This window comes from Pseudomonas sp. KCJK9016, from assembly GCF_046231795.1.
GTDB lineage: Bacteria > Pseudomonadota > Gammaproteobacteria > Pseudomonadales > Pseudomonadaceae > Aquipseudomonas > Aquipseudomonas bananamidigenes.
The window spans coordinates 1-57,254 of record NZ_JBJJMM010000010.1; the positions used below are offsets into that span (position 1 = coordinate 1).

51 protein-coding genes and 1 pseudogene (1 of these 52 running past the window's edge) are annotated in these 57,254 nt (G+C 60.4%); 27 read left to right on the forward strand and 25 right to left on the reverse strand.

The features are described from left to right. The 5 genes and pseudogenes from ACK6BI_RS11650 to ACK6BI_RS11670 all read right to left on the reverse strand — a co-directional run. A pseudogene (locus ACK6BI_RS11650) lies at positions 1 to 261 on the reverse strand (hypothetical protein); the annotation flags it as partial. Positions 262 to 292: 31 nt separating this feature from the next. Further along, positions 293 to 1,201 carry a hypothetical protein gene (locus ACK6BI_RS11655; protein ID WP_409317180.1) on the reverse strand — a complete coding sequence of 303 codons (909 nt, stop codon included), beginning with the start codon at positions 1,199 to 1,201 and terminating at the stop codon, positions 293 to 295. Positions 1,202 to 1,271: 70 nt separating this feature from the next. Beyond that, positions 1,272 to 5,285 carry an RCC1 domain-containing protein gene (locus ACK6BI_RS11660; protein ID WP_409317181.1) on the reverse strand — a complete coding sequence of 1,338 codons (4,014 nt, stop codon included), beginning with the start codon at positions 5,283 to 5,285 and terminating at the stop codon, positions 1,272 to 1,274. Between the two features lie 118 nt (positions 5,286 to 5,403). Further along, positions 5,404 to 5,799 carry a YbaN family protein gene (locus ACK6BI_RS11665; protein WP_409317182.1) on the reverse strand — a complete coding sequence of 132 codons (396 nt, stop codon included), beginning with the start codon at positions 5,797 to 5,799 and terminating at the stop codon, positions 5,404 to 5,406. Between the two features lie 10 nt (positions 5,800 to 5,809). Beyond that, the gene (locus tag ACK6BI_RS11670; RefSeq protein ID WP_065260959.1) at positions 5,810 to 6,397 is read right to left on the reverse strand and encodes a YecA family protein; all 588 of its coding nucleotides are present in this window, start codon (positions 6,395 to 6,397) and stop codon (positions 5,810 to 5,812) included. A gap of 277 nt (positions 6,398 to 6,674) precedes the next feature. On the opposite strand from ACK6BI_RS11670, the gene recQ reads away from it, so the two are divergent. From recQ to ACK6BI_RS11685, 3 genes are all read left to right on the forward strand, one after another. Then, positions 6,675 to 8,804 (forward strand): DNA helicase RecQ, encoded by a 2,130-nt coding sequence (recQ, locus tag ACK6BI_RS11675; protein WP_409317183.1) that lies wholly within the window; start codon positions 6,675 to 6,677, stop codon positions 8,802 to 8,804. Positions 8,805 to 8,938: 134 nt separating this feature from the next. After that, positions 8,939 to 9,373 (forward strand): MarR family transcriptional regulator, encoded by a 435-nt coding sequence (locus ACK6BI_RS11680; protein ID WP_065260957.1) that lies wholly within the window; start codon positions 8,939 to 8,941, stop codon positions 9,371 to 9,373. Positions 9,374 to 9,500: 127 nt separating this feature from the next. Continuing rightward, the gene (locus ACK6BI_RS11685; protein WP_409317184.1) at positions 9,501 to 11,291 is read left to right on the forward strand and encodes a FimV/HubP family polar landmark protein; all 1,791 of its coding nucleotides are present in this window, start codon (positions 9,501 to 9,503) and stop codon (positions 11,289 to 11,291) included. A gap of 6 nt (positions 11,292 to 11,297) precedes the next feature. On the opposite strand, the gene ACK6BI_RS11690 is transcribed toward ACK6BI_RS11685, so the two are convergent. Then, entirely contained in the window at positions 11,298 to 13,487 is a 2,190-nt protein-coding gene (locus ACK6BI_RS11690) for a patatin-like phospholipase family protein (protein ID WP_409317185.1), read from the reverse strand. Positions 13,488 to 13,558: 71 nt separating this feature from the next. On the opposite strand from ACK6BI_RS11690, the gene ACK6BI_RS11695 reads away from it, so the two are divergent. Then, complete coding sequence (locus ACK6BI_RS11695; protein ID WP_192560071.1) at positions 13,559 to 13,846, forward strand: SelT/SelW/SelH family protein; 288 nt, start codon at positions 13,559 to 13,561, stop codon at positions 13,844 to 13,846. Here the strand turns inward: ACK6BI_RS11695 and ACK6BI_RS11700 are convergent. Both ACK6BI_RS11700 and ACK6BI_RS11705 read right to left on the reverse strand, forming a co-directional pair. Beyond that, complete coding sequence (locus tag ACK6BI_RS11700; RefSeq protein WP_409317186.1) at positions 13,840 to 14,733, reverse strand: DMT family transporter; 894 nt, start codon at positions 14,731 to 14,733, stop codon at positions 13,840 to 13,842. The two genes, ACK6BI_RS11695 and ACK6BI_RS11700, sit on opposite strands and share 7 nt — an antisense overlap. 72 nt (positions 14,734 to 14,805) lie before the next feature. Beyond that, entirely contained in the window at positions 14,806 to 15,570 is a 765-nt protein-coding gene (locus ACK6BI_RS11705; RefSeq protein ID WP_409317187.1) for an AraC family transcriptional regulator, read from the reverse strand. A gap of 132 nt (positions 15,571 to 15,702) precedes the next feature. Here ACK6BI_RS11705 and ACK6BI_RS11710 point away from each other — a divergent pair, with 132 nt between their 5' ends. After that, positions 15,703 to 16,518 (forward strand): UDP-2,3-diacylglucosamine diphosphatase, encoded by an 816-nt coding sequence (locus ACK6BI_RS11710; RefSeq protein WP_409317188.1) that lies wholly within the window; start codon positions 15,703 to 15,705, stop codon positions 16,516 to 16,518. A gap of 15 nt (positions 16,519 to 16,533) precedes the next feature. Here the strand turns inward: ACK6BI_RS11710 and ACK6BI_RS11715 are convergent, their stop codons facing one another. Then, positions 16,534 to 17,124 carry an HD domain-containing protein gene (locus tag ACK6BI_RS11715; protein WP_409317189.1) on the reverse strand — a complete coding sequence of 197 codons (591 nt, stop codon included), beginning with the start codon at positions 17,122 to 17,124 and terminating at the stop codon, positions 16,534 to 16,536. 23 nt (positions 17,125 to 17,147) lie between these two features. Next, complete coding sequence (locus ACK6BI_RS11720; RefSeq protein WP_260522647.1) at positions 17,148 to 17,459, reverse strand: DUF962 domain-containing protein; 312 nt, start codon at positions 17,457 to 17,459, stop codon at positions 17,148 to 17,150. 168 nt (positions 17,460 to 17,627) lie between these two features. Between ACK6BI_RS11720 and ACK6BI_RS11725 the strand changes: the two genes are divergently transcribed. Beyond that, the gene (locus ACK6BI_RS11725) at positions 17,628 to 18,689 is read left to right on the forward strand and encodes an AraC family transcriptional regulator (protein ID WP_409317190.1); all 1,062 of its coding nucleotides are present in this window, start codon (positions 17,628 to 17,630) and stop codon (positions 18,687 to 18,689) included. Here the strand turns inward: ACK6BI_RS11725 and ACK6BI_RS11730 are convergent. After that, entirely contained in the window at positions 18,646 to 20,100 is a 1,455-nt protein-coding gene (locus tag ACK6BI_RS11730) for a TrkH family potassium uptake protein (protein WP_409317191.1), read from the reverse strand. The genes ACK6BI_RS11725 and ACK6BI_RS11730 overlap by 44 nt on opposite strands. A gap of 121 nt (positions 20,101 to 20,221) precedes the next feature. On the opposite strand from ACK6BI_RS11730, the gene ACK6BI_RS11735 reads away from it, so the two are divergent. Beyond that, positions 20,222 to 20,788 carry a nitroreductase family protein gene (locus ACK6BI_RS11735; RefSeq protein WP_409317192.1) on the forward strand — a complete coding sequence of 189 codons (567 nt, stop codon included), beginning with the start codon at positions 20,222 to 20,224 and terminating at the stop codon, positions 20,786 to 20,788. Positions 20,789 to 20,802: 14 nt separating this feature from the next. Here ACK6BI_RS11735 and ACK6BI_RS11740 read toward each other — a convergent pair whose 3' ends face one another. The 6 genes from ACK6BI_RS11740 to ACK6BI_RS11765 form a co-directional block, all read right to left on the reverse strand. Continuing rightward, positions 20,803 to 22,143 carry an ATP-binding protein gene (locus tag ACK6BI_RS11740; RefSeq protein WP_409317193.1) on the reverse strand — a complete coding sequence of 447 codons (1,341 nt, stop codon included), beginning with the start codon at positions 22,141 to 22,143 and terminating at the stop codon, positions 20,803 to 20,805. A 168-nt stretch (positions 22,144 to 22,311) separates the two neighbouring features. After that, complete coding sequence (locus tag ACK6BI_RS11745) at positions 22,312 to 22,761, reverse strand: Spy/CpxP family protein refolding chaperone (RefSeq protein WP_409317194.1); 450 nt, start codon at positions 22,759 to 22,761, stop codon at positions 22,312 to 22,314. Between the two features lie 138 nt (positions 22,762 to 22,899). Next, positions 22,900 to 23,577, reverse strand: a complete 678-nt coding sequence (locus ACK6BI_RS11750) for a response regulator transcription factor (RefSeq protein ID WP_065260824.1) — start codon at positions 23,575 to 23,577, stop codon at positions 22,900 to 22,902. Positions 23,578 to 23,584: 7 nt separating this feature from the next. Continuing rightward, positions 23,585 to 23,995: a translation initiation factor 2 gene (locus tag ACK6BI_RS11755; RefSeq protein ID WP_409317195.1), complete on the reverse strand. Its 411-nt coding sequence runs from the start codon at positions 23,993 to 23,995 to the stop codon at positions 23,585 to 23,587. A 109-nt stretch (positions 23,996 to 24,104) separates the two neighbouring features. Continuing rightward, the gene (locus tag ACK6BI_RS11760; RefSeq protein WP_409317196.1) at positions 24,105 to 24,404 is read right to left on the reverse strand and encodes a YciI family protein; all 300 of its coding nucleotides are present in this window, start codon (positions 24,402 to 24,404) and stop codon (positions 24,105 to 24,107) included. 1 nt (position 24,405) lies between these two features. After that, positions 24,406 to 25,002 (reverse strand): septation protein A, encoded by a 597-nt coding sequence (locus ACK6BI_RS11765; RefSeq protein WP_065260821.1) that lies wholly within the window; start codon positions 25,000 to 25,002, stop codon positions 24,406 to 24,408. 87 nt (positions 25,003 to 25,089) lie between these two features. Between ACK6BI_RS11765 and ACK6BI_RS11770 the strand changes: the two genes are divergently transcribed. The 7 genes from ACK6BI_RS11770 to ACK6BI_RS11800 all read left to right on the forward strand — a co-directional run bounded on the left by ACK6BI_RS11770 (position 25,090) and on the right by ACK6BI_RS11800 (position 32,211). Further along, positions 25,090 to 25,953 carry a PHP domain-containing protein gene (locus ACK6BI_RS11770; protein ID WP_409317197.1) on the forward strand — a complete coding sequence of 288 codons (864 nt, stop codon included), beginning with the start codon at positions 25,090 to 25,092 and terminating at the stop codon, positions 25,951 to 25,953. A gap of 13 nt (positions 25,954 to 25,966) precedes the next feature. Further along, positions 25,967 to 26,596 (forward strand): L-threonylcarbamoyladenylate synthase, encoded by a 630-nt coding sequence (locus ACK6BI_RS11775; RefSeq protein WP_141676609.1) that lies wholly within the window; start codon positions 25,967 to 25,969, stop codon positions 26,594 to 26,596. 120 nt (positions 26,597 to 26,716) lie between these two features. Beyond that, the gene (locus ACK6BI_RS11780) at positions 26,717 to 27,415 is read left to right on the forward strand and encodes a ScpA family protein (RefSeq protein ID WP_176704486.1); all 699 of its coding nucleotides are present in this window, start codon (positions 26,717 to 26,719) and stop codon (positions 27,413 to 27,415) included. An 11-nt stretch (positions 27,416 to 27,426) separates the two neighbouring features. Further along, the gene (gene scpB, locus ACK6BI_RS11785; protein WP_409317198.1) at positions 27,427 to 28,410 is read left to right on the forward strand and encodes an SMC-Scp complex subunit ScpB; all 984 of its coding nucleotides are present in this window, start codon (positions 27,427 to 27,429) and stop codon (positions 28,408 to 28,410) included. A 2-nt stretch (positions 28,411 to 28,412) separates the two neighbouring features. After that, positions 28,413 to 28,604: a DUF1289 domain-containing protein gene (locus ACK6BI_RS11790; protein ID WP_409317199.1), complete on the forward strand. Its 192-nt coding sequence runs from the start codon at positions 28,413 to 28,415 to the stop codon at positions 28,602 to 28,604. Positions 28,605 to 28,758: 154 nt separating this feature from the next. Then, the gene (rluB, locus tag ACK6BI_RS11795) at positions 28,759 to 29,970 is read left to right on the forward strand and encodes a 23S rRNA pseudouridine(2605) synthase RluB (protein WP_409317200.1); all 1,212 of its coding nucleotides are present in this window, start codon (positions 28,759 to 28,761) and stop codon (positions 29,968 to 29,970) included. An 828-nt stretch (positions 29,971 to 30,798) separates the two neighbouring features. Then, positions 30,799 to 32,211 carry an amino acid permease gene (locus ACK6BI_RS11800; RefSeq protein ID WP_260522661.1) on the forward strand — a complete coding sequence of 471 codons (1,413 nt, stop codon included), beginning with the start codon at positions 30,799 to 30,801 and terminating at the stop codon, positions 32,209 to 32,211. Positions 32,212 to 32,319: 108 nt separating this feature from the next. Here ACK6BI_RS11800 and glyA read toward each other — a convergent pair whose 3' ends face one another. Beyond that, a complete protein-coding gene (glyA, locus tag ACK6BI_RS11805) occupies positions 32,320 to 33,669 on the reverse strand; it encodes a serine hydroxymethyltransferase (RefSeq protein WP_409317201.1) in 1,350 nt (449 codons plus the stop codon). Positions 33,670 to 34,202: 533 nt separating this feature from the next. Between glyA and ACK6BI_RS11810 the strand changes: the two genes are divergently transcribed. Next, positions 34,203 to 34,802: a helix-turn-helix transcriptional regulator gene (locus ACK6BI_RS11810; protein WP_409317312.1), complete on the forward strand. Its 600-nt coding sequence runs from the start codon at positions 34,203 to 34,205 to the stop codon at positions 34,800 to 34,802. Then, entirely contained in the window at positions 34,792 to 35,670 is an 879-nt protein-coding gene (locus ACK6BI_RS11815; RefSeq protein ID WP_260522664.1) for a queuosine precursor transporter, read from the forward strand. The genes ACK6BI_RS11810 and ACK6BI_RS11815 overlap by 11 nt, the downstream gene beginning before the upstream one ends. Before the next feature lie 72 nt (positions 35,671 to 35,742). On the opposite strand, the gene queC is transcribed toward ACK6BI_RS11815, so the two are convergent. Continuing rightward, positions 35,743 to 36,441, reverse strand: coding sequence for a 7-cyano-7-deazaguanine synthase QueC (queC, locus tag ACK6BI_RS11820; protein ID WP_409317202.1), 699 nt, complete (start codon positions 36,439 to 36,441; stop codon positions 35,743 to 35,745). Positions 36,442 to 36,700: 259 nt separating this feature from the next. On the opposite strand from queC, the gene arfB reads away from it, so the two are divergent. Further along, on the forward strand, positions 36,701 to 37,114 hold the full coding sequence (arfB, locus tag ACK6BI_RS11825; RefSeq protein ID WP_409317203.1) for an alternative ribosome rescue aminoacyl-tRNA hydrolase ArfB: 414 nt from the start codon (positions 36,701 to 36,703) through the stop codon (positions 37,112 to 37,114). Here the strand turns inward: arfB and ACK6BI_RS11830 are convergent. The 6 genes from ACK6BI_RS11830 to phhA form a co-directional block, all read right to left on the reverse strand. Beyond that, on the reverse strand, positions 37,111 to 38,298 hold the full coding sequence (locus ACK6BI_RS11830; RefSeq protein WP_409317313.1) for an MFS transporter: 1,188 nt from the start codon (positions 38,296 to 38,298) through the stop codon (positions 37,111 to 37,113). The genes arfB and ACK6BI_RS11830 overlap by 4 nt on opposite strands. Positions 38,299 to 38,394: 96 nt before the next feature. Next, entirely contained in the window at positions 38,395 to 38,577 is a 183-nt protein-coding gene (locus ACK6BI_RS11835; RefSeq protein WP_065260808.1) for a hypothetical protein, read from the reverse strand. Between the two features lie 73 nt (positions 38,578 to 38,650). After that, positions 38,651 to 38,782, reverse strand: coding sequence for a hypothetical protein (locus ACK6BI_RS11840; protein ID WP_409317204.1), 132 nt, complete (start codon positions 38,780 to 38,782; stop codon positions 38,651 to 38,653). A 196-nt stretch (positions 38,783 to 38,978) separates the two neighbouring features. Continuing rightward, positions 38,979 to 40,172, reverse strand: coding sequence for an amino acid aminotransferase (locus tag ACK6BI_RS11845; protein ID WP_409317205.1), 1,194 nt, complete (start codon positions 40,170 to 40,172; stop codon positions 38,979 to 38,981). Beyond that, entirely contained in the window at positions 40,172 to 40,528 is a 357-nt protein-coding gene (locus ACK6BI_RS11850) for a 4a-hydroxytetrahydrobiopterin dehydratase (RefSeq protein WP_213027921.1), read from the reverse strand. Before ACK6BI_RS11850 ends, ACK6BI_RS11845 begins: the two co-directional genes overlap by 1 nt. A gap of 110 nt (positions 40,529 to 40,638) precedes the next feature. Then, entirely contained in the window at positions 40,639 to 41,475 is an 837-nt protein-coding gene (phhA, locus tag ACK6BI_RS11855) for a phenylalanine 4-monooxygenase (protein WP_082302448.1), read from the reverse strand. Between the two features lie 224 nt (positions 41,476 to 41,699). Here phhA and ACK6BI_RS11860 point away from each other — a divergent pair, with 224 nt between their 5' ends. The 10 genes from ACK6BI_RS11860 to ACK6BI_RS11905 form a co-directional block, all read left to right on the forward strand. Next, positions 41,700 to 43,280, forward strand: a complete 1,581-nt coding sequence (locus tag ACK6BI_RS11860; protein WP_409317206.1) for a sigma-54-dependent transcriptional regulator — start codon at positions 41,700 to 41,702, stop codon at positions 43,278 to 43,280. A gap of 185 nt (positions 43,281 to 43,465) precedes the next feature. Next, on the forward strand, positions 43,466 to 44,206 hold the full coding sequence (locus ACK6BI_RS11865) for a flagellar basal body rod protein FlgF (RefSeq protein WP_065260804.1): 741 nt from the start codon (positions 43,466 to 43,468) through the stop codon (positions 44,204 to 44,206). 45 nt (positions 44,207 to 44,251) lie between these two features. Next, positions 44,252 to 45,037: a flagellar basal-body rod protein FlgG gene (gene flgG, locus ACK6BI_RS11870; RefSeq protein ID WP_011333017.1), complete on the forward strand. Its 786-nt coding sequence runs from the start codon at positions 44,252 to 44,254 to the stop codon at positions 45,035 to 45,037. Positions 45,038 to 45,090: 53 nt separating this feature from the next. Next, positions 45,091 to 45,786, forward strand: a complete 696-nt coding sequence (gene flgH, locus ACK6BI_RS11875) for a flagellar basal body L-ring protein FlgH (protein WP_065260803.1) — start codon at positions 45,091 to 45,093, stop codon at positions 45,784 to 45,786. 27 nt (positions 45,787 to 45,813) lie between these two features. Continuing rightward, positions 45,814 to 46,902: a flagellar basal body P-ring protein FlgI gene (locus tag ACK6BI_RS11880; protein WP_080593281.1), complete on the forward strand. Its 1,089-nt coding sequence runs from the start codon at positions 45,814 to 45,816 to the stop codon at positions 46,900 to 46,902. A gap of 11 nt (positions 46,903 to 46,913) precedes the next feature. After that, the gene (gene flgJ, locus ACK6BI_RS11885; RefSeq protein WP_409317207.1) at positions 46,914 to 48,206 is read left to right on the forward strand and encodes a flagellar assembly peptidoglycan hydrolase FlgJ; all 1,293 of its coding nucleotides are present in this window, start codon (positions 46,914 to 46,916) and stop codon (positions 48,204 to 48,206) included. 21 nt (positions 48,207 to 48,227) lie between these two features. After that, positions 48,228 to 50,273, forward strand: a complete 2,046-nt coding sequence (flgK, locus tag ACK6BI_RS11890) for a flagellar hook-associated protein FlgK (RefSeq protein ID WP_409317208.1) — start codon at positions 48,228 to 48,230, stop codon at positions 50,271 to 50,273. Between the two features lie 13 nt (positions 50,274 to 50,286). Continuing rightward, positions 50,287 to 51,858 (forward strand): flagellar hook-associated protein 3, encoded by a 1,572-nt coding sequence (locus ACK6BI_RS11895; RefSeq protein WP_119428843.1) that lies wholly within the window; start codon positions 50,287 to 50,289, stop codon positions 51,856 to 51,858. Positions 51,859 to 51,975: 117 nt separating this feature from the next. Beyond that, the gene (locus ACK6BI_RS11900; protein WP_409317209.1) at positions 51,976 to 55,572 is read left to right on the forward strand and encodes a glycosyltransferase; all 3,597 of its coding nucleotides are present in this window, start codon (positions 51,976 to 51,978) and stop codon (positions 55,570 to 55,572) included. Between the two features lie 224 nt (positions 55,573 to 55,796). Further along, positions 55,797 to 57,254, forward strand: the 5' portion of a protein-coding gene (locus tag ACK6BI_RS11905; RefSeq protein ID WP_409317210.1) for a beta strand repeat-containing protein. It continues 2,190 nt past the right edge of the window; the window shows 1,458 of its 3,648 coding nt (coding positions 1-1,458); it begins with the start codon at positions 55,797 to 55,799; the stop codon falls past the right edge of the window.

Genomic DNA, 57,254 nt, shown 5'->3' on the forward strand with positions numbered 1-57,254 from the left:
GGCGCGCAGGTAATTGAAACCCTCGGCGCCCAGTTGTACGGCGTTTGCCGAGTGTTTCCAGAATACTTGCGTGCCCTCACTGCCGCGCAGCAGCACGCCGCTGCAAAAATACGCCGGGTTGTCGCCAGGGCACTGGCTTTGTGTGTTCTGGTAGCGCTGGTTGAGCAGCTGCGCGGTTTCCGGGCCGGTGGCGGCCTGGCTGACACTGATGAACAGCAACAACGCGAGCAGCAGAAACTTGATTCGAGAAGTCTTTTGCATGGTGTTCTCCGCAAGTCTTCGGTCACCGTGTTCAATCCCGGGAAACACCCAGGACCTGCCAGTACGAGGCGGTGTCCTGGCTGGTAGCGTTGTCATTGACCGAGGAACCGTTGAGGTCGTACGTCCAGGCGGTGTCGGCGCCCAGGACGTCGGCGGTCCACACCGGGTAGTTCAGCCACTCGAGGAAATCCGCGACCGGGCCGCTGTTGGGGAAGTAAAGCGTCCATAGCCGTTTCGTCTGGGCGAGGGTGATCGGTTGCAGTTTTGCAGTGGTGCAAACTCTGGTCATGCCCTCCCAATTCGCACTGGCACTGAGGAAGTGCACCTCCTGAATCCCCTTGACGGTCAGTGGGTACTCTCTGCTCTGGCTATGGCTGTCGGTCGCGCGGATCCTGCAGGCGCCGTTGCGCAGGGCGGTGATCTCGCCCGATTGTGCATCGGCACCGGCAATCAGCGGATCGGTGCTGTCGTAGGTGTAGGGAGCCTGGCCCCAAGTGGCTTCACGGGTCATGCGCGCTGCCGGGGGAGGGGCAAGCGGAGGTTTGTCGACGCAGACGACGTAGTTTTCAGTGCTCAGATCCAGTGTGGCAGCAGCCTCGAAACCCGTCTGCAATTTCAGGCTCAGGATGTCCGATGGTTCGCGAGTGCTCTGGTACAGTTGCACTTCGTAGCGAATCGGTACGATGTCATTTTCGTCAGCAACAAATGCCGAAGCGTCAACCTTGAATACAACATCCTTGTCGACTGCGCCGGCGCTGATCGGCAGGTCATCGGTGTAGGTATCGCCGACGAACAAGTAAACGTGATCGCGGAAGGTCATTGGCACCCAGGGCTTTATTCTGACGGTCGCCCCCCCGGGAGGAAGCGTTTGCGGATCCAGAATGCCGTTGGGTGCTTCATCTACAGTTGGCGCCCGCAGATTGTTGTTGATCTGGCTCATGTCACCCTCTCCTCGATTCAGATAGGCGGCGCTCGGGTGAGCGCCGCGTGGCAAGGCACCGTCGAGGGTGTCAGGGGGTATTGAGCCTGGCCAGGCGGCTGGCCTTGAGCGCCAGACCGCGGGTGGCCGCATTGGCGTAGTACGACACCTGGCCTTTGAGCCGGTCTTGAGCGGCGCTGCTGTCGCCGCCGGCGAGAGCATTGCCCCAGGTCACGACTTCGCCGTCGGAAGTGAGCGCGGTAAAGGCATGACGGTTGGCGTAGATCGCGACGACGTTGACCAGCTTGGCGGCTACGGGCGTGGTATCTCCGCCGAGCAATGGGTTTCCCCAGGCCACCACGGTTCCATCTCTGCACACGGCGGCGAACGCTCCAGCGGTGGCGGCCAGTTGAACAAGATCGTCCCTGCCGGCAATCGCGTCAGGTATCAGCCCACCCGAATTAGCCTCGGGCCATCCGACGACGTGACCGCTGTGCCGAAGCGCTGCAAACGCATTCGAACTGGCGACGACTGAGATGATATCCGTCAGGGAGCGGATATCCGCAGGTATTGTCCCGCCATACGCTACGGGCCCCCAGCCCGCGATTTGTCCACTTGTGAGCATGACGACAAAGGCTTGGGCATTTGCGCAGGCCAGTGCCTTGATGTTGGTCAGGCCGGCGACATCGTCGGATACGGTGCCGCCTTTCGCAGTATCGCCCCAGGCGACCACACTGCCGTTTTCCCGAAGTGCAGCGAAAGCGAAGCCATTACCGATCACGTGTTTGATATCAGTCAGACTGGCGATATCTGCTGGAACAACACCGCCAAACCCCGCTCCACCTCCCCAGGCCATCACCTGACCGGTTGCCCTTCGGACGGCAAAGGCATTTCCTGCCGGGGTCAGTTCGACCGCGTCTCTCAGGGCCAGAATCTCGGCAGAGGGCGTCCCGCCGTTGGCAGCGTTGCCCCAGGCGTGGACTGTTCCATCGGTTTTGATGCCCGCGATAGCAACGCTGTTGCCGGCGAGCTCCACGAAGTTCTGAGGATCAACGGTGCCCATTTCTCCACCCTGACCTGCAGTCCCGGGCCATGCCACGGTGAAGTTGTTGGTGCGAATCACCGCGTAAGAACTGCCTGAACAAGCCGCCTTGGCAATGTCGGTGAACGTCTGAAAGGTTGGCGGGATTTTCTGGCCATTCAACGGGTTGCCCCAGGCTGCCAGATTGTTTTTGTCCCGTAACGCCACGAATGCCCCGTCATTGGCGAGAGTGCCCGGGCCACCGGTGCCAAATATATTCACTCTGTTCAGGGTGACCTGGTCGTCGCTGGTGCGAACTTGCAAGGGGGCGTACGGGTCGGTGTCGACCCAGACCTCCGCTGTTGTCCAGGTGCTGTCGTCAGCGTATTTCCACTCGGCCTGCACGCGTTGCAGGGTCTGTGCATTGACGGCGGATATGAGCGAGCTGGAGTTGCTCTCCCGATAAATCCCCTTGTTGTAGCGGGCTCCCATGACCCGCAACTTGCCGCTGCCGATCACCTTGCGCACATCGTAGACCGTCGGGTCGGAAGGACCATCGGTTCCGCCGGCCTTGCGTTTGATTTCGTAGCTCAAGGCGATGCTTCGCCCGTCATTGGCGTTGATCACGCTATGCGGCACCTTGATCACGGCCAGCTCTTTGTCGGCCTGCCCGGCCGTCACGGTGTGCGGATACGTGGTGGTGGTTTGCCCCTCTACCGTTACCGTGATTTCGTCGCTTGTCTTCAGACGGGCGGATGCCGGTATCACCACCGTCGCGCCGTCTGGATAAACATCGTCCGGATTCAGCTGATCTTCTTGAGGGCCGCTCGCCTCCCTGAACGTGGCGTCCGGCAGCCTGGACTCCGTTTCCTCAACTCTCAGCTGATAATCCTCACCGGGGGCCTGGCCACCCTCGAACAGTTCCACGTAATAACTGATCACCACATCCTTGTTCAGGCAGGCCAGCACGGTGGCCCGGTCAACCGTGAACTCGACGGGCTTGCCCTTGTTGTTTCCGCTGATGGGTTTGTCGTCCTTATGCACGGTCACGCCGTCCTTCGTGGCCCACTCCATATAGAAGTGATCGCCGGCGTTCTCCGGCCGGTTGGCGGCAATTCTGACGGTTGCACCGTCCGGGGCGTTGGCCGGGTCCAGGATTCCATCGGGGGCTTGCACCACTTCCGCTGGATCCAGCAGTGGTTGCTCTGCCTGGCCTACGACAAAGGTCAGCGGATTGGAATAGCTGGTGGTGTCGGTTTCGAAGCGCCAGATCCTGTAGGACGCAGTAATTTTTTTTCCGCGGTTGGGCTCAATATGCGCAGCTACGAATGCGGCATCCAGTGTGAAATTAACATCCTTGTTGGCCGAGAGTGCATTCAGTGTGATCGTGTCTTCGGTCTTGCCGGTGGCCTCACCGTCCCAGGTGTACGTCACCTCGTCCTTGGCTTTACTTGGAGTACCTGTGGGTCTTGGCGCCGTCAGTCTGCTGGCGCCTGCGGGCAAGTCGCCGGGTTCCAGTCCACCATTCACTTCTCCCAGAACGATGGGCTTGACCAGTTCAAACTGCGGTTCGCCGACATTGACGGAGGTAGCAGGTCGGGAAAGGCGCCTGATGATTTCGCCGTCCTTGTCCATCAGCAATGCATAGGACGCGACGACGTTTCCGCCTTTGAGGGTGTGAATGTGTTTGCCGTCGATAGTGATGACAAAACCGTTCGGGTTGTCCACCTCGGACTGGTTCGGGAAATACCAGTCATCTTCGAGGTCGGGATCATACGTACTGCCATCGGGCCGCGTGCCGAACCATCTGATTTCGATTGCCATACCGACTTCAATGACCGGATTGTGCGGGATTCGCAAAGTGGTACTCGAGAGGTCGTCGGGAATCGCACCATTTTGTGCGTCGTCGAGAATCGGGGCCGCCAGTTGATCGGCTTCGCCCACAATCTGCACGAACTGGCCTTTGGAACGCAGAGGTTCGGTGCTGCCGTCACGAATGAGTCGATAGGAGAAAGTCACTTGGGTTTTTGCCAGTTTGCGCGCATCCGAGTTCTGGATAATCAACTCGTAGGTGTGTGGCAAGTTGTCGATGGTTACCAAGGGCGCAACGGCTTCGATCAGATCGCCATCTACTGTGGTGCCGCGCATCGTCAGTTCGATTTTGTCGTCATGCTTGAAGTCTGGACTTCTGGCTATCACTTGAGCGATGACGTCGTCATCACCCAGTGTCTCAAGATCAAGAATATTGTTGAGGGCCTGTTCGATAATAGGGGCGAGCAGAAGATTTGTGCCTACCGAGACTCTGATCCGGGTTTCCGTGCACCAGTCTTCTGCGTAATTGAATACCTTGTCACGAGGTCTGAACGTTACAGCGAGACCGGAATCGTCGGTATCGCCGGCCTCTTCGATGACACGTTTGTCTATCAGGATCTCGATCGGGTTGTTGTCCGGGTCATTGATTTGTCCGGCTGTCAGGGGTGGGGACTGCACGAATACACCACCCCAGCTCACGATCATCACATCCCCTTCTGCGGCATTGGGGTAAGGCAGGCCGGTGCCCGACGCGGGGCGGATGACAATCGACACACCCTCATCTGCTATTTCCTTGTCCACGATGCCGTTGACGATTTCCGGATCGATATACATGAACAGTTCGGAGTGGCCAGGTCCCGGCAGCGAATCTTGTCCCCCCGGAATCTCGATTTTCATGTATATCCTGGTCGCCGGTGTCTGCGTTTCCGGCGCTTGATTGAGGCGGGTGATGCGGTAAGACAGGGTATGCGAGCCGGTCTGGGCGTGCCGGGAGGGGACGAACAGCGTTACGCGCTGCCCCACCTCGGCGTCTTCCTTGATGCTGATTTGATCAACGACATTGTCATCCATCAACAGTTCGGCTTTGTCACCTTTATCCATTTTGGTCCAGGGGTGAATGTAAATTTGCAGACCTCTCTCTGGATGTACCCCCATCGCCGCTGCCCAATTGATCCCCCACTCATCGGAAGGCAATTTAACCGGTTGCTTGTCGGGAATTTCCAGCTCGGTAAGAGCCCGGGTGGCAACTCTTTTCGCAGGTTTTTTCAACATGGCAGACACTCCTGTCGAGGGATGGGCGACGGAGTGATTTAAGGATTGGAATCGATCATTTGACTACTGTCAGATCTGACAGGTGCACAGGGTTTTTCGACCAACGGTTGCTGAGCGTTCAGCTTTTGTGCAGGGTTTTCTGTCGCAAAATGTAGACCGTCACCAACACCGCGCTGGTCAACATGAACCCCCGCGCCCACGGCAGTGGCACCAGGTAGCACGAGAACAGAATGCTCGCCCACATCAGCCCGATCGCATAGACCTTGCCCTTGAGCGGAATGCCGTTGCCGTCGAGGTAATCGCGGATCCATGGCCCGAGCCGGGGGTGCTCGACCAGCCATTGATAGAAGCGCGGAGAGCTGCGGGCGAAGCAGGTGGCTGCCAGCAGGAGGAAAGGGGTGGTGGGGAGAACAGGCAGGAAAATCCCGATCACCCCCAATGCCACGCTGAGCCAGCCGATGGCCAGCAGGATGTAGCGCAACATCAGGGGGCGGTTGCCTATGGGGTTGTCCATAGGCCGCAACTTAGTGATGACGAGGCTTGAGGATCGCCGGTTTTTCGTCGGGCGCGTGGCACAGCAGGTACAGCGCGGTCAGGGCTTCCGGAATCTGCACGATCATGTCGTCCATCAGGTTGGCATCTTTTGCGATGTCTTCGAATTCCGGCTGTTCGTCGAACAGACCCGAACCGACCATGATCGGCAGGAGCATTTCGCTGACTTCTTCCTCGGCAGTCTCGAACCAAGCCGCTTCACGCAGGAACACGCCTTCCATGAAACCGATGCACCAGCCGCGCAGTTCGGAGTCATCCGGCTCGTCGCCCAGGTCCAGGTCGCACGGCAGCTCGAATTCTTCATCGGAGGCCAGTTGACGGGCGATGTGAGCCTTGAGACCGATCAGCGTGGCTTCGATCTCTTCGCGCTGGGCTTCGCTGCTGTAATGCGGCTCTTCGGCGAACAGGGCGTCGATCCATTCACGATCAGGCACCACGTCGGCGCAGATCGACAGCGCGGTCAGGTAGCCGTGAGCGGCCACATAGTCCAGCGCCTCTTCATGCAGCTCGTCGGCGTCGAGGAAGACTTGCAGGCGGGTTAGTTGCTCGGCGAAGGACATTAAAAGGCTACCTTGGGGGAATAAACAATGCGGGAATTCTAGGCCTTCTTGAGCCCTCAAGCCAGCCGCATGGCACATTTGCGCCCCCAAGCTTCTTATCGGCGGCGCCCTTTGCCGGGAAGGGCTCGGGTATACTGCCGCGCTTTGCGATCCCTGCCGGCGTCGCGGCTGATTTTGTACGGCGTCCTGCAATGCGCCCTTACGTTTTGTTTAAAGCAGCCCCGGCTGCCTTGAACCAGCCTGTGCAGGGATGTTTCGGTGGATTTTTGGAGTTTTTATGCTCGAACAGGCTCAACGCGTCCTCAAGGACATCTTCGGCTACGACAGTTTCCGCGGTCGCCAGGGTGCAATCATTGAGCGCGTGGCCAGTGGCGGCGATGCCCTTGTGCTGATGCCGACCGGTGGCGGCAAGTCGCTGTGCTACCAGGTACCGGCGCTGCTGCGCGACGGTCTGGCCGTGGTGGTGTCGCCGCTGATCGCGCTGATGGACGATCAGGTCGCCACCCTTGAAGAGCTGGGCGTGGCCGCTGCGTCGCTGAACTCCACATTGAGCCCCGAACAGCAACGCGACCTCGCCAACCGGATCCGGCGCGGCGAAGTGAAAATGCTCTATCTGGCGCCGGAGCGTCTGGTACAGCCGCGCATGCTGTCTTTCCTGCAAGGTTTGAACATCGCCCTGTTCGCCATCGACGAAGCGCATTGCGTGTCGCAATGGGGCCATGACTTCCGCCCGGAATACCTGCAACTGGGGCAACTGGCGGAAATGTTTCCCGATGTACCGCGTATTGCCCTGACGGCCACCGCCGACAAACGCACCCGGGAAGAAATCGTCACCCGTCTGCACCTGCAGAACGCCGAGCGTTTCCTGTCGAGCTTCGACCGTCCGAACATCTTCTACCGCATCGTGCCCAAGGAGCAGCCGCGCAAGCAGTTGCTGGCGTTCCTCGCCGAGCGACGCAGCGATGCCGGCATCGTCTACTGCCTGTCGCGCAAGAAGGTGGAGGAGGTGGCCGCGTTCCTTACCGAGCAGGGGTTCCCGGCGCTGCCGTATCACGCCGGGCTGCCCAACGACCTGCGTGCCTATCACCAGAAGCGCTTCCTCAATGAGGAAGGCCTGATCATGGTCGCCACGGTGGCGTTCGGCATGGGCATCGACAAACCCAACGTGCGCTTCGTCGCTCACCTCGATCTGCCGAAATCCCTTGAGGCCTATTACCAGGAAACCGGACGCGGCGGCCGTGACGGTCTGCCGGCGGATGCGTGGATGGCCTACGGCCTGCAGGACGTGGTGATGCTCAAGCAGATGCTGCAGAACTCCGAAGGCGACGAGCGCCACAAGCGTCTGGAGCAACACAAGCTCGACGCCATGCTCTCGCTCTGCGAAGAAACCCGCTGCCGCCGTCAGGCGCTGCTGGCGTACTTCGATGAAGACATGCCCGAGCCTTGCGGCCACTGCGACAATTGCATCGACGGCGTGCAGACCTGGGACGCCACCGAGCCTGCGCGTCAGGCACTGTCGGCGATCTACCGCACCGGCCAGCGTTACGGCGTCGGCCACCTTGTGGACGTGCTGCTGGGCAAGGACAACGAAAAAGTCCGCAGCTTCGGCCATCAGCACCTGTCGGTGTATGGCGTCGGCAAGGCGCTGGGGGAGAACGAATGGCGTTCGCTGTTCCGTCAGCTCGTGGCTCGTGGTCTGGCGGATGTCGATCACGAAGGCTACGGCGGCCTGCGTCTGAGCGACACGTGCCGGCCGCTGCTCAAGGGGGAGGTGAGCCTGGAGCTGCGCCGCGACCTCAAACCGCAAATCACCGCCAAGAGCGGCAGCAAGAGCCAGGCCAGCCAACTGGTGCGTGGCGAAGAGCGCGAACAGTGGGAAGCCTTGCGCGCCCTGCGGCGCAAACTGGCTGAAGAGCATGGCGTGCCGCCGTATGTCATCTTCCCCGACTCGACCCTGCTGGAAATGCTCCGCAGCCAGCCGACCTCGATGGCGCAGATGGCTCGGGTCAGCGGTGTCGGCGCACGCAAGCTGGAGCGTTACGGCGAGGCGTTCCTCGAGGTGCTTGGCGGCGAGGCCGAGGCGCCGAAAGTGGTGGCCGATGTGCGCCACGAACTGATCACCCTGGCCCGCGCTGGCATGACGCCATTGCAGATCGCCGGCCAATTGCAGTGCTCGGAAAAGAACGTTTACACCATGCTCGCCGAAGCCATCGGCAAGCAGCAATTGTCGCTGGAGCAGGCGCTGGATCTGCCGGAAGACCTGATGGGCGAAGTGCAGGACGCATTCCTCGACGGCGAGGGCGAGTTGCCATCCGTCGCCGAAGTGGCGGAGCTGTTTGCCGGCCGTGTTCCGGAGGGTGTGCTGTATTGCGTGCGCGCGGCCTTGCAGGCTGAATTCGAGATGTGAGCAATCGCTTACACAAACCGTTGTATTGATGGAACGATTCAGTATGGGACTGCCCTTGCCTATAGCCAGATGTCATGCTTAGCTGACTAATAATTAGTTTTTCTCTATTTCTTCAGCCTGACCATGAGTGTTTTATGCCGTTAACCGATCAACACCGCTTTGGCATGCAATTGGCCCAGATGTCCCGTGGCTGGCGTGCCGAACTGGATCGCCGGCTGGCCGGCCTGGGTCTGTCCCAGGCGCGCTGGCTGGTGCTGCTGCATCTGGCGCGATTCGAGGAAGCCCCGACCCAGCGGGAGCTGGCGCAAAGCGTCGGCGTCGAAGGGCCGACCCTCGCCCGGCTGCTCGACAGTCTGGAAAGCCAGGGGCTGGTGCAACGCCAGTCCGTGATGGAAGACCGTCGGGCGAAAAAGATTGTGTTGTGTGCCCCGGCCCGTCCGCTGATCGAACAGATCGAAACCATCGCCACGCAGCTGCGCAAAGAGTTGTTCGAGGGCATTGATGAGGCGGACATGAAGGTGTGCATGCGGGTTCACGGGCACATTCTGGCGAATCTGGAAAAATCTTGAGGCACAACGACGTGCCGTTTTTTTGAGGGATCGCGCTGGGCAGACTATAAGAACTACTGGGCAATATCGTGTTCGTACCGGATGTGCGAACCCATAGAAGTCGGTTTTGCTTATTTAAGGGATGCTCATGCTCGACAGTCGGCACGTAGTACTGCGTTGCGCCCATTCGCTGCTGGTGGCCGGTGTTGTCACCTGGTCCACGGCATCGCTGGCGCTGGGGCTCGGTGACATCACCGTGCACTCAGCGCTCAATCAGCCGTTCAAGGCCGACATCGCCCTGGTGGATGCTGCCGGGCTCAGTGCAGGCGAACTCTCGGCCAGCCTGGCCTCGGCGGACGAGTTCGGTCGAGCCGGTGTCGAGCGGGTGTTCTTTCTCAACGATCTCAAATTCACCCCGATCCTGCACGGCAATCGCAATCTGATCCGGGTGACCTCGACCAAGCCGGTCAACGAACCTTTCCTGAATTTCCTGGTGCAGCTCAATCAGCCCAACGGCCACCTGCTGCGTGAATACACGGTGTTGATCGATCCGCCGGGTTCGCCGGGGATCGTGCCGGCCACCGACGAACCTGATGTCCATGCGCAATCTTCGGAGTTTCCGACGCCCGAGCCGCCTGTAGCCACCCCCCAGAACAAGTCTGTTGCCGCACCGGCCGCGTCAGCGCCTCAAACGACGCCAGCCAATGACGCGCAGGCGGAACAACTGGCGGCCAGCGCGCTGCAGAACCAGCAATTGCAGAAGACCATCTATGAGCTGAATCTGAAGCTGCAGACGCAGGATGTGCAAATCGCCGACGGCAAGAAGCAGCTGGCTGATCTGCAGGCCCGTCTGGCCGAGGTTCAAAAGGCCCCGCCGGCGTCTGCAGCGCCTGCGCCAGTGCCGGTCGCAGCGCCGACGCAGACACAAGACGACTCTGTCAGTTGGCCTTTGCTCCTGGGCTTGCTGCTGTTGCTCGGGGGGCTGGTGGTCGGGCTGATCGTGCGCCGCAGGCGTCAGCAGGCAATGATCCCGGATGGGCCGGCACGGATGCTGCCGCAGCGAAGCGAGCCAGAGCTCAATGACAGCGAACACGTTCGCCCGCATGCTGCGCACGGAGCCGTTGAGCATCGAGACGAACAGACAAGCGGCGATGTGCTGGAAGCCGTAGGTATCTACCTGGCCTATGGTCGGCTGGGCGAAGCGCTTGGCCTGCTGCGCGAAGCGTTGCGAAAGGACCCGGAGCGCATTGATCTCGGTATGCAGTTGCTCGATGTGCTGGGACGTCAGGGCGATCAGACGGCCTATGACGAACAGGAACACCACTTGCGCCAGCTCGGTGTCGAAGATCAGCGACTTGCCGATGTCCGCTCACGCCACTCCAAACTGACGGCGACCACAGTGCCGACCCCGGTGGCCCCCGCCATCGTTGCGTTGCCCGCTGAGCCTGTGTTGCCTGCTGGACCTCTGGCCGAAGACGATTTCGAGCTGAATCTGGAAGCATTGTCCACGGACTCCGCCTGGGAATTGAAGGACAGTCGCACTTCCAGTGATACCTCCGCGCCGGCCCCGTCTGCGTTCGGCTCCAGCCTGCGGGTGCTGCCACAGGATTTCGAGCCGTCGTCATCTGCCGATGAGGACCCTGAAACGGCTGAGCTGGAATGGATCGCCGAACCGGAGGTGCCGCCGATAGACGACGATTTCCTCAACGAGTTTGGCGATCCCGACCAGTCTCTGGCGCTGGAGCCACTTGATCTGCAAGCGCCGGAGCCAGAGCCTGATCCGATAGAAGCCGCCCACGCCGAAAAACTCGAACAGGCCCAGACCTGCATCGACGATGGCGACCTCGACAGTGCCATCGCCTTGCTCAATGAGCTGCTCAAGGAGGGCGACGAGCCGCTCAGGCAAACCGCCCGAACCCTGTTGGCGGGAATTCGCTGACCCGGCTTAGAAGGTTTGCCCCAGGTTCAGATAAACAGCCTGTTCATTGGCATCGTTGAGGCCATAGCTGAAATTCAATGGCCCCAATGGTGTGTCGAAACCGATGAATACGCTGGCTGCATTGATGTAGCCGCTGTCGAAGTCATTGTCGTTGTTCCAGGCCCGGCCACGCTCCAGCGACCCGCCGGCATACAGCGGGAAATCCAGTGGCAGGTAGGTGCGTGGCGTCAGGCGGCGGTAGTACACGGCCCGCAGCAGGCTGACGTTCTGCCCGGAGATGGCGTCTTCGCGGAAACCGGACAGCTGCCGGGCGCCACCGAGCAGGAAACTTGAAGTCACCACATTGGCATCGTCCAGCGTGCGCCCATAGCGACCGCCCAGAATCAGCGTGTCCGGGCCGCTGCTCATGGCCTTGTCCAGTTTGAACTCCCATTGCCGGTAGCGCGTGTCGGAGCCCAGGCCCGGCTCGAACTGCATCAGGGTCAGGCTGACGTCCTTGCCGTCATGGGGAAAGTACACGTTATCCAGTGAGTCGAACGAATACTTCAGCGCATAGAAACCTTCATTGAAATGCTCGCTCGGCAGATCCTGATCGCCGATCCGCACGTCTGCCTTGCCCCAGGCCTCGCCGACGCCAAAGCGGATTTCGCCGTTGTTGCCGATCTGGCGCCCGACGTTGAGTCCAAAACCGTAGCGTTCGACGCGGTACTGGGCGACCGGATCGTTGTCGAGCACCGAGTCGACATTCTGGGCTTCGAACGCCGCATAGGGGGCGACGAAGTAGCGTGAACCCACGTCCAGCGGCTGGTAGAACTCCGTGTAGAGTTCCTGTTTGTCACCGATTTGCGCCCGGGTCAGCCACTCGGCGCCGAGGCGATTGATGCCGTTGATGCGGTAACTGGCGCCCAGATTGAAGGCGCTGTCGCCGCGCATGTCGTCCGACAGGTTCAAGCCGACCCGCAAGTAATCGGTGCCGCTGCGCTTGCCCCGGGCGCTGATCACCAACGTGTGTTCCTGGCCCTTGTGCACCACGCGGTATTGCACCTGTTCGAAGTAATCCAGACCGTACAGGGTGCCCATGTCCGAATGCAGTCGCCCCAGGTCCAGCGGTTCGCCAATGGGCTGGCGGATGTAGTAACGGATCACGTCGTCGCCGACTTTCGAATCGTTTTCGATTTTGATCGCGGTGATGATCGGCGTGCGTTGGCCCGGTGCGCGGGCGGCGTTGAGCTCCGCGTCCTGTGGTACCGCAGGCTTCAATCGCGCGAGGCGGGCGTCAAGGGCTTTGGTGGCGCGGTATCCGGCGTCGATCATGTCTTCGGCGCGACCGAAGTCGGTGACGCCGAAACTGGCCAGTGGTGGCTGGATCAGCACGTCATTGGGGTGCAGCGCGGCCAGTTGTTCCTCGGAATTGCGCCGGGTCATCAGGGTGATCGACTGGTTCAGCACATCCACCACGGTGGTCAGTTGCTTGCGATTGCGCAGCGGGGTCCCGATGTCGACCACGATGGCGACATCGACGCCCATTTCCCGGGCGACATCGAGGGGGATGTTGTCGGTCATGCCGCCGTCCACCAGCAGCCGGCCATCCAGTTCGACCGGGGCGAACACCGCCGGGATCGACATGCTGGCGCGAATCACCAGGGGCAGGTGACCCTTGCGAAACACCACTTTTTCGCCATTGGCGATGTCGGTGGCCACGGCGCGGAACGGGATCGGCAGCTTGTCGAAATCCCGTGTGTCGCTGGTGTGGGCCAGCAGGCTTTCCAGCAACAGCGCCAGGTTCTGCCCCTGGATCACCCCCAGCGGCAGACCGAGGCTGCCGTCGTCGCGAAAGCTCAGTTTCTGCTTCACCAGAAAGTCGCGGTCGTCCTGTTTGCGCCGAAACGGTACGTCTTCCCGGGGCGGAGCATCGGACAAGGCCTGCTGCCAGTCGATGCTCAGGGCGAGTTTTTCCAGTTCGTCGATCTTGTAACCCGAGGCGTACAGGCCACCGACCACCGCGCCCATGCTGGTGCCGGCAATCGCGTCGATCCTGATGCCTTGCTCTTCCAGCGCCTTGAGCACGCCGATGTGCGCCAGCCCGCGGGCCGCGCCACCGGACAGCACCAGACCGACTTTCGGTCGGGGTGCTTCACTGGCATGAATGAACAGCGGCAGGAAACCAAGCAACAGGCAGATCAGCAGACGACGCATTGTGAGTCTCGGGGCGAGCGTTAAAGCCGGCTATTATAGCGGCGCCCTCTGGCTCAGGAGTTTCAGCGATCATGACCGCCACAAAACCGGAAATCGTCATCACTTATTGCACGCAGTGCCAGTGGCTGTTGCGTGCCGCGTGGCTGGCGCAGGAGTTGCTCAGCACCTTCGGCGACGACCTTGGCAAAGTGTCGCTGGTGCCGGGCACCGGCGGGATTTTTCACATCAGCTGCGACGGCGTGCAGATCTGGGAGCGCAAGGCCGACGGTGGCTTCCCCGAGGCCAAGGTGCTCAAGCAGCGGGTACGCGACCAGATCGACCCGGAACGCGACCTTGGCCATAACGACCGAACTCAGTGAGAGGCCGCCTCGGCTGCCACGGCTTTTTTGCCGGAGCTGCCTGACAGCTGGCTCGACACCACAATGGCCACGATGATCAGTGCGCCGCCCAGCAGCATGCGCAGGGTCGGATTTTCATCGAACAGCAGCCACGCGACGGTGATGCCGTACACCGGCTCCATGGCGAACACCACGGCTGCGGTGCGCGCCTTGATCACTGACAGACTGGCGACGAACAGACTGTGGGCGACGCCGGTGCAAAACACCCCGAGCAGCCCGATCCACAACCAGTCGATGGCACGAACGTCGCTCAGTTGTGGCGCCGCCACCGGCAGCAGACACAACGCCACCACCACGTTCTGACACAGTGCTGCCTGCACGGCCGGGATGCGTCCGGAGCTGGCCCGGTTGGTCAGCGACAATAGCGAAAACAGCAGACCGGACAGGATCGCCCAGAGCAGGCCGGTGGTGGCGCCGCTGGCCAGGTCGAACGCCGGGGTTACCAGTATCAGACCGACACTGACCAATGCCACCAGAATGATCTCGTTGGCGCGAATACGCTCGCGGAAGATCAGACCTTCGAGAATCACCGTGAAGGCCGGGAAACTGGCGAAGCCCAGCGTGGCAACGGCGACACCGGCGACCTTCACCGCGACGAAGAAACTCACCCAGTGGCCGGCCAGCAATGCGCCGCTCAGGGCCAATCGTCGCCAGTCCACGGCTTGCATTCTTTGCCAGCCCTGACGGGTGGCGAAACGGGCGAAGAACGCCAGCGCGAGAACGGCAAATGCGGCGCGTCCAAAGACGATGACCGCCGGCGTGGCGGCCGCGAGTTTGCCGAAGACGCCGGTCAGGCCGAACATCAATGCGCCGATATGCAGGGCGCCGAGGGCAGTACGGGGAGTCATGTCGATCCTTTTTCCAGACGCAATTTCATGGACTCATTGAAGCCGGAAACGGCCCGTCAGTCTGTCGGCAGACTATCGACTTTTGTCGTCAGCCTCGCGTCGCAATTGTGTAGGAGAGGTACCAAACTCACGCAGGACGGCAGCCGAGAACGCACTTTGCGATCCATAGCCGACGCGGCTGGCAATTTCGCCGATGGGCAGGGTGGTATTGCGCAACAGTGTGGCGGCTTTATGCAGGCGTCGACTGCGAATGTAATCCATGGGGGTCTGCCCGCATTCGGCGACGAACCGGGCGTGCAAGCGGGCGCTGGACAACCCGGCGACCCGCGCCAGGTCCGCCACTTGCAGCGGATAGGCGGCATATTGCTCGATGTGCGCGTCGAGTGCCGCATAGGGCAGGCGACGTGCGCAGACTTCACCGGGTTGCCCGTGGTTCAGGCTCGCGAGCAGCAAGACCGCGCCTTGTTGTGCAATCAGCGGATCGTCCACCGGACCATTCGCCAGCCAGTTGACCAGTTGGCCCTGGCCGGCATCCAGCGAGAGCCGGGCGGCGTTGTCCAGCAGACGACGGCTGGCCTCGGCGTGATCGCCCAGCGAACGTGCCAGCCATTGTTCGTCCGGCACATCCAGCACCAGACAGCGGCTGCCCTTGGGGCTGCCGCACGCGTGGTGCGCGCCGGCGGGAATCACCACGAAACTCTGCTGCAGGACCTGACTGCCGTGCCCTTCGACCTCGAAATCCAGCGCGCCGGACAGGCCGAACACCAGTTGCGCGTGGTCGTGACTGTGGACGATCAGGTCGTGGGTGTAATGGCGCAGGGTCAGGATCGGTTGCATGGCGGTCTCCGGGCGAACTGCCAGTCTACACCGGCGCGCAGGCGACGCGTTTGTCACAAGACTGACGCATGCCTGTCATGGTCGATTAACCGGGCTCGCGCACAGTGGCGAAAACATCGCAGAGGGTTGCCCATGACCAGCGCCGAGCTCGCCAGACCCAGCCGTAAACAAAGGGTTCGCACCTTATGGATCTCCGACGTGCATCTGGGCACGCGGGATTGCCAGGCCGAGCATCTGTCGCAGTTTCTCAAGGGCTATCACGCCGACAGGATTTACCTAGTGGGCGACATCATTGACGGCTGGAAGCTGCGCGGTGGCATGTATTGGCCCCAGGCGCACACCAACGTGATTCGCCGTTTGCTGACCATGAGCAAACGGGGCACCGAGGTGATCTACGTCACCGGCAACCACGACGAATTCCTGCGCCGCTATTCAAAGCTGATTCTGGGCAACATCCAGCTGGTCGATGAAGCCGTGCACGTCACCGCCGATGGCCGGCACTTGCTGGTGATCCACGGCGACCAGTTCGACGTGATCACCCGCTATCACCGCTGGCTGGCGTTTCTTGGCGATTCGGCCTACGAATTCACCCTGACCCTCAATCGCTGGCTCAATCACTGGCGGGCGAAATATGGCTATGGTTACTGGTCGCTTTCGGCTTATCTGAAACACAAGGTGAAGACGGCCGTGAATTTCATCAGCGACTTCGAAGAAGCCATCGCCCATGAATGCGTGAAGCGCGAGCTGCACGGCGTCGTTTGCGGGCACATTCATCACGCCGAGATCCGCAAGGTCGGCGAGGTGGATTACCTCAATTGCGGAGACTGGGTGGAGTCATGCACGGCGCTGATCGAGCACTGGGACGGTACGATCGAGCTGTATCGCCTGGCGGATGCGCAAGCGCGGGAGGCCGAGCTTAAGGCGGCCAAGATCGCCGAGCTGGCCTGAGTTTTTCAAATCAACTCAAGCCGGGGAGTGTTCCTCCATCGCCGCTTTGTAGATGGAGTTCTTCGGCTGGGCGAACAATCGCTCCATCATTGGTTGGAAGAAACTCAGCGGCAGGGTGTCGTAGGCCGGGTCAAATGCCGCCGCGTCGTACCTGGCGCAGAACTCCGCGGTCGCCTGATACTGCGGATGGCCGCTGAATTGCTCGCGCAAGTGCCGATCCATGCCCAGGTGATGGAAGAAATAGTAGCCCTGGAAGATTCCGTGTTTCTCCACCATCCACAGGTTTTCGGCGCTGACGAACGGTTTGAGAATGGCGGCGGCGATGTCCGGGTGATTGTAGGAACCCAGCGTGTCGCCGATGTCGTGGAGCAGGGCGCAGACCACGTATTCCTCGTCGCGGCCGTCGCGATATGCACGGGTGGCGGTTTGCAGCGAGTGGGTCAGGCGATCCACCGGGAACCCGCCGAAATCACCTTCGAGCAATTTCAGGTGCGCGATGATCCGACCCGGCAATTGACGGGCGTAGGCACTGAAATCCGCCGCAATGATTGCCCAGTCTTCCTGGGTGCCGTCTTTCATGTGGGTGAATCGGGCAGTGGCGTTCATCGGCAATCCTTTTGGTCAGGTTTTCAGAACGCTACGCGCCCCAGGATCATGTCGCGATACATGACGAAGTCGCCCAGCAGGCTGTAGAGCGGATGCTGGAAGGTGGCCGGCCGGTTTTTCTCGAAGAAGAAATGCCCGACCCAGGCGAAGCTGTAACCGGCCAGCGGCAGGGCCAGCAACAGCAGCCAGGCGCCCTTGGCGATGGTCAACGCGAGAATGAAGATCACCAGCGTCGTGCCGACGAAGTGCAGGCGACGGCAAGTGCTGTTGCTGTGTTCGCTGAGGTAGTACGGATAGAACTCGGCAAAGCTGTTGAAAGGCTTGATGGTTTCCACGACCGCTGTCTCTGTGGTTATTGTTCTGATGGCAAGTTGTTCGGCGGGTAGCTTATTTGAGTCTAGAGTGAACAGTGGCGTCGGCCAGTGACAATCGGCGCCACTTTACTATCCTTGGAAAATCGGCCGTAGTATGCGGCTCATCATGTCATCCAAGAAAAAAACGCCATGAGCGAACGTACGACATCTGCAAGCTGGGCGATGGGGATTGTCAAGGCACTGGAAATGGACGGCCTGGATTGTCGGGTTCTGTTCAAGCAACTGGGGCTCGACTATGCGGCGCTGGAGGATCCGGACGCGCGTTTCCCGCAGGATTCCATGACCCGACTCTGGCAGCGGGCGGTCGAGCTGTCCGGCAACCCGGCCATCGGTCTGAACATGGGCAAGGTGGTACGACCCGCCTCGTTGCATGTTGCGGGCTATGCGTTGATGTCCAGCAACACTCTGGCCGAAGGCTTTCAGCGACTGGTGCGGTATCAGCGGATCATCGCCGAAAGTGCCGACCTGAGTTTTCGTCTGCTTGACGAAGGTTATGCGCTGATTCTGACGGTGCACGGCGATCATCTGCCACCGACCCGGCAAAGTGCCGAAGCCTCGCTGGCCTGCGCGCTGTCCTTGTGTGGCTGGCTGACCGGGCGTACCTTGCACCCGCGCAAGGTGCTGGTGCAGGGCGATGAACCCGATGACCTCGAGCCTTACAAACTGGCTTTTCATGCGCCGCTGGTGTTCAACGCACCGTATGACGCACTGATTTTCGAGCGGGCCGACATGGAAGCGCCGCTGCCCACCGCCAACGAAGCAATGGCGCTGCTGCACGACCGGTTCGCCGGGGAGTATCTGGCACGGTTTTCCGAAAGTCGCGTGACCCACAAGGCCCGTCAGGTGTTGTGCCGTCTGTTGCCCCAGGGCGAACCCAAACGCGATACGGTGGCGCAGACGCTGCATCTGTCCCAGCGCACCCTGCAACGGCGTTTGCAGGAGGAGGGCACCAGTTTCCAGCAGTTGTTAGATGACACTCGCCGCGAACTGGCCGAACAATACCTGGCGCAACCCAACATGACCTTGCTGGAAATCGCCTATCTGCTGGGGTTTGCCGACCCGAGCAATTTCTTCCGCGCCTTCCGCCGCTGGTTCGACACGACACCCGGCGATTACCGGGCGCGTTTGCTGGACGCGCCGAACGCGGTCAGTGACGCCAGAACGCCGGAATACACAACACAAATACCGTAATGATCTCCAGCCGGCCGAGCAGCATGCCGAACGACAGGATCCACTTGGCGGCATCCGGCAGCGTCGAGAAGTTGCCGGCCGGCCCGATGGTTTCACCCAGTCCCGGGCCGACGCCGGAAACGGTGCTGGCCGCGCCGGTCAGCGCCGTCATCCAGTCCACGCCGATCAGCGACAGCAGCAGGGCAATCACACAGATCGTGATGGCGAAGAAGAACGAAAAGGTCAGGATCGAACGGACGATCTCTTCGTCGAGGCGATGGCCGTTGTACTTCTGCTTGATCACCGCGCGCGGGTGAATCAACTGATTGAGGTTGGCCTTGAGCAAGATGTAGGCGACCTGGAACCGGAAGATTTTGATCCCGCCTGCCGTCGAGCCGGAACAGCCACCGACGAAGCCCAGGTAGAAAAACAGCATCAGCGAGAAATTGCCCCACAGGCTGTAGTCCCCCAGTGCAAAACCGGTGGTGGTCACGACCGACGTCACGTTCAGCGCCACATGACGCAATGCGTCCAGCCAATGCAGGTCGGTGGTCCACCAGTACCAGGTGCCGAGTACCAGCCAGGTCACCAGCAGCATTCCGAGCAGGCCTTGTACCTGCTGATCCTTGATCAGTGCCCGGCGGTTGCCGCGCAACGTGGCCACGTAAAGCGTGAACGGCAGGCTGCCGAGAATCATCACCACCACCGCCACCCAGTGCACCGCCGGTTGTGTCCACTTGGCCAGGGACTGGTCAGAGGTCGAGAAACCGCCGGTGGAGATCGCCGACATCGCGTGGTTGATCGCATCGAACGGGCTCATCCCCGCCCACCAGAACGCCAGGCTGCCGAGAATGGTGATGCCGATGTAGGTCACCACGATCAGGCGCGCCACCATATGCGAACGGGGCATGACTTTTTCCGAGCGATCCGAGGATTCGGTCTGGAACAGGCGCATGCCACCGATGCGCAACAGCGGCAGAATCGCCACCGCCATGCCGATGAAGCCGATGCCGCCGAGCCAGTGCAGCAGCGAGCGCCACATCAGGATGCCGGGAGACATGGTGTCCAGACCGCTGAGTACGGTCGAGCCGGTGGCAGTGATACCGGACATGCTTTCGAAGAACGAGTCGGTGTAGCTGATGTGCTGGGTCAGCAGAAACGGCAGCGCGGCGAAAATGCACACCACCAGCCAACTGCTGACGGTCAGCAGGTACATGTCGCGGGGGCGCAGGTGAATGTGTTCCGGGCGACCGGGAATCACCAGGGCCAGACCGGCGACGAAGGTGATCATGCTCGCCCAGAGGAACGACGGCAGGTCCCCGGTATGGTCGAAAATCACCAGAGTGGCCATGGGCACGACCATGGCAATGGCCAGGGTGATGAGGAAGATGCCGATGATGAAACCAATGATCCGTAAGGTCGGCAACGCCATGAAGTCCGCTCGGGCTGATGTGGGAAGGGCGCCATTCTACCTGCGAGGCAAGGCATGTAAACCGACGCGGCCGGATCACTTGCAGCTAGAATAGCCGGACATTTTTTTCAGGAGGTGGCCGATGCAGGCTCTCGACGCTTTGCTCAACCGTGTTTCCGTTCCGCGACTGGTCGATCCGGCCCCTACCGCCGAACAACGCGAAGTGCTGTTCGCCGCTGCGACCCGCGCACCGGACCACGGGCATTTGCAGCCATATCGCTTTCTGACCGTCGAAGGCGCGGCACGTGAGCAAATGGGCGAGTTGCTGGCGCAAGCGGCACAGATGCAGGAAGGCGAAGTCACCGAAGCGATGATCGACAAGGCCCGCAACGGCCCGCTGCGGGCGCCGTTGGTGGTCGTGGTCATCGCAAAACTGCAGGATCACGTCAAATACCCGAAAGCCGAGCAGTTGCTGGCGGCGGGTTGTGCGGCCCACGGGATTTTGCTGGCAGCCTACGCGCAGGGAATTGGCGCGGTATGGCGTACCGGTGAGCTGGCTTACTCGAAACATGTCGCCAAAGGTTTGGGGCTGACGGATGACGAGAAGGTGATTGCGTTCCTCTACCTCGGTACTCCACAGAAAGAGCCACGGGTGGCAGAGAAGGTTGATCTGGCGGAGTTCGTCAGTGCCTGGCCGGGTAAAGCCTGACACTGAAAACCTCATCAGGGCTGGGCAACCGCACCCGGTTCCAGCGGCAACTCAAGACTCGCCACAAACCCACCCTGCGGATGATTGGCCAGCACCAGCGTCCCGCCATGGCGCTCCGCCGCACGCCGGGCGATTGCCAGGCCCAGACCATGCCCGGCAGCGGTTTGCCCCGGTGCCCGATAAAACGGCTCGCCCAACTGGCTCAGGTGCTCGGCCTGCACCCCCGGGCCATGGTCGCGCACGCTGACCACGATCCGCTCGCCTTGTCGCGAGGCTTGCAATTCGATCGGCCGGCCCACCGGGTTGAAGCGCTGGGCGTTGCGCAGCAGGTTGTCCACGGCGCGTTCGATCATGGTCGGCCAGCCTGTCAGATTAAGCTGCGGTTCGGCCTCCAGGCGTACGGTCTGCTCCGGCGAGCCGAGCTGAGCGTCCTTTTGCAGGGCGCCCAGCAGGGCATTCAGATCCACGGCCTCGGCGCTGGCGTTGTCGGCGTCGACCCGCGCCAGCACCAGAATTTCACTGATCAAGGCTTCCAGACGATCGCATTCGCGGGTAAGACGCGGCCAGAGTTTTTCCCGTTCTTCCGGGCTTGCCCGTTCGGCCAGTGCCAAGGCGATGCGCAGCCGTGCCAGCGGTGAGCGAAGCTCGTGGGAGACGTCCCGCAGCAACTGACGCTGGCTGCCGATCAGGCTTTGCAGACGCGCGCCCATGCGGTTGAAGTCGTTGGCCAGCACGCCAAACTCATCGCGGCGGTTGGCCAGTTTCGCCAGGCTGTTCTGCTGGTAGGTGGTCTGCCCCAGATCGTGCACCGCGCCGCGCAAGCGATTGAGCGGGCGGGTGATGGAGAAGGTCACCAGCAGGCTGAACAGGGTCAGCACCACCAGCGCGATTCCCAGCGCACTCAATGGCCAAAGCAGGCTTTCGCGGTGCCAGGCGTTGAGTTCCGGGTGCGGAATGCGATAGATGAACAGGTAGGTGTCACCGGTCTTTTCGCTGGTGAACTCGTCAGTCAGACGCCGCCAGGGCAGGCGCCGGTCGTCGTTGTTCTGCCGTGCTTCGAAGGCTGCCGCGCGACGGGGGAAGGTGCCGCGCACCACCGGGTCGCCGCTTTCGTTCAGCACTTGTACGTCGATGTGGTACTGACGTTTGCGTTGCTGGAGGATGTCCTGGGCGGCGTCTTCGCCCTTGGATTCGTAGGTCTGCGTCCAGTCGGCGGCCAACGTGTTGAGGCCCGGATGGCGGCTGAGAATCCAGGCGTCCTGATTGAGCATGTGCCCCAGCAGAATGGAAAGCCCCGCAACCAGGGCGATGGCCAGCCAGAAGCTTGCGAGAATACGCCAGAACAATGAACGCACAGTATTTCCTCAGGACGGACGCAAAACCTTTGTGGGAGCGAGCCTGCTCGCGATGGCGCAGTGTCAGACAGCCCATTGTGTCTGATACACCGCCATCGCGAGCAGGCTCGCTCCCACATTGGACTGGGTATAAAAAGACCCGACGGTGTGAACCGTCGGGTCATTACATTATTGCGCCTTTTGCGGCTGTTGCGCTTTCCAGGCCTTGAACTCGGCCCATTCGGCGCGACGCTCGGCCTGTTTCTTCTGGATCTCGTCGAATTTCTTCTGTTGATCCGGTTTCAGCACGGCGCGGACATCCGATTCGGCTTTCTTGCGGTTGGCCGCCATCTCGTCTTTCATGGCTTTCTGGTCGGCCGGTGAGAGTTTCTCCAGGTATTTCTCGACCGTCTGCTTACGTTCGTGCATCTGCTCGCCCATGATCTTGCGAATCTGTTCGCGCTGCTCGCGGGACAAGTCCAGCTGGCTGTACGGGCCTTTGCCGTGCATGCCGTGCATCTGACCGCCGTGGTGCCAGCCACTGTCAGGCCCACCCATCGGGCCACCATCCTGCGGCACGGCCATGGCGACGGTCGGCAGAGCGGCAGCGAACATCAGAGCGATAAGGGTCTTGCGCATGGTGAATCTCCTTGTCTCGTTCCCGGTACGTTCCGGATGGGTACAGATTACGGAGATCAAGGTCAGCGGCGGTCAGCGCTGGGTAAAGCTTGGGTAAAGACGCTTTGTCATCAAACTGACAAAGCGCCCGGAGGAGCGCTAGAGGCTGTAGTAATAGCCGCGGCTGCGCAGGGCCACGATGCGTGGGCGGCCGTCGGCGTGGGGGCCGATCTTCTTGCGCAGGTTGCTGACATGCATGTCCAGGCTGCGGTCGTACAGGGTCAGCTTGCGACCCAGAGCGATCTGCGCCAGTTCCTGCTTGTCCAGCGGCTCGCCCGGTTGTTTGAGCAGGGCTTCGAGCAGACGGCTTTCGGATACGGTGAGGGTGAATTCCTTCTCGTCGATGCTGACCACCCCGCGCACCGGGCTGAAACTCAGGTCGCCCAGCTCGAGCTGGGTCGACACGGCGGCAGGGTGGCTGCGGCGCAGCACGGCGCGCAGGCGGGCAGTGAGTTCGCGGGGATCGCAGGGTTTGGCCAGGTAATCGTCGGCACCCAGTTCCAGGCCGAGGATGCGGTCCAGCGGCTCGCCGCGGGCCGAAAGCATCACCACTGGAAGGTCGGCATGGTCGTTGCGCAATTGCTTGAGCAGTTCCAGACCGCTGCCATCGGGCAGCATCACGTCCAGCACTACGGCAGCGGGGGCGGATTCGGCCAGAGCCTTGCGGGCGCTCTGGCCGTCGTGGCAGGCACGTACCTGGAAGCCTTCCTGGCTCAGCCAACTGCTCAGAAGCTCACACAGCTCCTGGTCATCATCAATCAGTAACAGCTCGCTCATGACTCACTCAATTTAGCCATTGTCGACGTTTTCGGCTTGCACCACTGGCAAAGATACCGCAGAGCAGGGCCAATAGCGCTACCCCGGCGCCGGTGACGAACCATTGCTGCTGTTCGGTCAGCAGGCGTGGTACAGGGCTGGCCTGGGCTTCCTTGAGTTGCAGTTTCAGACGCTGGTTCTCCTGGCGCAACCGGGCAAGCTGGGCGCTTTCGCGGGTGTTGTCGGCATTCTGCAGTTGTTTGCTCAGTTCTTCGCGCTGCTGCTCGCTGGCTTTCAGGCGCTGCTGCAACTCGGTGATCTGGCTGCCGGCGCTCAAGGACAACGGCGTGGAATAACCGCTTTCGGCGCTTTCCTCACCATGGGCGGGCGCCATGATCGACAACGTGACCAGCATCAGACACAACGGACCCTTGCGCATAGCGACTCCTGTTTCCAAATGGATATTGGGCAGGTTGTCGGCCGGCAAACGAGAATAATGAGCGATTGAGAACGCGATGAACCGACAAGGTTCATCGCGTGGGAGAAGATTACGGCAGGACTTGTTTGAACGGCTTCACGACGACATTCGCATAGACGCCGGCAGCGATGTAGGGATCGGCATCGGCCCAGGCTTGTGCCGCACCCAGGGAATCGAATTCGGCGACGATCAGGCTGCCGGTGAAACCCGCAGCGCCCGGATCATTGCTGTCGACCGCCGGATGCGGGCCGGCCAGCACGATGCGGCCTTCGCCCTTGAGCACTTGCAGGCGTTCAAGGTGGGCCGGGCGGGCGGCGAGGCGCGCGTCCAGAGAATTGGCGACGTCGGTGGCAATGATGGCGTAGAGCATGTCAGTCCTCGGTTTTTGGCGTTGTGGTATCGGCGTCGTGCAGGTGACGGGACAGGTAGATGCCCTGGCCCACCAGGAACAGCACGGTCATGCCCAGGCTGCCGAATACCTTGAAGTCCACCCAGATGCTCTGGAAGGTGAAGGCAACGAACAGGTTGGCGGCGCCGCAGAATAGAAAGAAGGCGATCCAGGCAATGTTCAGGCGGGTCCAGACCGGGTCCGGCAGGGTCAGGGCGTGGCCCATGATGCGCTTGATCAGCAGTCGGTCTCCGATGAAGTGGCTGCCGATGAAGGCCAGGGCGAACAGCCAGTTGACCACCGGGGCTTTCCATTTGAGGAAGGTTTCGCTGTGGAAGGCCAGGGTCAGGCTGCCGAACACGAGGCAGGCGATCAGGGTCAGCCACTGGCTCTTCTCCAGCTTGCGCTGCTTGATGAAGAGCGCGCCGTAGACCACCAGAGAGCTGACGATCAGCATTGCGGTGGCGCTGTAGATACCGCCGACGGTCAACTCGTGACCGGCGACATCGACGGTACGGGGGTCGAGTTTGTAGACGATGAAGAACAGCAGAAGCGGGATGAAATCGATGAATTGTTTCACAGTGAGAGCCAGAAGCTGGATGTGGCGGCATAATAACAAACATATGGGCGCGCGATAGCGCCAGCTGATTTGAGGTTACACAACCCCGTGAATGTTGATTTGCACTGCCACAGCACGGCCTCCGATGGCGCCTTGGCGCCTGCGGCACTGGTTGCGCGTGCGTTCGAGAACGGCGTGCGAATCCTGGCCCTGACCGATCACGATACCGTCGAAGGCCTCGCCGAGGCGCGTGTCGCTGCCGAAGAGTTGGGAATGCAACTGGTCAACGGCGTCGAACTGTCCTGTACCTGGGGCGGGGCAACCATTCATGTGTTGGGTTATGGCTTCGACGTCAACGCCGCGCCGTTGGTCGAAGCCATTGCGAAGTTGCACGATGGCCGCTGGCTGCGGTCTGAAGAAATAAGCCGCAAGCTCGCCCTCAAGGGCATGCCCGGCGCACTCGACGGCGCACGGCAGATCCAGCAGGAGCTGGGCGACAGCGGCAACGCGCCGGCCCGCCCGCATTTCGCCGACTGGATGGTGCGCGAAGGATTCGTCAAGGATCGCGCCGAAGCGTTTCGCAAATGGCTCGGCGCCGGCAAGCTGGGGGACGTCAAGCAACACTGGCCGACCCTCGATGAGACCGTCGGCACGCTGCGCGCCGCCGGGGCCTGGGTCAGCCTGGCGCATCCCTGGCACTACGATTTCACCCGCAGCAAGCGCCGAAAGCTGATTGCCGACTATATTCAAGCGGGCGGACAGGCAATTGAAGTCGTCAACGGTTATCAGCCTGCGGAACAGGTAGGCAGCCTGGCGATCCTTGCCCGTGAGTTCGGTCTGCTGGTCAGCGCCGGCAGTGATTTTCATGGCCCTGGAGGCTGGTCGGAGATCGGCCAGTACCGGCCGCTCCCTGAGGACCTTCCACCCCTGTGGTGTCGGTTCAAACATGACACAGTTATTACCGCCGTCTGAACAGGTAGAGAACGTGAGTCAATTTTTCCAGATTCATCCGGAAAACCCGCAAGCGCGCCTGATCAAGCAGGCGGTCGAGATCATCCGCAAGGGCGGGGTGGTGGTCTATCCAACGGACTCTTCCTACGCAATCGGTTGCCAGATCGGCGACAAGACGGCCATCGAGCGTGTCCGGCGCCTGCGTCAGCTCGATGAAAAGCACAATTTCGCGCTGATCTGCAGTGATCTGTCGCAACTGGGCAACTACGCCAAGATCGACACCGGCACCTTCCGGATCCTCAAGGCTCATTTGCCAGGCCCTTACACCTTCATTCTCAATGCCACCCGCGAAGTACCGCGACTGTTGCTGCACCCGAAGAAGCGCACTATCGGTCTGCGGGTGCCTAGCCACCCGATTGCCTTGGCGCTGCTGGCCGAGCTGGGTGAGCCATTGATGAGCGTGACCCTGATCATGCCCGGCGATGAAGACCCGTTGAGCGACCCTTACGAAATGCGTCAATTGCTTGAGCATCAGGTCGATCTGATCATCGACGGCGGTTTTGGCGGCATCAAGGCCTCCACCGTGATCGACCTGACCGGCGACGATCCGGAAGTGGTCCGCGTCGGTTGCGGCGATCCTGCGCCGTTCATGGTCGAGGCCTGAATGTCCGCAGTCGAAACCGTTGATCCCCAGGCCGGTGCCCAGCAGGAACTGCCGTTTGCCATGGTCTATGGGCAGGCCGTCACGGAAATGCCGCTGGACCTGTACATCCCGCCGGACGCCCTGGAAGTCTTCCTCGAAGCCTTCGAAGGCCCGCTTGACCTGCTGCTGTACCTGATCCGCAAACAGAACATCGACATCCTTGACATTCCGGTGGCGGAAATCACCCGTCAGTACATGGGCTATGTCGAGCTGATGCAATCGGTGCGCCTGGAACTTGCCGCCGAATATCTGGTGATGGCCGCGATGCTGGCCGAAATCAAGTCGCGGATGCTGCTGCCCCGGGCCGAAACCGTCGAGGACGAAGAGGAAGACCCGCGTGCCGAGCTGATCCGCCGCCTGCAGGAGTACGAGCGTTTCAAGGTGGCCGCCGAAGGCATCGACGGGCTGAGTCGGGTCGGTCGCGATGTGATCGTGCCGAAACTCGAGGCCCCTCAGGTGACCGTGCGCAAGTTGCTGCCGGATGTGGCGCTGGAAGAAATTCTGATGTCCATGGCCGAAGTGTTGCGCCGTGGCGACATGTTCGAAAGCCATCAGGTCAGCCGCGAGGCATTGTCCACCCGCGAACGCATGAGCGATGTGCTGGAGCGGCTCAAGGGCGGCGGATTTGTGCCGTTCGTCGAGCTGTTCACCGCCGAGGAAGGCCGGCTCGGTGTGGTCGTGACCTTCATGGCGATCCTTGAACTGGTCAAGGAGTCCCTGGTCGAGCTGGTGCAGAATGAGCCGTTCGCCGCGATCCACGTGCGAGCCCGAGTCGAATAACGAGTCTGAACATGAACCTGACTGAACCCCGCGAGCTGGCACCCCTGCTTGAAGCCTTTCTGTTGGCCTCGGGAAAGCCGCAAACCCTTGAGCGGCTTTACGAATTGTTCGAGGAAGGCGAACGACCGGAGCCACCGGTCTTCAAGAAAGCCCTGGCCCTGCTGGAAAAGTCCTGCGAGGGGCGGGCATTCGAGCTCAAGGAGGTCGCCTCCGGTTATCGCCTGCAGATCCGCGAGAAATTCGCACCGTGGGTCGGCCGTCTCTGGGAAGAACGCCCGCAACGATATTCCCGAGCCCTGCTGGAAACCATGGCGCTGATCGCTTATCGCCAGCCGATCACCCGTGGCGAGATTGAGGATGTACGGGGCGTGGCGGTCAACACCAACATCGTCAAGACCCTGATCGAGCGTGAATGGATCCGTGTCGTCGGCTACCGCGACGTGCCGGGCAAACCGGCGATGTTCGCCACCACCAAGGCGTTTCTCGATCATTTCAACCTCAAGAGCCTCGATGAGTTGCCACCGCTGGCTGAATTGCGTGAGATCGAACCGGACCCGGTGCTCGACTTCGACGATGCTCCGGTGCCCCCGGGCCTGCAGGAACTGGCCGATGCCAGCGCCGGGTCGGAAGAGCCGAAGGAGGAAACCAGTTTCCACACGCTGCTGCTGGAGCTGGACAGCATGGAGGAGGGGATCAAGACCGACTTCGACGATTTGCTGCGGGATGCGGTGGATGGCGAGTCGATGTCGTCCGGTTTCGAGACCGATCCGGCCAGACCATCCGTCGACGTTGAATTCGAAGCGGAGCCGCAGGCTGAGCCTGATCTTGAGCCTGAAGAAGACGTCCTCGGCGTTGCCGAAGCCCGGGAGAAATTACTGGCTGCCGTCGCCCGGCTTGAACAGTCGGCTGCCGATGAAGAACTGAGCGAAGAAGAAGCCGAAGCCCGGGCACTGGCCGAAGCCATCGAAGCCGAACGCCGCGAGTTCGAAGATTGAGCATGAACTCGATCAAAGACCCGTGCATCAGCGTCTGCAAGTTCAGCGATGACATCTGCCTTGGGTGCGGGCGCAGCAAGCGCGAGATCAGGGCCTGGAAGAAACTCGACAAGGATGACAGGCGCACGGTGCTGGCCGAGGCCGCACTGCGCCTGATCAAATTCGGTGCCACCGGTCGGCGGAAAAAGAAATAACCTGGCCTCGATCGGCTAGTCTCTGATGCGCGCACGGACACATCCGCGTATGATTCGCGACCCTTCGGCGATCCCTTCGCCCGAAAACCCAGACTTCAACGATTCAGCGGCTCAACTCAGGGCTGTTGTACAGACCACACCGGGAGGTGCCCAGATGAGTGACAACCAGAAAGACGACCAGGAAGTTCGCCCGGCAGGCGAAAAACTGCAGAAGGTCCTCGCCCGTATCGGCGTCGGCTCGCGCCGTGACGTGGAAGCGTGGATCAGCCAGGGCCGGATCAAGGTCAATGGCACAGATGCCACCCTCGGCCTGCGTGTCGACATGCACGACGCCATTACCATCGATGGCAAGGTCATCAAGCGCGAAGAGGCGGCCGAATCGGTCCGCCGCGTGATCATGTACAACAAGCCCGACGGCGAGATCTGCACCCGCGACGACCCGGAAGGCCGTCCGACCGTATTCGACAAGCTGCCGCGCCCGAAAGAAGGGCGCTGGATCAACATCGGCCGTCTCGACATCAACACCACCGGTCTGCTGATGTTCACCACTGACGGCGAGCTGGCCAACCGTCTGATGCATCCGTCCTTCGAGATGGACCGAGAGTACGCGGTCCGTGTTCGTGGCGAAGTCGATGACGAGATGATCGAGCGTCTGAAGGCGGGTGTCGTGCTGGAAGACGGCCCGGCGCGTTTCACCGACATTCAGCAGGCACCGGGCGGCGAAGGCTTCAACCACTGGTATCACTGCGTGGTGATGGAAGGTCGTAACCGTGAAGTGCGCCGCCTGTGGGAGTCCCAGGGCCTGGTGGTCAGCCGCCTGAAGCGCGTGCGTTTTGGTCCGGTGTTCCTCAATTCCGACCTGCCGATGGGGCGCTGGCGCGAAATGAGCCAGTATGAAGTCGACGTGCTCAGTGCCGAGGTCGGTCTGACTCCGGTGGCTCTGCCGCAGTTGAATGCCAAGAGCAAAGACAAGCTCGAGCGTATGCAGCGCAAGTCGTCGCGACCGATGGCTCGCACCGAGCGCGTGCGTACCCTGCGCCCGGCAAACGGTGCACCGGCTGCTGCCGGCCCGCGCCCGGCGCGTGAGCCGCAGATCGAAGGCGAGCGCCCGGCTCGCAAGCCTGCGGCGCGTCCGGAAGGTGAGCGTGCACCACGCGCTCGTACCGATCGCAGTGAAGGCCGTGCGCCTGCCGGTCGCGGTACGCCGGTGGCGGATCGTCCGGCCGATACCAAGCGTCCGGCCAAACCGGCACCGAAGCGTCCAGGCATCAGGCTGGCGGACGATGACAAGCCATCGGGCAAGCGCCGTGGCGCGCCTGCCGGTTCCGGCCAGCGTCCGGGTTTCGGTCGCAAGAAACCGGAATGAAGCAGCTTCAAGCTGAAACAAAAAACGCCAACTCTTAGAGTTGGCGTTTTTTTTTGGATTTTTTATTTCCTTTTTTTAGGGTGTTTTTTTCTTGTTTTAAAACAAAAAACTTAACGTCTTTCAAATAATTAGCCAGCTAACGTCAATCTCTGCACCAGGCTTCCATTGGTGTGGAGTGGAAAATTTACGTTACGCAGTGTCAGCCGATATTTACGAAAAAGCCGTCGTAGTCCCGTGAATCGGATGCGTCTGTCGGGCTGTAAGGAAAATCTGCCGGAACCAGTCCCGCCGGGCCTTGCGCAGGGCTCTGGCATGCTTGTTTAAGGCTCGTTTGAAGGGTGAGATGCGCCCCATGCCTGTCGTGCAGGTGCATAACAAGAAGGAGGCGCAATGAACGCCGTTATCCATTTTCACTTCTCTTCGTGGGACGGATTGACCATCGTCCACGCCGATGGCCTGCAAAGGCCTGACTCAATTTTTGCAGCCGTCCGGGTCGCCCGGGACGGACACACGCAATCCCGGCAACCGGCTCGCTGATCCAGCGGGGTCTGGCAGCAGGGGGTTAGCGGTGTACAATGCGCCGCGTTTTAACTGTGACCCTCTGCGTAATCGCGCAAACCTCAAGGCTATCCGCCTTGTTCACTCCGCCGCGTCACGAGCGTGTCGGGTTCGATTTCGTCACAGACAAGAACAAACAGGTGACGCATGACCGTTGTAAGAAAACTGAATGCCTGGTGCTTGCGCTGGGGTTTGATCAGGGCTGGCTGAAATCGCAACCTTGCAGCAACGTCTACTGAACATCATCAAACCTTGTGTGAGACCTTTTTCATGAGTGGACAAAACTCGCAATCAGGCGAGCTGAAACGCGGCCTGAAAAATCGCCATATTCAACTGATCGCCCTTGGCGGCGCGATCGGTACCGGATTGTTCCTCGGCTCGGCGGGGGTGCTGAAATCCGCCGGCCCGTCGATGATCCTCGGCTATGCCATCTGCGGCTTCATCGCCTTCATGATCATGCGCCAGCTCGGCGAGATGATCGTCGAAGAGCCGGTGGCCGGTTCCTTCAGCCACTTCGCGCACAAATACTGGGGCGGTTTCGCCGGTTTCCTGTCGGGCTGGAACTGCTGGATCCTGTACATCCTGGTGGGCATGTCGGAGCTGACAGCCGTTGGCAAGTACATCCACTACTGGGCGCCGGACATCCCGAGCTGGGTCACCGCGGCCGCGTTCTTCCTGCTGATCAATGCGATCAACCTGGCCAACGTCAAGGTTTTCGGTGAGGCCGAGTTCTGGTTCGCGATCATCAAGGTCGTGGCCATCGTCGGCATGATTGCCCTGGGCAGTTACCTGCTGGTCAGCGGCCATGGCGGCCCGCAGGCTTCGGTCAGCAACCTGTGGTCCCACGGCGGCTTCTTCCCCAACGGCGTCAGCGGTCTGGTGATGGCCATGGCGATCATCATGTTTTCCTTCGGTGGTCTGGAAATGCTCGGTTTCACCGCAGCCGAGGCCGACAAGCCGAAAACCGTGATCCCGAAAGCGATCAACCAGGTGATCTACCGGATTCTGATTTTCTACATCGGCGCACTGGTGATCCTGCTGTCGCTGACCCCATGGAACAGCCTGCTGGATACCCTCAACGCGTCGGGCGACTCCTACAGCGGCAGCCCGTTCGTGCAGGTATTTTCGATGCTCGGCAGCAACACGGCTGCGCACCTGCTCAACTTCGTGGTGCTGACCGCAGCGCTGTCGGTGTACAACAGCGGCACCTACTGCAACAGCCGCATGCTGCTGGGCATGGCGGAGCAGGGCGATGCGCCGAAAGGTCTGGCGAAGATCGACAAGCGCGGCGTACCGGTGCGTTCGATTCTGGCTTCGGCGGCGGTAACCCTGGTGGCCGTGCTGCTCAACTATCTGATGCCTCAGCACGCGCTGGAGCTGCTGATGTCGCTGGTCGTGGCGACGCTGGTGATCAACTGGGCGATGATCAGCTTCTCGCACTTCAAATTCCGCCAGCACATGAACAAGACCAACCAGAAGCCGCTGTTCAAGGCGCTGTGGTACCCGTACGGCAACTACATTTGCCTGGCGTTCGTGGCGTTCATTCTTGGCGTAATGCTGCTGATCCCGGGCATCCAGATCTCGGTGTATGCGATTCCGGTGTGGGTCGTGTTCATGTGGGTCTGCTATGTGATCAAGAACAAACGTGGCGCGCAGCCAACGTTGCACGCCGCCGTGAAGTAACGCGTCGAGCACAAACATCAAACCCGGCCTGGCGCCGGGTTTTTTGTTTTCGCGGATTCTGCAAGTGATCCCGAACGCCTTGTGTTTCCGGGGCAAGGATTCTGCGCGTTACGCGTAATCGGCAATGGGATAGAGCGTGCACAACGCTTCGGTCTGCAAGCGGAATTGTTCCTTCGCGGCAGGCTCCAGTGCGTAGTCCCGCTCGCCCAGTGGTGTCACCTTGTCGAGGATCCGGCACATCAGGTCGACAATCTGCCGGCATCCTCGCGAGTCTATGTGGCGTTGGGCAATGGAGCCGGTGCCGATGCGCAATCCGCTGGTCACGGAGGATGACCGAAGCTCGCCAGGGACGCGGTGCCTGTTCACGATGATCCCGCATTGCTCCAGCGCCGATTCTGCAATGGAACCGGTCATGCCGCTGCGCAACCGGAGCAGAACCGTATGGTTTTCACTGCGTCCGCCCACCACTTCGTAATCATGTGCCTGAAACGCAGTGGCCAGTTCATCGGCCGAGTTGCGGATCCGCGCCATGTACGCGTCGAACTCTGCCGACATGGCATGCCCCAGTGCCGCCGCCTTGGCCGCGATCATGTTGACGGCGGGCGCGCCCTGCATGCCGGGAAACACGGCCTGGTCAAGGGCGCGGTTGAAGGTCGTCCTCAGGCCGGGAACCTTGGTATTCGCATCCCGGCCGGAAAGGATCAGGCCTCCGCGAGGCCCCATGAGTTGCTTGTGTGTGCATGTGGTGGTGACGTGTGCAACGTCGATCGGGCTTGGATGGCGCCCGGTGGCAACCAGACCGGCGATATGTGAAATGTCGGCGAGCAGGATGGAGCCGGCCTCGTCGGCAATCTCGCGGAACCGCTCGAAATCCACCACCCTCGAGTAGGCACTCGCACAGCAAATGATGATGCGCGGGCGGTGGGCGAGGGCCAGTGTACGTACCTCGTCGTAATTGATCAGACCCTCGGCGGTCGTACCGTAGCGGATCGCCTTGTAATGGTCGCTCGAGAAAGCCGCAGTGCTGCCATGGGTCAGGTGCCCGCCATGTTCGACGGCCATTCCCAGCAGAGTATCTCCAGGTTCGAGCAGGCCGGTGAGCACCTGATAATTGGCGTTCGATGCTGAGTGTGATTGCACGTTGGCGTACTGAGCGCTGAACAGCTCCCGGGCTCTGCGGATGGCCAGCGACTCGACCAGAGTGACGTTTTCGCATCCGGCGTTATAGCGTCTGCCGGGAGTACCTTCGGCCGTCACATTGACCAGTGCCGACGCAGAGGCTGCCAGGGTGCGTGGGTTTACAGCGCAGGCGGAAGAGACCAGCGACAAGGTCTGGTGCTGGCGCGTGACTTCGGCGTCGAGAATCTGCGCGAGTTCGGCGTCTTGCGCTCGCAGGTCCGCCAGGCCGCGCCGCAGCAAGTCGGCCTGGGTCGTAAGCTGTTGAGTATTGACCGGCATTGTCTGTATTCCTTCCCTGTGTGGTGCGCGCAGCGAGCAACCGCGCGACTTTCCTGTTTTGCCTGTGGCGACATCCCTGTATTGCCAAACCTGTGCAGGTGGATCCGTGTCACGGCGTCGCTGCACACAAAACCAACCTCTGTACAGACAGTCAGTGTCTGTTTTCCCCTGTGGATCGCTGGGGCGAGACTGCCCGAAGCATCATAGTTTTTTTGCTTGGGAACGCTAGAAGAATTAATCAAAAAAATGAACATTCTTCAAAAAAAATGATTCTTTTTGTCGAGAGAGAGTGTAAAGCTGAAGAGCTCGTCGCTGCTTTTTGTCGATGAAGTGGAAGGTGAAGGGAGCGGACAAGTCGGTACAGATTGCCGGGTGCGACGGCAAGGCGAGCGAACCATCGAGGGTTCAGTCAACCTTGGATGGAGGATGTTATGATCGCTCGCGATTTTGACAGGGATGCAGTTGTAGTCATCTGCCCGGGAATTACTCAGGGTGTGATGTCTTTACAGTTACCAATGGGCGGCAGGCAATTCATGCACAGAAGAGAAAGATCGGAGAATCTGAAAAACAACATCAAATACCTGATAAAAAGCCGTGGGGAGACACAGTTGTCCTTGTGCAACTCCAGTGGTCTGACCAGAACAACCATCTATAACATCCTTGAGGGGAAAGTGGTCAATGTTCAACAGTCCACGGTTCGCAAGATTTCCGATTTCTTTGGCGTTTCTTATGAAGAAATAGAAACGATCGATTTTGAAGAGAAGGAAATAATAGAAAGCAGTATTTCGCCGCAGGGGAACATGAACCCGGCGGCGGTGCCTGTCCTGAAAGAGAGTCTGCTGATCCAGAATCTGGACAAGAGGATTGGCGAATTGGCCACGATTCATCCATTGACCTATTACTTCGGCACTTCCTTCAATTTGATCGGTGTGCTGCTGGAAAACGAGATCAGTGGTCTGAATGAGCCGGGCGATCTCTTGATCGTTCAGAAAGGCTCCTCAAGCAGCGGCAGGGAAAAGCTGGTGTATGACAAGGTCACGAAAAGGCTGGCGATCACCAGGGAGATTGGCGTCGCCACGGATCGCATTCGTGTTGTCGGGGATATCATCGAGGAACGATTTAATGGGTTGTAGTGTTGGAATGGAAAACAGCAAGTACAAGCTATTGGGGTTTGAGAACGAAAAAAGCCTGGCTGTCATCATGGTGATTGCGACAGGCAAGATAATAAAGATAAAGCTGAGTGAAGTGTTGAATAGTGAGATTATGGATAATCTGAATAAGCTGGAAATAAAGAATCTGTACAAGAAGTTCTATTCTCAGGGCGGGGCGCTGACAGCCTATGAGTTGAATGATCGTCATGAAAGTTCATGGATGATTTACATTATTCTGAATCTCATGTTGTTCACCCTGTATATCTTTACCAGCATCGCCGCGACCAAGCCTATCTATCTGGCGTTTTTCGATATCATCGTGACGCCAGGGACCTTCCTGTATCCGCTGACGTTTCTGATCGTCGACCTGTTGAATGAAACGTTCGGTCTCAGACTCGCGCGCAAAGCCATTCTCTTTGCATTCATCAGCAACGCCGCCATCATTATTCTGCTGGCCATCACGACTCATCTCCCCGGTTTGCCGGGGTGGAAGCTGGACGGGCCTTACAATGATGTGATTGGTCAGCTGTCTTCCGTTCTGGTGGCATCCTCTGTTTCATTTCTGGTGTCCGAAAACATAAACTCGTATCTACTCTGCAAAATCAAGGAACTCACAAATTCCAGGTTCCTGTTTTTGCGCGTGTTTTTAAGTACGTTGTTCGCGGTGATTATCGACAGTTTCCTTTTCTGCTTTATCGCGTTCTATGGCGCGATGGAAACCAGCGCGATATTGAACATGATCTATGTTCAGATCGCGATAAAGGTGGGTTTTGCCTTCTTTAATGTCTTGCCGGCTTACGGGGCAAGATCATTGTTCAAGAAATATTTGACTGGAAGTCAGGCACAGTAATAACTGCCGTCGCTCACCGGGACGTGATGGCTGCCGCGTCCGGTGAGCGTCTGTCGCTGTGCGATCGGATATTCAGTTCAGCTCAAGTTTTTCTTTCAGCTTGCGCGCGACTTGATCCTTGTTGTTCAGGAATTCGGCGAGCCCTTTGGCACGAAGATTACAGGCGTCGCAAGTGCCGCAGCCGCTGCCGGTAATGCCGTTGTAGCAGGTCAAGGTCTGGTCGCGGATGAATTCCAGTTTGTGATGGTAATCGGCCAGGGCCCAGGTTTCCGCCTTGTTCAGCCACATCAGCGGTGTATCCAGGGTCAACTTGTAGTCCATGCCGAGTTCAAGGGCTTTGTTCAGCGCCTTGACAAAATCATCCCGGCAGTCCGGATAACCAGAGAAATCGGTTTCGCAAACGCCGGTAATGACGGTCTTTGCCTGCACCTGATACGCATAGATCGAAGCCAGGGTCAGGAAAAGAATATTCCTGCCCGGTACAAAGGTGCTGGGCAGGCTGTCGCCCGAGCTGTTCATGGTCGGTACTGGAATGTTGTCGCGTGTCAGGCTGCTGATCGCCAGTTCGTTCAGCAGGGATACGTCCATGGTCTTGTGCACGGTCACGCCAAGTTCTTTTGCAAGTTGCTGTGCAACTTCGATTTCCGCGCGATGGCGCTGGCCGTAGTCAAAGGTGATGCAATGGATTTCATCGTAGCGGGTCAGGGCATGGATCAGGCAGGTTGTCGAGTCCTGTCCGCCACTGAATACGATGACCGCTTTGTTGCTCATGGTTATGCTTCCTGCATTGAAAGGTTAAGTGCGATGGATCGAGCAACAATCGGGGGAAGTGGCTGCTCTGCAGGAACGACATTCTACGGAGTGCAGTGCTCGATGGCACGGCTTGTTGGCCTGGTGTGGACGGGTAGTCCTCGTGGCGCTTTGTCGTTTCAGCTGTAAGTCGCCCTGTATAGTGGAAGGGCCCCCCCGGGAGCTGTTGACTGTCGCCAGGACCCGCTTGGCGACAGTCAGCTTTCACAATGAGAATGCAATGCTGAAGATTTCCAATAACGTGCATCTGCCGGATGCCGAGATCGAGCTGACCGCCATCCGTGCCCAAGGGGCCGGTGGGCAGAACGTCAACAAGGTCTCCAGCGCCGTGCACCTGCGCTTCGATATTCTTGCCTCGTCCTTGCCCGAGTTTTACAAGGAGCGGCTGATGGCGCTGCGCGACAGTCGTATCACGAGCGACGGCGTGTTGATCATCAAGGCCCAGCAATACCGTACTCAGGAACAGAATCGCGCCGATGCGCTGGAGCGTCTTGTCGAGCTGATTCTCAACGCTACCAGAGTCGAAAAGAAGCGCCGGCCGACCAAGCCGACGCTGGGCTCGCAGAAGCGTCGGCTGGAGTCCAAGACCAGGCGCGGCAGCATCAAGGCCGGGCGGGGCAAGGTGGATTTCTAGTCTTCGCGATACTTCGAGGTGTGACGATACAGATAGATGCTCAGCGCCAGGCCGCTCAGTGCGGCAATGGCGGCGAACAGGAAGATCGAGGCAAAGCCGAAGCCCGCCGCAATCGCCCCGGCCAGTGGCCCGGTGATCCCCAGCGACAGATCGATGAACAGCGAATAGGCACCGACTGCCGCTCCACGGCTGGAGGCCGGCACCAGATTCACCGCTTCCACACCCAGTGCCGGGAACACCAGCGAAAAACCGAAACCACTCAATGCCGCGCCGGCCAATGCCCAGTGTGCATCGGGCGCCAGCCATAGCAACAACAGGCCGAGGGTTTCCACCGACAGGCAGGCAATCGCGACGCGAAAGCCACCGAGGCGATTGATCAGGTTGCCGAACAACAGTCGCGCACCGATGAAGCAGGCACCGAACAGGCTCAGGCAGAGGACGGCGTTATCCCAATGCCGGGTAGCGTAATACAGGGTGATGAAGGTGGCGATGGTGCCGAAACCGATTGACCCCAGCGCCAGCCCGCAGCCATGGGGAAATACCCGCCCGAGCACATGCATGAACGGCAAGCGCTCGCCGGCGACGATCGGCGCGGCGGTTTTTGGCCAGGCCAGCAGCAGGCCCAGAGTGGCCAGCAGCAGAATGCTGACGCCCATGCTCCACAGACCGAAATGGCTGACCAGCCACACCCCCAGTGGTGCCCCGACCGCCAGAGCACCGTAACTGGCGATGCCGTTCCATGAGATGACTTTGGCCGTGTTGGACGCGCCGACACGACCGATCCCCCATCCGATCGACCCGGAGCCGACGAGGCTTTCCGCGCTGCCCAGCACCAGACGGCCGATGAACAGGCTGATCAGACTGAGCAGCGGCAGGTTGGGCGTCCAGGCCGAAATCAGCATGAACACGCCACTCAAGCCACAGCCTGCCAGGCCAATCATCACCGCACGTTTGCTGCCCTGATTGTCGATGATTTTGCCGGCGTAAGGACGGCTGAGCAGAGTGGCGAGGTATTGCACGCTGATCACCAGCCCGGCGATGACTGCACCGAAGCCCAGGTCGCTATGAACATAACCAGGCAGTACGGCCAGAGGAATGCCGATATTCAGGTAGCCGATGAAGGTGAAGAGGACGATGGAAACGACTTGCAGCGTGACCGCCAAGGGGCGCCGGGGTTCTGGCATAGGGGACGACATGGGGTAACGATCCACGGGAAGAGCAGAATAGATAGGCTGCTCATGATACCGATGTGAAGGCGTCTGCGGCGGGGAAAAGTAAAACTATTTGGCCGGGGCAACCAGTTGTGTGGTGACCAGAGCCGCAAGGGCGTTTTCTTCGCTGCCGAAACGGGCGAGCAGGGCGGCCTGTTTCTCGGGCGAGAGGCGGCTCCAGATCTCGATCATCTTCTCGGTAGCGCCGATGAGGATTTCAGCCTGTTGTTCGTTGAAGGATTCGTCGGTCATGGCGGGCTCGGTTTCAGGCAGTGTGGAAAGCGCATGTTAGCGCTTTCCACACGGTCTGTACGGTGGGTGTTACTTACTCTTCGCGGTCGGCCGGACGGCTTTCGGCGGCTTCTTTCGGCTCGGCCTGTTGGGCGCCGGCTGGTTGCGTGGTCGTCTGCTCAGGTACGTGCAGGCTCGGGAAGGGGAGATTGGGAATCTCGTGCATGGTTGCGCTCCTCGCTAAGTCTGTTGATAGATCTGGTAGATCCGCGCTTTCAGAAAGCCTGCGAAGGATACAGCAGTAAAAATGACAATCAGATTTTTAATTCTGTTTGTTGCGATGGGCGGGATTGTCTAGACAAGTGCGGCAGGGTGACGCAGGACAACTGCGGGAGCGAGCAGGTTCGCTCCCGCAATTGTGTTTATTTACAGACGCTGGCGATGGCTTCGGCCAGCAAGTCGAGGCGCGTCGCATCAATCCCCGCGACGTTGGCCCGGCCCGAGCTGACCATGTACACGCTGTGATGCTCACGCAGGTCTTTCACTTGTTCCGGCGACAGCCCGGTGTAGGAGAACATCCCGCGCTGCACGCCAATGTGTGCAAAACGCTCGCGCAGGCCATGCGGCTCCAGCGCTTCCACCAGCCCGCTGCGCAACTGGGCGATGCGCAGACGCATGGCTTCCACTTCGTCGGCCCAGCGGCTTTTCAGCTCCGGGTCGGCGAGGATCGTGGCGACGACGGCCGCGCCGTGATCCGGTGGTGTCGACCACAGGTTGCGGGCGATATGCGCCAGCTGGCTGCGGACGTCGGTGAGCTTGTCGGCGGTTTTCGCGCAGACGATCAGCGCGCCGGTACGGTCGCGGTACAGGCCGAAGTTCTTCGAGCAGGAGCTGGTGATCAGCAGTTCGGCCAACTCGGCGGCGAACAGCCGGGTCGACCACGCATCCTGTTCCAGGCCATCGCCGAAGCCCTGGTAGGCAAAGTCGATCAGCGGCAGCAATTCCCGGCGACGCACCACGTCCAGCACCCGGTGCCAGTCGTCGTGACTCAGGTCGAACCCGGTCGGGTTGTGACAGCACGCGTGCAGCAGCACCACATCGCCTTTCGGCACTTCGTTGAGCACGGCCAGCATGGCATCGACATCGAGACGGTTGTCGCTGCCGACGTAAGGGTAATGACTGATCCTGACGCCGGCTGCCGCGAAAATCGTTTCGTGGATCGGCCAGGTCGGGTTGCTCAGCCAGACGCCCTTGCCCGGCAGGCATTGGGCGATGAAGTCCGCCGCCAGACGCAGGGCGCCGGTGCCGCCCGGGGTCTGGGTGGCGCCGGCGCGTTTCTGGGCGATCAGTGCCGAATCGGCACCGAGCACCAGCTCATTGATCAGCTTGCCGAACAGCGGGTTGCCGTGACCACCAATGTAAGTCTTGGTGTCCTGACTTTCGATCAGGCGCGCCTCGGCGATCTTCACCGCCTCGGGAATCGGTGTCAGGCCCTGGGCATCCTTGTAGACGCCAACGCCGAGGTCGAACTTGCGCGGGTTGGTGTCCTGCGCATAGGCCTCCATCAGGCCCAGGATCGGATCGCCGGGCACCCGGCCGATGGCGTCGAAGTGCATTACTTGCGTCCTTCTGCAGTCTTGGCCACTTCGTCGGTGCGTGCGGCCATGATGAAGTCGTTGCGGTGCAGGCCCTTGATCGAGTGGCTCCACCAGGTCACGGTGACTTTGCCCCACTCGGTCAGCAGACCCGGGTGATGACCTTCGGCCTCGGAGATCTCGCCGACGGCGTTGGTGAATGCCAGGGCGTGCTTGAAGTTCTTGAACAGGAAGACTTTTTCCAACTGCATGATGCTGTCGCGCACCTCGATGTTCCAGTCAGGGATCTGCTTGATCAGGATCGGCAGTTCTTCATCGCTGACCTGTGGAGCATCGGCACGGCACGCTTCGCAATGGGCTTGGTTCAAAGAGGACATGGTGTACTTCCTGAAATCGAGAGGTGTTTTTTTATATTGGCCGTCAATGTCGCCACGCTAAACCAAAGTGGCGACGACTGACAGACTCACTTGTAAGCAAAAGTCGCGGTTCAGGCGGCTTTTGGTTTTGGCGGAAATTTCGGTGCGTGCAGACCCAGCTGCATGCCTTGCTTGACCATGCCCATGATGTCTTCGTGGGCGAGGTCGAACAGGCGCTTGAGGTTCGGCAGGACAAAGTACAGCGGTTGCAGGATATCGATGCGATACGGTGTGCGCATGGCTTCCAGCGGATCGAAGGCCTGATGCTCGGGTTCGTCCGACAGCGAGTAAACGGTTTCTTTCGGCGAGGACAGAATGCCGCCGCCGTAGATGCGTTTGCCTTGCGGGGTGTCGACCAGACCGAACTCGATGGTCATCCAGTACAGACGCGCCAGGTAGACGCGCTCTTCCTTGGTCGCTTGCAGGCCAAGCTTGCCGTAGGTGTGGGTGAATTCGGCGAACCAGGGATTGGTCAGCAGCGGGCAGTGACCGAAGATCTCGTGGAAAATATCCGGCTCTTGCAGATAGTCCAGCTCTTCACGGGTACGAATGAAGGTGGCCACCGGAAACTGTTTACTGGCGAGCAATTCGAAAAAGGTCTGGAAAGGGATCAGCGCCGGGACGCGGGCGACCTGCCATCCGGTGGTCTCGCCGAGCACCTTGTTGATCTCGCCCAGTTGTGGAATGCGGTCATGGGGCAGACCGAGTTTTTCGATGCCGTCCAGGTATTCCTGGCAAGCCCGGCCCTCGACCACTTTCATCTGGCGGGTGATCAGCGTGTTCCACACCGCATGTTCTTCGGCGGGGTAGTCGATAAAACCTTGCGCATCGGGCTCGCGGGCCACGTATTGCGTCTGCTTCATACTGCTCTCCTGCGAGGGGAATTCGTTCTTGTTATGTCCTGCCATGGACTGAGAAATACCCCAGAGCGTGCCGTGTTGCATCAGGTTGATGAGCCACCGAGTAGGAAAAGTCTCCATAATTCGTAAAATTATCGTTACGCCTTGTGCGATAAGTCCTGATTGCGGTGAATTGCAGGTTTGAAACGACCTGTGTCTGTCACATAATCTTGACGACTATCTTGCGGGCGGCCGAGAAAATTCCGCCCCCTCTACCTGTTTCGGGCCTTTATATGCGTATCAAAGTCCATTGCCAGAATCGCATCGGCATCCTGCGCGACATTCTCAATCTGCTGGTGGAGTACGGGATCAACGTCGCTCGCGGCGAAGTCGGCGGAGAGCACGGCAATGCGATTTACCTGCACTGCCCGAACCTGATCAATCTGCAGTTCCAGGCGTTACGGCCCAAGTTCGAAGCCATCGCCGGCGTCTTTGGCGTGAAACGAGTGGGATTGATGCCCAGCGAGCGCCGGCACATGGAGCTGAACGCGTTGCTCGGGGCGCTGGAGTTTCCGGTGCTGTCGATCGACATGGGTGGGTCGATCGTGGCCGCCAACCGCGCGGCGGCGCAGTTGCTGGGTGTGCGGGTGGATGAAGTGCCGGGGATTCCGCTGTCACGGTATGCCGAGGATTTTGATCTGCCGGAGCTGGTGCGTGCCAACAAATCGCGGATCAATGGCATGCGGGTCAAGGTCAGGGGCGACATCTTTCTGGCCGACATTGCGCCGCTGCAATCGGAGCATGACGACAGCGAAGCCATGGCCGGCGCGGTCCTGACGCTGCACCGGGCGGATCGGGTCGGCGAACGCATCTATAACGTACGCAAACAGGAGTTGCGTGGTTTCGACAGCATCTTCCAGAGCTCGAAAGTGATGGCGGCGGTGGTGCGCGAAGCCCGGCGGATGGCACCACTGGACGCGCCTCTTTTGATCGAGGGTGAAACCGGCACCGGCAAGGAATTGCTGGCGCGGGCCTGTCATCTGGCGAGCCCGCGCGGCCAGTCGCCGCTGATGGCGCTCAACTGTGCGGGGTTGCCGGAGTCGATGGCCGAGACTGAATTGTTCGGCTACGGCCCCGGTGCCTTCGAGGGCGCGCGTGCCGAAGGCAAGCTCGGGCTGCTGGAGCTGACGGCGGGCGGCACGCTGTTCCTCGATGGTGTCGGCGAAATGAGTCCGCGCTTGCAGGTGAAATTGTTGCGTTTCCTGCAGGATGGCTGTTTCCGGCGTGTAGGCAGCGATGAAGAGGTTTACCTGGATGTGCGGGTGATCTGTGCCACCCAGGTGGACCTGTCGGAACTGTGCGCGAGAGGGGAGTTTCGCCAGGATCTGTATCACCGCCTCAACGTGCTCTCGCTGCACATTCCGCCGCTGCGCGAATGCCTCGACGGACTGACGCCGCTGGTGGAGCACTTCCTCGATCAGGCCAGTCGGCAGATCGGTTGCCCGCTGCCGAAACTGTCGCCGGCGGCCATGGACCGACTCAGTCATTACCATTGGCCGGGCAACGTGCGACAACTGGAAAACGTGCTGTTCCAGGCGGTTTCGCTGTGCGATGGCGGTACGGTCAAGGCTGAGCACATCCGCCTGCCGGACTATGGCGTGCGTCAGCCGCTTGGCGATTTTTCGCTGGAGGGCGGGCTGGACGAGATTGTCGGGCGTTTCGAGAAAGCAGTGCTTGAGCGACTGTATTCGGAGCATCCGAGTAGTCGGCAACTGGGCAAGCGGCTTGGGGTTTCCCATACGACCATTGCCAACAAGTTGCGAGATTACGAAGTCGGCAAAAATGCGTCGAGTGATCCCGACCGGCCTGGTTGATTGCCGCGAAGCGGCATGACACCGCCGGTTTTTCGTCTTCGATACATTGCCCAAAACCCCGCAAAACCCTTCAAGTCCTTTGTTTATCGGCTCGTCGTCCGCCAGAAAAAAGTTGGTCTGCAAATTGCTTATGGCTCAGCAGTACAGCAGTGGGCGGCAAACGTCCGGCATGCAGAGGAAAGAGTGTGGACAAGTACCTTTATGTGGCAATGACCGGCGCCAGCCAAAACGCACTGGCGCAAAAGGCTCATGCCAACAACCTGGCGAACATCTCCACCAATGGCTTTCAGCGCGACCTGGAACAGGCGCGTTCGATGCCGGTGTTCGGTGACAGCTTTCCGGCGCGTGCGTTTGCCATGAGCGAGCGGCCCGCCACCGATTTCACCCAGGGTTCGCTGGTGCAGACCGGGCGTGACCTGGACGTGGCTGTCAGCGGCAACGGCTTCATTGCCGTGCAGAACCCCAACGGTGGCGAAAGCTACGTGCGCACCGGCAGCCTGAATATCGACGCCCTTGGCGTGCTGCGTGCCGGCAACGGCATGCCGGTGCTGGGTAATGGCGGTCCGATTGCGATTCCGCCGGAGCAGCAGGTGGAAGTCGGTGAAGATGGCACCATCAGTATCCGTGCGATGGGCGAAGGCCCGCGCGTCATGGCCGAAGTCGACCGGATCAAGCTGGTCAACCCGGACATCAAGAACATGAACAAGGGCCTGGACGGTTCGATCTACACCAAGGACGGCCAGCCTGCGCCGGCCGATGCCAACGTCAAACTGGTGTCGGGTTTCCTGGAATCGAGCAACGTCAATGCCGTGGAAGAGATGACTTCGGTGCTGGCCCTGGCCAAGCAGTTCGAGTTGCACGTCAAGATGATGAACACCGCCAAAGACGACGACCAGGCCATGGCTCGGGTCTTGCAGATCAGCTAATTATCAGAACGTCGCGCCGTAAAACAGGCGCACGAGGAGAATCGAATGCTTCCGGCTCTATGGGTTGCCAAAACCGGTCTGTCCGCCCAGGACACCAACCTGACCACCATTTCCAACAACCTGGCCAACGTGTCGACCACGGGTTTCAAACGTGACCGCGCCGAGTTCCAGGACCTGCTGTATCAGATCAAGCGTCAGCCAGGCGCCCAGTCGACCCAGGACAGCGAACTGCCGTCGGGTCTGCAAGTAGGTACCGGTGTGCGCATCGTCGGCACCCAGAAAAACTTCACCGCCGGCAGCCTGCAAACCACCGAGCAGCCGCTGGACATGGCCATCGACGGACGTGGTTTCTTCCAGATCCTGCAACCGGACGGCACCACGTCCTACACCCGTGACGGTACGTTCCACCTCGATTCGAACGGCCAGATCGTCAACGCCAGCGGTTTTGCCCTGGAGCCGGCGATCGTCATCCCGAACAACGCCCAGACTTTCACCGTCGGCCGTGACGGCACCGTGTCTATCACCGTGGCCGGCAACCCTGCCGCCCAGGTGATCGGCAACTTGCAGACCGCCGACTTCATCAACCCGGCCGGTCTGCAAGCCGTGGGCAACAATCTGTTCCTGGAAACCGCTGCTTCCGGCGCGCCGCAAGTCGGTACTCCTGGCCTGAACGGTTTCGGCACCACTCTGCAGAACACCCTGGAAACCTCCAACGTCAGCACCGTGGAAGAGATGGTCAACATGATCACCACCCAGCGTGCCTACGAGATGAACTCCAAGGTGATTTCCACCGCCGACCAGATGCTCTCGTTCGTAACGCAGAATCTGTAATCAAGTCTATGAGGCGGCCATGAGGCTGCCTGCAACACCGTGAGGTAAGGGTCATGAAGCGCTTTGTATCTATTGTGGCATTGAGCGGGGTCGTCTCGCTCGCGGGCTGCGTCGCTCCGACGCCCAAGCCCAATGACCCTTACTACGCCCCGGTGTTGCCGCGTACGCCGTTGCCGGCGGCCGCCAACAACGGCTCGATCTATCAGGCCGGTTTCGAACAGAACCTGTACAGCGACCGCAAGGCGTTCCGGGTCGGTGACATCATCACCATCACCCTGAACGAGAAGACCCAGGCCAGCAAGAACGCCAACTCGCAAGTGGCCAAGAACAGCAAGACCGGCATCGGCCTGACTTCGCTGTTCGGCGGCAGCGGGACCACCAACAACCCGTTGGGCGGCAATGACCTGAGCCTGGACGTCGGCTACAGCGGCGACCGTGCGACCAAGGGCGACAGCAAGGCGGCCCAGGGCAACACCCTGACCGGCTCTATCACCGTGACCGTCGCCGACGTGCTGCCCAACGGCATCATCGCCGTGCGCGGCGAGAAGTGGCTGACCCTCAACACCGGCGACGAGCTGGTTCGGATCGCCGGACTCGTGCGTGCCGATGACATCGCTACCGACAACACGGTGTCGTCGACCCGGGTCGCCGATGCGCGCATCACCTACTCGGGCACCGGTTCGTTTGCCGATGCGAGTCAGCCAGGCTGGTTCGACCGTTTCTTCCTCAGCCCGCTGTTCCCTTTCTAGGTGGCTACGTTGAATTTCAAGAGCCTCATGCTCGCTGCGGCGTTGATGTCCGCAGCCTTTGGTGCCCACGCCGAGCGGCTGAAAGATATCGCCAGCATTTCCGGCGTGCGTTCCAACCAGTTGATCGGCTACGGCCTGGTGGTCGGGCTTAACGGCACCGGCGACCAGACCACGCAAACCCCGTTTACCCTGCAGACCTTCAACAACATGCTCTCGCAGTTCGGCATCAAGGTGCCGCCGGGATCGGGCAACGTGCAGTTGAAAAACGTCGCGGCGGTATCGGTCAGTGCCGATCTGCCGGCGTTCGCCAAGCCGGGTCAGCAGGTCGACATCACGGTTTCCTCCATCGGTAACTCCAAGAGCCTGCGCGGCGGTACGCTGCTGCTGACCCCGCTCAAGGGTATCGACGGCAACGTCTACGCCATCGCTCAGGGCAACCTGGTGGTCGGCGGTTTCGATGCCGAGGGCCGTGACGGTTCGAAGATCACCGTCAACGTTCCGTCGGCCGGTCGCATCCCCGGCGGTGCCTCGGTGGAGCGTTCGGTGCCGAGCGGTTTCAACCAGGGCAACAGCCTGACGCTGAACCTCAACCGTTCCGACTTCACCACCGCCAAGCGCATCGTTGACAAGATCAACGACATGCTCGGCCCGGGCGTCGCCCAGGCGATCGATGGCGGTTCGATCCGCGTCACTGCACCGCTCGATCCGAGCCAGCGCGTCGACTATCTGTCGATCCTGGAAAACCTCGAAGTCGACCCGGGTCAGGCGGTGGCGAAAGTCATCATTAACTCCCGTACCGGCACCATCGTCATCGGCCAGAACGTGAAGGTTTCGCCGGCCGCCGTGACCCACGGCAGCCTGACCGTGACCATCACTGAAGACCCGATCGTCAGCCAGCCGGGCCCGCTGTCCAACGGTCAGACGGCCGTGGTGCCGCGCTCGCGTGTGAATGCCCAGCAGGAAGCCAAGCCGATGTTCAAGTTCGGTCCGGGCACCACCCTCGACGAAATCGTGCGTGCGGTGAACCAGGTCGGCGCGGCGCCGGGTGACCTGATGGCCATTCTCGAAGCACTGAAGCAGGCCGGCGCGTTGCAAGCCGACCTGATCGTGATCTGAGGACGCCGCCCATGGATATGCGCAAGAGCGGTCTGGTCAGCAGCAGCGATTCGGGTTCCTACTCGGACCTCAATCGCCTGAACCAGCTCAAGGTCGGCGACAAGAACAGCGACGCCAACATGCGCAAGGTCGCGCAAGAGTTCGAATCGCTGTTCCTGGGCGAGATGCTCAAATCGATGCGTTCGGCCACCGAGGCACTGGGGCAGGACAACCCGATGAATACGCCGGCGGCCAAGCAGTATCAGGAAATGTACGACCAGCAACTGGCGGTATCCCTGTCCCGTGAGGGGGGTGGTATCGGTCTGGCCGACGTGCTGATGAAACAGATGTCGAAGAACAAGCCGATGGCGCCAGGCGAGGCCGCCGCCGCGTCCGCTGCCAAACAACAGGAAGCGCTGGCCAGGGCTGCCTCGGCGGAAACGCCGATTGCTGCTGGCACCGTGGCCACCAGCGGTCCGCTGTCGCGCCTCAATGGCGAACGTCCGTTGTGGGCGTCGCGTTCGGTGCACGCGCCGAACACCCAGCTTGCCCATCGCAATGACATGGAAATGATCAACCAGCGTCGCCTGGCGCTGCCGCCGAAGCTCGCAGACCGCCTGCTCGCCGGCCTGGTGCCTTCGGCCACGAACGCTGCGACGGCGCAACAGCCGCAGCGCACCGCGACGATGGCTGCCACTGGTTCAGGTCCGCTGTACAACGGCGACTGGCTGGCCCGCGCCGAGGCGGACAAGGCTTCCGGCGGACAGATGCAGATCTACGGCCGCGCCATGGCGCAGATTCCGCTGGCGCCGGCCAAGCGTGCGTTCAGCAACGCCGACGAATTCGTCAACACCATGCTGCCGATGGCCAAGGAGGCGGCGGCGCGCATCGGCGTCGATCCGCGCTATCTGGTGGCTCAGGCCGCGCTGGAAACCGGCTGGGGCAAATCGGTCATGCGCGCTCAGGACGGCACCAGCAGTCATAACCTGTTCGGGATCAAGGCCAGCGGCAACTGGAAGGGCGATTCGGCCCGGGCGATCACCAGCGAATTCCGTAACGGGCAGATGGTCAAGGAGACGGCGGAGTTCCGTTCCTATGCCTCATACAAGGACAGCTTCCATGATCTGGTGACGTTGCTGCAGAGCAACAATCGCTATCAAGAAGTGCTGAAGTCGGCCGATAACCCAGAACAGTTTGTACGCGAATTGCAAAAGGCCGGTTATGCGACCGACCCGCACTACGCGACGAAGATTTCGCAGATTGCCAGGCAGATGACCGTCAATCAGAACTACGCTGCGGCCGGCGTTTCGACGACGCCCTTATAAACACAAGGTAAGGTTTGAATCATGAGTTTGCTCAATATCGGGATGTCGGGGTTGGCTGCCAGTTCATCCTCTCTGGCCGTGACAGGTAACAACATTGCCAACGTCGACACCGCCGGTTATTCGCGCCAGCAAACCGTGCAGGGCACCAAATCCTCGATCCAGTACGGCAACGTATTCATCGGTACGGGCACTACCCTGGCCGACGTGCGCCGGGTGTACAACTCCTACCTGGAAACCCAGCTGCATACCGCCACGTCGCTCAATAGCGAAGCGGCCGCCTATGGCGGGCAGGCCGCTGCGTTGGACAACTCGTTGTCCGATACCAATACCGGTCTGACCGGCGTGCTGCAGAAGTTTTTCACTTCGATGCAAGGTGTCGCGACGTCGGCGACCGACGACACATCCCGTCAGTCGGTGCTGACCGGTGCGCAGGCCCTGACCAGCCGCTTCAATGCGCTGGCCAAACAGCTGAACGATCAGAACACCACGATCAACGGCAACCTCGGCGACATGGCCGCCCAGGTCAACAAACTGGCCACCTCGATTGCCAATCTCAACCAGAAGATCGGTGAAGTTTCCACCAGCGGCGGCCAGCCGAACGATCTGCTCGACAGCCGTAACGAAGCCGTGCGCCAGCTGTCCGAACTGGTCGGTGCGCAAGTGGTCGAGCGTGGCACCAGTTTCGACGTCTACGTGGGCAGCGGCCAGCCGCTGGTCGTCGGCAACACCACCAACACCCTGAGCACCGTTCCGAGCAAGGATGACCCGTCGCGCATGGGCATCCAGATGGATCGTGGCTCAAGCACCATCGACATCACCTCGGTGATCAGTGGCGGTGAAATGGGCGGTCTGCTGACCTATCGCAACGAAGTGCTCAACCCGTCGCTCAACGAGCTGGGTCGCGTAGCGCTGGTCATTGCCGATCAAATGAATCGCCAGCAGGCCCAGGGCATCGACAAGAACGGTGACTTCGGCGCACCGATCTTCAACGACATCAACAGTGCCGCGCTGATCAGCCAGCGCAGCATTGCCTCGGCAGGCAACAGCGCAGGCTCGGGCAACCTGAACGTCACCATCAAGGACACCGGCAAGCTGACCACCAGCGATTACCAGGTCACCTTCACCAGCGCCACCAACTATTCGGTCAAGCGCTCCGACGGCACTGACATGGGTTCGTTCAGCACCACGACCACGCCACCGCCAGTGATCGACGGTTTCACTCTGGCCCTGAACGGCGGTGCGATGAACGCCGGTGACACCTTCAAGGTGACCCCGACCCGTGACGCGGCCACCAACATTCAGACCGTGCTCACCGATCCGAAGAAAATCGCGGCAGCAGCACCGTTGACCGGCGTGGCCAGTGCCAACAATTCCGGCACTTACACCCAGCCGACGCTGGTCGACACCATCGACATCACCAACCCGGCCTCCCAGGCCGAGTTGCAGAACGCGCTCAAGTATTCGACGCCGGTCAAGCTGGTGATGGGGGCGGTCACCAGCGGCAGCCAGTCGTACAACATGGTCGACGCCAAGGGCAACACCATCGGCAGCGGCACCATCGTTCCGGGGCAGGCCAACACCCTGAACCTCAAGATCGGCATGGTCGATTCCACCGGTGCACCGGTGATGGATACCTCGGTCACGCCGAACGTGCAGAAAACCTTCACCGTGCAGACCACCGTGGGCGCAACGCCGAAGGCTGGCGAAACCTTCACGATCAACCTGACCGGCGCAGCCTCTTCGGACAACCGCAACGCGCAAGCGCTGGTCGGACTGCAGACCAAACAGACCGTTGACACCGGCACCGGCAGCAAGGGCATCAGCCTGACCGACGCTTACAACAAGCTGGTGACCAACGTCGGTACCAAGGCGGCCCAGAGCAAGTCCGACAACGAAGCCACCTCGACGATCCTCGATCAGGCCAAGGGTGCGCGCGACTCGCTGTCTCAGGTCAACCTGGATGAAGAGACCGGCAACCTGGTCAAGTATCAGCAGTACTACACAGCGTCTTCGCAGATCATCAAGGCTGCGCAGGAAACCTTCGCCACGCTGATCAACAGTCTTTAAGGAGTCGTAATTCATGCGCATTTCCACCGCCCAGTATTACGCGACACAAGCGTCCCAATATCAGCGTAACTACAGCAAGACTGTTGCCACCGCGAACGAGGCGAGCAGCCTGCAACGCATCAACACCGCCGCCGATGATCCGATCGGTGCCGGGCGCCTGCTCAAGCTGGGTCAGCAGGCCGCGATGCTCGAGCAATATCAGGGCAACATCGATACCACCAAGAGTGCGCTGACCGTGCAGGAGTCCACGCTGAACTCCATCACCACGGCCTTGCAGCGCGCCAAGGAAATCGGCCTGGCCGCCAACAACGGTATTGCCACCGACGCAGACCGCAAGGCCTACGCATCGGAGCTGAGCCAGATCCAGCAACAAGTGCTGGGCCTGATGAACTCCAAGGACGCCAACGGCAATTACCTGTTTTCCGGCTCCAAGACCGATACCGCGCCGTACTCGCAGAATGCCGATGGCACCTACACCTACAATGGTGACCAGACCCAGATCAACCTGGGCATTGGCGACGGCCTCTCGGTAGCCACCAACACCACGGGTTGGGATGCATTCCAGCAGACCATCAACACCAGCCGCACCACGACTACCATGACCGCACCTGCCGTCGATGATGGTCGTGTGGTGCTGACCAACGGTATCGTTGGCACTGCTGCGACGTACAACGCCAAGTTCGCGGCCGGCCAGCCTTACACCGTTGATTTCATCAGCAGCACGCAGTTGAAAATCACCGATGCCCTGGGCAACGACGTGACGAGCGAAGCCAGTCAGAGCGGTGCGATCACCAACAGCAACGGTGCCAACCAGACCGTCAGCTTCCGTGGTGTCGACCTGAAGTTGAACATCAACCTCAAGCCTGGCGACACCAACCCGGATGCGGTCATCGCCGGCCACAGCTTCCAGCTGGCGGCCACGCCTGACTCGTTCACCACCTCGCGCAGCGCGGGCAACCCGTCGACCGCGGTCATCACTGGCTCCGGCGTAACCAACCAGGCGGCCTACGACGCGGCATTCCCGTCCGGCGGCGGTGCGATCCTGAAGTTCACCAGCGCCACGGCATTCGACCTGTACGCAGCGCCAGTCACCGCTGACAGCAAGCCGGTTTCGTCGGGCACCCTGGTCGGCAACAACGCTACCGCCGCCGGAGTGACGTTCACCCTCGGCGGTACGCCAGGTGCGGGCGATCAGTTCTCGATCCAGTCCAACAACCACCAGACCCAGAACGTGCTCGACACCCTGGGCCAGATGGTCACGGCGCTGAATGCGCCGATCGATGGTGATCCGGTGGCCAAGCAAAAATTCCAGGGTGCCATGGAGTCGGCGCTGGGCAACATCGACAGCGCGTCCAACCAGATTGGTTCGGCGGTGACTTCGATCGGTGCCCGCGGACAGTCGCTGGATGACCAGAACACCACCAACCAGAGCCTGACTCAGGCGAATACCACCACTCAGGGTTCGATCCGTGATTCGGATCCTGCCGAAGTGATGACCCGCCTGACCTTGCAGCAGACCATGTTGCAGGCCTCGCAACTGGCGTTCAGCAAAATCAGCCAGCTGGGCCTGTTCAACAAGATCTGATGCTGACCGGGCGCGCAAGCGCCCGGTTGCTCTGACCGTTCTGTATTTATTGTTCTTCTTTTGCGGTTTCAAAGGGCTCGCTGTTCCGGGCGGGTTCCCGCCGCTTGCGAGTCCGCCGTGAATTCACTCCCCCTTGTCAGCCTCGTCATTCCCGCCTTCAACCCGCGCTTTTTTGAAAAGGCCTTGAGCAGTGCCGTGAGCCAAAGCTATGGCAATCTCGAAATCATCGTCTGCGACGACAGTCGTGGCAGTGAGATCGAGGAAATTGTCGCTTCGGTCACCGAGAGCAGCGGGGTTACGGTTCGTTATGTGCGCAATCCCCGGACGCTCGGGCTGGTGGGTAACCTGCATGCGTGCCTGGAGCAGGCGACGGGTGAGTTCATCAAGTTTCTGTGTGATGACGATCAGTTGTTTTCCACCAGCGTCGAACGCCAGGCGCAGACACTGATCGACCAGCAGGACGTCAATCTGGTACTCGCCCAGCGCCTGTTCTGGGATGCTGGCGACCTGCCGTTGCCGTCGCGCCTGGAGAACACGCCGTTGTCTCCGGTGTGCGGATTGTTCAAGGGCGATGACCTGCTGGCGATTTTCGAGAATTTCCCGGTGAACATTCTCGGAGGCTTCAGCAATGCCCTGTTTCGTCGATCCGATGTACAGGAGCTGTTGCCGGCCCTGACTCAGTCCGGTCACTGTTTTGTCGCAACGCTCGATTTTGCTTTGTACGTCTGCCTGCTGCGACGCGGCAACGTGGTGATGTCGAACCATGTCCTGAGCATCGAGCGCCTGTACCCTGAGCGTTTGAGCAGCCAGCAAGCGATGCGCGATGCAGCCGAGGTCGAGCGGCAATGGCTGACGCAGATGCTCAAGGCGCGCAGCGGCGAATCCGCACCGGCGCCGGGCTGGGTCCGTTATGTGCCGATCACCAAGGCCCTGGAAACTCCGCGGGTCTGGGAAGAGTTGCCACTGAGCCGCACGCTGGGCACCAAGCAGACCACGCAGGATTGGCATGTCGGAATTGCCAGTGTCAGTTTCGCCGAGCTGTACGCCCAGTGGCTGGCCTGCCGCGCACTGACCGAAGGCCAGCGCGAACTGTTGCCGGACACGCTGGCCGCCTGGCCGCGCGTGCCGAAAATCGTTCCGGTGATCATCGACGAGCAGGGCAGTCGCTCGGCACTCGAACTCACCCTGCAATCGCTGGCCGCACAGGAATACCTGCCGGAGCTGACCATCGTGCTCTCCGCGTCCTGCACCGAGGCGCAGTTGCAGGAGCGCATCGTGCGCATGCCGCTGCAGGATGACTGGCAACAACAGATCAACCAATTGTTGCCGCAGCTCGATGGTGCCGACTGGTTCTATCTGCTGCGCGCCGGTGATCGTCTGGTGGTACCGGCGTTGCTGGTGATGGCCGAACGTATCGCGCTCTCGCGCACCGTTACCTGCCTCTACAGCGATGAAGGTGGTCTGAGCCAGGGTGAGTCGACCGAGCCTGTGTTCAAACCGGACTTCAACCTGGACCTGATGCGCAGCTACCCCTATGTGGGCAGGGCGCTGGCCTTCGAGCGCGAGCGCTTCCTCGCCCTGGGCGGTTTCGATTCCGCTTTCGGTGAGCTGGCGCCCCACGATGTGCTGTGGCGCATGGTCGAGCATGACGGCACGCACGTCATCGGTCATGTTTCCGAGGTGTTGCTGGAGTCGGCGTACGACCTCGCCAAGTGGCTGTCCGAACCGCAAATGGCGGACCGCAACTCACAGTTGATCTCGGCTCACCTGGCGCGTCTGGGCATCGCCCACGAGATTCGCGATGGCGCCTCGGCGCTGCTCAACCGGGTCGATTATCACCATGGTCGTCAGCCTCTGGTGTCGATCGTTATTGTCAGCAAGGATCAGACGGCAGCCGTACAGCGTTGTGTCGAGAGCCTGCTGGAGAAAACCCTCTACGCCGAATATGAATTGCTGCTGGTCGACAACGGCAGCGAGAGCGCCGAAGCGCGGGCCTGGTTCGAGGGTATGGGGCAACTGGGCAGCGAGCGGATCCGCATTCTGGACTGCCCGCAGCAAGACAATATGTCGGCGGTGCGCAATGCGGCGGTGAGTCAGGCGCGGGGCGAATACGTCCTGCTGCTCAATCCTTATGCCGTGATCACCCAGGGCGACTGGCTGGCGGAAATGCTCAATCACGCCCAGCGGCCGGAAGTCGGCGTGGTCGGCGCCAAGCTGTTCAATCCGGATGGCCGGATCCTCCACGCCGGCCTTATTCTCGGCCTGCAAGGGCCGGCCGGCGTACCGTTTTACGGCGAGACCCTGCAGGCCACGGGTTACATGTACCGGCTGCTCGTCGCTCATGACCTGAGCGCGGTTGGTGGCGATTGCCTGATGGTGCGCAAGGCCGTGTTCGAGGCGGTCGGCGGCCTCGATCAGCAAGACCTGGCACAGTCGCTCAATGAAGTGGATCTGTGCCTGCGGGTCGGCCGGGAAGGTTACCTGGTGGTGTGGACGCCTTACGCTCAGCTGGCGTTGGGCGCACAGCCGGCACAGGCGCCGAAGGACGGCGAAGAAGCACGGCTCGGCCAGGAACAGGAAACGTTCTACAAGCGCTGGTTGCCGATCGTTGCGCGGGATCCGGCGTACAACGCCAACCTGGCGCTCAACGGTCTGGGCGGTTCGAGCTTCCGTCTCGATCCGGGCCTGCGTACCGGCTGGAGTCCGTTTTCGCATCCGCAATTGCCGAAGATCCTGGCGCTGCCGGTCAATGCGTCGGCCATCGGTCACTACCGTGTGACCCAGCCACTGATCGAGCTGGAAGCGGCGGGCAGGGCGCTGGGGCGGATTCACTACAATCTGCCGACGATCATCGAAGTCGAGCGCCAATCCCCTGACGTGATCATTTTGCAGGGGCGCTATGCCGAAGCGCCAATCAATGAAATCCCGATCCTGCAGAAATACTCAAATGCCCGGCGGATCTATGAACTCGATGACTATGTGATCGACGTTCCCCATCGCAATGCCCACATCCGCAACATGCCGAACAAGGACGAGATGGAAAAACTGGTCCGGCGCGCCATCGGCATGTGTGACCGGGTCGTGGTGTCCACGGCGCCGCTGGGTAATGCACTGTCGAGCATGCACAGCGACATTCGGGTTGTCCCGAACATGCTGGCCAAACACCTGTGGAGTGATTTGCGCAGTCAGCGTCGCACCTCGAAAAAACCTCGGGTCGGCTGGGGTGGTGGCACCAGTCACCATGGCGACCTCGCGGTCATCGCCGATGTGGTGCGCGAACTGGCCAATGAAGTCGACTGGGTGTTTTTCGGCATGTGCCCCGACGACCTGCGACCGTACATGCATGAGTTCCACGGTGTGATCGGACTGGACGTGTACCCGGCGAAGCTGGCCAGCCTCAACCTCGACCTGGCCCTGGCACCGCTTGAGTTCCACATCTTCAACGACTGCAAGAGCAACCTGCGTCTGCTGGAATATGGCGCCTGCGGCTACCCGGTGATCTGCACCGACACCGAGGCCTATCGCGGTTATCTGCCGTGCACGCGGATCAAGACCAACACCACGGATGAGTGGCTGCAGGCGATCCGCATGCACCTGGCCGATCCTGACGCCAGCTACCGCATGGGCGACGAATTGCGCGAGGTCGTATTGCGCGACTACGTGCTGCGCGGCGACAACCTGCGGTACTGGGAAAACGGCTGGCTGGCGGACTGACCGGGTCATCCAAGCTCCCCAAAACAGGCGACTGCAGTCGCCTGTTTTTTTTTGCCTGGCTGTTTGTCTTTATTTCATGCTCGATACATTTCTTTGCAACGGACTCAAGCACAGGATGCTTCCTGTCGATATCAACACATTGCAGTTCAAGAAAGTGATGTCGCCGTGACGTGTGATCGCCACGCTGGCCTGTACCGGTTCACAAACAAGGCAAGGAAGATGTAATGGCAGTAATCAACGGGACAAACGGCGCGGATACGCTGAACGGTACGAGTGGGGATGATGAGATTAATGGCCTGGGTGGCAATGATGTGATTATCGGGAGTGCCGGGGCTGACAAAATTGACGGTGGCGCGGGTTTCGACACGGTCGATTACTCGGCTTCGTCCGCCGGGGTAAATGTCGACATCCGTCCGGGCACCGGATTGCCTGGCACTGGTGGTGATGCGCAGGACGACACGCTGACCGGCATCGAAAAGGTCATCGGTTCGGCGTTCAACGATACCTTCACAACTGAGGCATCGTTGTATGCCACCTATGAAGGCGGCGCTGGAGATGACATCTATTACGTCAATGGTGGTGGTGTGACCATCATCGAACAGGCTGGCGGCGGCAACGACGAGGTGCGGGTCAGCTGGAAGGATCACACCCTGGCGGCCAATATCGAGCGTCTGACATACGTCGGTACCGGCTCGTTCACCGGCGTGGGCAACGCCAGCGACAACATCATCACGGGTGGCGCAAATAACGACATCCTCAAGGGTGGCGGCGGTGCCGACCAGTTTTTTGGTGGCGCGGGGCGCGACACGGTGTCCTACGACGACAGCACCGTTGCAGTGAGCATTAACCTGAAAACGGGCATCAACTCGGGCATCGCAGCGGGTGACACTTACAACAGCATCGAAGTGATCGCCGGTTCCAACTTCAACGACACCTTCGTGGTCGATAGCCGGATCACGGCTGTTGATGGCGGTGCCGGATTCGATACGGTCGATTACTCGACATCGTCCGCTGGCGTTAACGTCGACATTCGTCCGGGCACTGGACTGGCAGGTATTGGTGGTGATTCACAAGGTGTGACCCTGACCGGCATCGAAAAGGTCATCGGTTCGGCGTTCAACGATACCTTCACAACTGAGGCATCGTTGTATGCCACCTATGAAGGCGGCGCTGGAGATGACGTCTATTACGTCAATGGCGGTGGTGTGACCATCATCGAACAGGCCGGCGGCGGCAACGACGAGGTGCGGGTCAGCTGGAAGGATCACACCCTGGCGGCCAATATCGAGCGTCTGACATACGTCGGTACCGGCTCGTTCACCGGCGTGGGCAACGCCAGCGACAACATCATCACGGGTGGCGCAAATAACGACATCCTCAAGGGTGGCGGCGGTGCCGACCAGTTTTTTGGTGGCGCGGGGCGCGACACGGTGTCCTACGACGACAGCACCGTTGCAGTGAGCATTAACCTGAAAACGGGCATCAACTCGGGCATCGCAGCGGGTGACACTTACAACAGCATCGAAGTGATCGCCGGTTCCAACTTCAACGACACCTTCGTGGTCGATAGCCGGATCACGGCTGTTGATGGCGGTGCCGGATTCGATACGGTCGATTACTCGACATCGTCCGCTGGCGTTAACGTCGACATTCGCCCGGGCACTGGACTGGCAGGTATTGGT

Excerpts from the sequence above, each read along its gene's own strand:
- ACK6BI_RS11665 (WP_409317182.1), bottom strand. The coding sequence starts at position 5,799 with ATGGACAACCCCATAGGCAACCGCCCCCTGATGTTGCGCTACATCCTG.
- glyA (WP_409317201.1), bottom strand. The coding sequence starts at position 33,669 with ATGCCGGTCAATACTCAACAGCTTACGACCCAGGCCGACTTGCTGCGG.
- ACK6BI_RS11710 (WP_409317188.1), top strand. The coding sequence starts at position 15,703 with ATGACCAGCGCCGAGCTCGCCAGACCCAGCCGTAAACAAAGGGTTCGC.
- ACK6BI_RS11715 (WP_409317189.1), bottom strand. The coding sequence starts at position 17,124 with ATGAACGCCACTGCCCGATTCACCCACATGAAAGACGGCACCCAGGAA.
- ACK6BI_RS11690 (WP_409317185.1), bottom strand. The coding sequence starts at position 13,487 with ATGCGTCGTCTGCTGATCTGCCTGTTGCTTGGTTTCCTGCCGCTGTTC.
- ACK6BI_RS11860 (WP_409317206.1), top strand. The coding sequence starts at position 41,700 with ATGCGTATCAAAGTCCATTGCCAGAATCGCATCGGCATCCTGCGCGAC.
- ACK6BI_RS11850 (WP_213027921.1), bottom strand. The coding sequence starts at position 40,528 with ATGTCCTCTTTGAACCAAGCCCATTGCGAAGCGTGCCGTGCCGATGCT.
- ACK6BI_RS11810 (WP_409317312.1), top strand. The coding sequence starts at position 34,203 with ATGCACAGAAGAGAAAGATCGGAGAATCTGAAAAACAACATCAAATAC.
- ACK6BI_RS11655 (WP_409317180.1), bottom strand. The coding sequence starts at position 1,201 with ATGAGCCAGATCAACAACAATCTGCGGGCGCCAACTGTAGATGAAGCA.
- ACK6BI_RS11685 (WP_409317184.1), top strand. The coding sequence starts at position 9,501 with ATGCTCGACAGTCGGCACGTAGTACTGCGTTGCGCCCATTCGCTGCTG.
- ACK6BI_RS11725 (WP_409317190.1), top strand. The coding sequence starts at position 17,628 with ATGAGCGAACGTACGACATCTGCAAGCTGGGCGATGGGGATTGTCAAG.
- ACK6BI_RS11815 (WP_260522664.1), top strand. The coding sequence starts at position 34,792 with ATGGGTTGTAGTGTTGGAATGGAAAACAGCAAGTACAAGCTATTGGGG.
- phhA (WP_082302448.1), bottom strand. The coding sequence starts at position 41,475 with ATGGCAGGACATAACAAGAACGAATTCCCCTCGCAGGAGAGCAGTATG.
- ACK6BI_RS11670 (WP_065260959.1), bottom strand. The coding sequence starts at position 6,397 with ATGTCCTTCGCCGAGCAACTAACCCGCCTGCAAGTCTTCCTCGACGCC.
- ACK6BI_RS11895 (WP_119428843.1), top strand. The coding sequence starts at position 50,287 with ATGCGCATTTCCACCGCCCAGTATTACGCGACACAAGCGTCCCAATAT.
- flgG (WP_011333017.1), top strand. The coding sequence starts at position 44,252 with ATGCTTCCGGCTCTATGGGTTGCCAAAACCGGTCTGTCCGCCCAGGAC.
- scpB (WP_409317198.1), top strand. The coding sequence starts at position 27,427 with ATGAACCTGACTGAACCCCGCGAGCTGGCACCCCTGCTTGAAGCCTTT.
- ACK6BI_RS11750 (WP_065260824.1), bottom strand. The coding sequence starts at position 23,577 with ATGAGCGAGCTGTTACTGATTGATGATGACCAGGAGCTGTGTGAGCTT.
- flgH (WP_065260803.1), top strand. The coding sequence starts at position 45,091 with ATGAAGCGCTTTGTATCTATTGTGGCATTGAGCGGGGTCGTCTCGCTC.
- ACK6BI_RS11705 (WP_409317187.1), bottom strand. The coding sequence starts at position 15,570 with ATGCAACCGATCCTGACCCTGCGCCATTACACCCACGACCTGATCGTC.
- ACK6BI_RS11790 (WP_409317199.1), top strand. The coding sequence starts at position 28,413 with ATGAACTCGATCAAAGACCCGTGCATCAGCGTCTGCAAGTTCAGCGAT.
- ACK6BI_RS11745 (WP_409317194.1), bottom strand. The coding sequence starts at position 22,761 with ATGCGCAAGACCCTTATCGCTCTGATGTTCGCTGCCGCTCTGCCGACC.
- ACK6BI_RS11730 (WP_409317191.1), bottom strand. The coding sequence starts at position 20,100 with ATGGCGTTGCCGACCTTACGGATCATTGGTTTCATCATCGGCATCTTC.
- ACK6BI_RS11800 (WP_260522661.1), top strand. The coding sequence starts at position 30,799 with ATGAGTGGACAAAACTCGCAATCAGGCGAGCTGAAACGCGGCCTGAAA.
- ACK6BI_RS11845 (WP_409317205.1), bottom strand. The coding sequence starts at position 40,172 with ATGCACTTCGACGCCATCGGCCGGGTGCCCGGCGATCCGATCCTGGGC.
- recQ (WP_409317183.1), top strand. The coding sequence starts at position 6,675 with ATGCTCGAACAGGCTCAACGCGTCCTCAAGGACATCTTCGGCTACGAC.
- ACK6BI_RS11660 (WP_409317181.1), bottom strand. The coding sequence starts at position 5,285 with ATGTTGAAAAAACCTGCGAAAAGAGTTGCCACCCGGGCTCTTACCGAG.
- ACK6BI_RS11835 (WP_065260808.1), bottom strand. The coding sequence starts at position 38,577 with ATGACCGACGAATCCTTCAACGAACAACAGGCTGAAATCCTCATCGGC.
- ACK6BI_RS11830 (WP_409317313.1), bottom strand. The coding sequence starts at position 38,298 with ATGCCAGAACCCCGGCGCCCCTTGGCGGTCACGCTGCAAGTCGTTTCC.
- queC (WP_409317202.1), bottom strand. The coding sequence starts at position 36,441 with ATGAGCAACAAAGCGGTCATCGTATTCAGTGGCGGACAGGACTCGACA.
- ACK6BI_RS11700 (WP_409317186.1), bottom strand. The coding sequence starts at position 14,733 with ATGACTCCCCGTACTGCCCTCGGCGCCCTGCATATCGGCGCATTGATG.
- ACK6BI_RS11735 (WP_409317192.1), top strand. The coding sequence starts at position 20,222 with ATGCAGGCTCTCGACGCTTTGCTCAACCGTGTTTCCGTTCCGCGACTG.
- rluB (WP_409317200.1), top strand. The coding sequence starts at position 28,759 with ATGAGTGACAACCAGAAAGACGACCAGGAAGTTCGCCCGGCAGGCGAA.
- ACK6BI_RS11880 (WP_080593281.1), top strand. The coding sequence starts at position 45,814 with ATGCTCGCTGCGGCGTTGATGTCCGCAGCCTTTGGTGCCCACGCCGAG.
- ACK6BI_RS11760 (WP_409317196.1), bottom strand. The coding sequence starts at position 24,404 with ATGCTCTACGCCATCATTGCCACCGACGTCGCCAATTCTCTGGACGCG.
- arfB (WP_409317203.1), top strand. The coding sequence starts at position 36,701 with ATGCTGAAGATTTCCAATAACGTGCATCTGCCGGATGCCGAGATCGAG.
- flgK (WP_409317208.1), top strand. The coding sequence starts at position 48,228 with ATGAGTTTGCTCAATATCGGGATGTCGGGGTTGGCTGCCAGTTCATCC.
- ACK6BI_RS11695 (WP_192560071.1), top strand. The coding sequence starts at position 13,559 with ATGACCGCCACAAAACCGGAAATCGTCATCACTTATTGCACGCAGTGC.
- ACK6BI_RS11840 (WP_409317204.1), bottom strand. The coding sequence starts at position 38,782 with ATGCACGAGATTCCCAATCTCCCCTTCCCGAGCCTGCACGTACCTGAG.
- ACK6BI_RS11755 (WP_409317195.1), bottom strand. The coding sequence starts at position 23,995 with ATGCGCAAGGGTCCGTTGTGTCTGATGCTGGTCACGTTGTCGATCATG.
- ACK6BI_RS11680 (WP_065260957.1), top strand. The coding sequence starts at position 8,939 with ATGCCGTTAACCGATCAACACCGCTTTGGCATGCAATTGGCCCAGATG.
- flgJ (WP_409317207.1), top strand. The coding sequence starts at position 46,914 with ATGGATATGCGCAAGAGCGGTCTGGTCAGCAGCAGCGATTCGGGTTCC.